Origin of the sequence: Acinetobacter sp. TY1, from assembly GCF_048551395.1 — a bacterium.
Lineage (GTDB): Bacteria > Pseudomonadota > Gammaproteobacteria > Pseudomonadales > Moraxellaceae > Acinetobacter.
The window spans coordinates 1-57,671 of sequence record NZ_JBLYZK010000012.1; the positions used below are offsets into that span (position 1 = coordinate 1).

Genomic DNA, 57,671 nt, shown 5'->3' on the forward strand with positions numbered 1-57,671 from the left:
GCGGGATGGAGCAGTCTGGTAGCTCGTCGGGCTCATAACCCGAAGGTCGTTGGTTCAAATCCAGCTCCCGCTACCAAGTTTCTAAAAAGGCTCACATATAGGTGGGTCTTTTTGCACAGTGGACTACGGTTTTTCTGTGTAACACTAGGGGCGATTACGCCCTTTTTTATTGGCTATCGTGTAGTGTCGATATGAGCCGTATACGGCGTAAAGTTAAAGTGTCATGTTTCACTACTACTATAGTGTGTATGGATCAGGTTTCGGTTGTATAAATAACCGATAAAATCGCGCAAATTGACGAGAGTAAATGAAGCTATCAAATAAAACTCAAGCACTTCAGGACTTAATTGCACCTGCTGTGCAGGCTTGTAACGTAGATCTATGGGGTATTGAATTCAATCCTCAAGGTAAACGCTCCCTATTACGTATTTATATCGATAAAGATATTGATGAGAATGCAGCGCCAGTTTTAGATGAAAATGGTGAACTTGTGCAGGGTCGTGGTATTGGCGTACAGGATTGTGTACGTGTGACTCAACAAGTCGGTGCAATGATGGATGTACACGATCCAATTTCGGGTGAGTATGCGCTTGAAGTGTCCTCTCCTGGTTGGGATCGTCCGTTTTTTGAACTTAAACAAATGCAGGCGTATATTGGACAGCAGGTTGCTTTGCGTCTAATTGCAGCGGTCGAAAACCGCCGTAAGTTTCAAGCAAAATTGATTTCTGTTGATCTTGAGAATGAATACATTCAAGTTGAAGTTGAAAATCAACAAGTGCTTGAAATTGATAGCGGTAATATTGATAAAGCGAATTTGATCTATCAGGATTAAACCAGATTTATTTAAATTTAACGAATAAGAATTTAAAAAGTAGGTGACTTATGGGTCGTGAAATTCTTACCGTTGCAGAGACGGTCAGTAATGAAAAAGGTGTCAGCCGCGAAGCGATTTTTGAAGCGCTTGAGCAGGCACTTGTCGCTGCAACTCGAAAAAAATATTATGACGGCACGCATGCTGAAGAAGCACAATTGCGTGTAGAAATTGATCGCAAAACAGGTGATTACAGAACGTTCCGTCAATGGACAGTCGTTGCTGATGAAGATCATGAAATGCCTGCATGTCAAGATGCCATTTCTGATATGAATCCTGAACAATGGTCAGTTGGTGATGTACGTGAACTAGAAGTACCATCAATTGAGTTTGGTCGTATTGCAGCGCAGATTGCGAAACAAGTGATTGTGCAAAAAATCCGTGAAGCTGAACGTGCTTTAATTGCAGATGCTTACGAAGAAAAAGTTGGTGAGTTAATTTACGGTGAAGTGAAGAAGCAAACCAAAGATGGTTTTATTATTGATCTTGGTGAAAATGCTGAAGCATATTTATCTCGTGAAGATATGATTCCAAAAGAAATGCTTCGTCCAAAACAGCGTATTACAGCAATCCTTTATAATGTAAATCGTGAAGGTCGTGGCGCACAATTGTTGTTGTCTCGTGCTAAACCTGAAATGCTAATTGCATTGATGAAGAAAGAAATTCCAGAAATTTCTGAAGAAATCATTGAAATTAAAGGTGCGGCTCGTCAACCGGGTGTTCGTGCAAAAATTGCTGTGAAGACGAATGACCATCGTATTGATCCAGTCGGTGCGTGTATTGGTATGCGTGGAACGCGTATTCAAGCGGTTCAGTCTGAATTAAACGGTGAACGTATTGATGTTGTAGTTTGGTCTGATGATCCTGCACAGTACATTGCAAGTGCTTTAGAGCCTGCAGATGTGTCGGGTATTGTACTTGACGAAGAAGAACATACAGCGGATATTATTTTTGCAACGAGTGATCAACTTGCACGTGCAATTGGTTCACAAGGTCAAAATGTTCGCCTTGCATCTGAATTGACAGGCTTTAAGCTTAATATGATGCTTGAAGATGAATATCGTGCACGTCAGCAAAATGAGGCACAGCAATATCTTGACATGTTCGTATCTCGTTTAGATATCGAAGAAGATCTTGCAATGGCTTTAGTGGAAATGGGTTTCACTTCTTTAGAAGAGATTGCTTATGTTCCAGCTGAAACATTCGATGAAATTGAACTTGATGCAGAGCTTGTAGAATTATTACAAAGCCGTGCAAAAGAAATTGCTTTGGCGGATGCACTTCAACAGCAAGAAAATATTCAAGAACCGAGCTCAGAACTTCTAGCGATGGAAGGGATTACTTCTGAGATTGCTTATGCATTAGCCGCTCGTGGCGTAATCACTGTTGATGATCTTGCCGACCAAGCAACTGACGATATTTCTGATATCGAAGGTCTTAGTCAAGAAACAGCAGGTCAATTGATTATGAAAGCACGTGAATCATGGTTTAACTAGGAGGTCATACATGACGGATAAGTCAATTCAAGAGTTAGCAGTCAGTGTAGGTCTTCCGGTTGAAAAACTGCTTGATCAGGTTCGCGACGCAGGTCTTCCGCAAAAGAAAGCAGAAGATAAAATTACCACTGAACAGCAAGAAGCATTGGTCAGCCATTTGAAGAAGATTCATGGGCAGGATAATGTAAATGCAGGAAAAATCACGTTGAAACGTACAACTACGAGTACCGCTAAAGTTGCGAGTACTTCAGGTAAAGCCAAAACGATTAATGTTGAAATCCGTAAAAAACATACGTTTACTAAGCCTGATCCTGAACAAATTAAAGCTGAAGCTTTAGCGAAAGCGCAAGCAGAGCCAGCTGTAGAAGCGAAAACTCAAGCTGCTCCAGTGCAGAAAGAAGCTGAAAAAGCTGGAAATTCTGCAAAGGCAAGCCTTGAAAAAATGCGTGCTGCTGCAAAACAGCAAACGGCTGCAAAAGAAACACCTAAAGCAGCAGTTGTTGTAAAGCGTAAATCAAACAACAAACCAATTACTAAAGCGACTGTAAAAGCGATTGAAACGCCTGAACAGAAACGTGCACGTGATGCTGAAGCGGCAAAATTAAAAGCAACTGAAGAAGCAGCACGTAAAAAATCGGCTGAAGAAGCGCAACAGCGTACTCTTGAACAAATGCGTCAAATGGCGACGAAATATTCGTCTGAAGATGCAACTGCAACTATTCGTGTAGTTGATGATTCTCCGTTGGCTGCTGGTCTTGTAGGTCAAGCATACGAAGATTCATTTGCGAAAGAAGATCGTGATATTAAACGCGGTGCGAATACACCAACTGCACGTGCGCCTAAAAAAGGTGGACGTCGTGGTCAAGAAGAGCAAAGCTTTAGCAAGCAACCTAAACGTGGCTTGAAAACAAGTTCTTCAAATAAACATGGTTTTGAAAAACCTGTTAAGAAACAAGTTTACGATGTTGAAATCGGTGAAACGATTGTTGTTGCTGATTTAGCTGCGAAAATGGCGATCAAAGTTCGTGAAGTTATTAAGTCACTTATGAAAATGGGTGAGCTTGTTACTCAGAATCAAGCGATTGATCAAGAAATTGCAGCGCTGATCGTTGAAGAAATGGGTCATAACCCAGTTCTTGTTTCTGATACGCAAGCTGAAGATAACTTGATGGAAGCTGCTGAAGAAGCGCGTGGTGTACAATCTACACGTGCGCCAGTTGTTACGATTATGGGTCACGTTGACCATGGTAAAACATCGCTTCTTGACCGTATTCGTCGTGCGAAAGTTGCACAAGGCGAAGCGGGTGGTATTACACAGCATATTGGTGCATATCACGTTACTACGGACAAAGGTATTATCACTTTCCTAGATACTCCAGGACATGCTGCATTTACTGCAATGCGTTCACGTGGTGCGAAAGCGACTGATATTGTGGTTCTTGTTGTTGCTGCTGATGATGGTGTTATGCCACAAACTGCGGAAGCAATTGACCATGCACGTGCTGCGGGTACGCCAATCATTGTTGCAATCAACAAGATGGATAAAGAATCTGCTGACCCAGATCGCGTATTGAACGAATTGACAACTAAGCAAATCGTACCTGAACAATGGGGTGGTGATGTTCCTGTTGCAATGGTTTCAGCGCATTCGGGTCAAGGTATCGATGAACTTCTAGACCTTATCTCAATTCAAGCTGAATTGTTAGAATTGAAAGCGTCTGAAGAAGGTGCTGCACAAGGTGTTGTTATTGAAGCACGTATTGATAATAGCCGTGGTGCTGTAACGTCAATTCTTGTTCAAAACGGTACATTGAAAGTAGGTGATCTCGTTCTTGCGGGTGCATCTTACGGTCGTGTTCGTGCAATGACAGATGAAAATGGTAAGCGTATTCAATCTGCAGGTCCTTCGATTCCAGTAGAAATCTTAGGTCTTCCAGAAGCGCCTATGGCGGGTGATGAAGTTCTTGTTGTAAGTGATGAGAAAAAAGCACGTGAAGTTGCTGATGCGCGTATGGCACGTGAACGTGAACAACGTCTTGAACGTCAGTCTGCAATGCGTCTTGAAAATATCATGTCATCAATGGGCAAGAAAAATGTTCCTTATGTCAATGTTGTGCTTAAAACTGATGTACGTGGTACTTTGGAAGCGCTTACAGTTGCATTGAATGGTTTGTCTACAGATGAAGTTCGAGTACGTGTGATTGGTTCAGGCGTTGGTGCAATCACTGAGTCTGATGTAACACTTGCTGAATCTTCTGAAGCTGTATTGCTTGGCTTTAATGTTCGTGCAGATAATACTGCGCGTCAAAAAGCTGATGCTGATGGTATTGATATTCGTTATTATTCAATTATTTATCAATTGATTGATGACGTGAAAGCAGCAATGAGCGGTAAGCTTGAACCAGAACATCGTGAAACAATTCTTGGCGTGGCGCAAGTACGTGAAGTATTCCATTCAAGTAAATTTGGTGCAGCAGCAGGCTGTATGGTTCTTGAAGGTGTATTGCATCGTAACAAACCGATTCGCGTATTACGTGATGACGTGGTTGTGTTCCAAGGTGAGCTTGAATCTCTTCGTCGTTATAAAGAAGTGGTTGAAGAAGTTCGTGCAGGCATGGAATGTGGTCTTGCAGTTAAAGGTTATAAAGACATTAAACCACTCGATAAGATCGAAGTGTATGATGTTAAATTGGTTAAACGGAGTCTTTAATGGCGGGTAGTCAACGTCTCAAGCGCATGGCGGATACAGTACAACGTGAGTTGTCTGAGCTCATCCGTCAAGAGCTAAAAGATCCACGCTTAGGTGGTCTTGTAACCATCTCTGCAGTGAAAGTCAGCCCAGACTTAGGTTATGCCGAAGTTTATGTGACCGTAATGGGTCGTGAACTTGGTGATGAACAAAGTGAAGCTGCAAACAAGGAAACACTTGAGGTTTTAAATAAAGCATCAGGTTTCCTGCGTCATGAATTAAGTCGTAATATTAAGACTCGTATAACACCACGTTTGCGATTCCATTACGACAAAACCAATGCATATGGTAACTATATGTTTGGTTTGATTGCTGAAGCAGTGAAGGACTTACCTCCTACTGATGAAGCAAAAAAAGAAGATGAATAAGTTGTATTATGCTTAATAGAAAAGCCACCTTTGGGTGGCTTTTTTGTTTTTTGGGTAATGATATTCTGAGTGTTATGAGGTAGAAATCTTGCTGAAGATAAGCGTAATCTATGGATCAAAAGGAGTTTTTGTCATTAAAGAAAAGATACAATATTTCTCAAAAAACTGTTTAAAATGATTTTATATCAACAAATACAAATAAATAACTGAGGTTTATATAATGAATGCTATAAAAAAAGGTCTTCTTGCACTGACGCTTACAAGTACATTGGTATTTTCAGGTTGTGGTTATAATACTTTACAAGCCAAAGATGAATCAGTGAATGCGGCATGGTCTGAAGTTCAAAACCAATATCAACGTCGTGCCGATCTTGTGCCGAATCTAGTGAATGTTGTAAAGGGTTACGCAACACATGAAGAAAAGGTGCTTACAGAAGTGACTGAAGCACGTGCCAATGTTGCAGGCTTAAAGGTTGATAAAGAAGTTCTAGAAAATCCTGAATTATTTAAAAAGTACCAAGAAGCACAGGCGCAAATGACGAGTGCATTGTCACGGTTACTTGCAGTGACTGAAAATTATCCAGATTTAAAAGCCAATGAACAATTCCGTGATTTACAAGTTCAGCTTGAAGGTACAGAAAACCGAATTAGTACAGCACGGACACGCTATGTTGAAACTGTACAAGATTACAATACTTATGTACGTCAATTCCCGCAGGCAATGACCGCAAAAGTGATTGGAATGAAAACCAAAGAAAACTTCAGTGCCGATAGCACAGCGCAAAAAGCGCCAACAGTGAGCTTTAACTAAGTACTCAATAGTTGAGCTTGAGAGGGTGTATGTCTGATCTGAAAAATGAAATGATCAATAGAAAATCCATGAATATGATATTTTTCATCTTCATAAGTTTTTTGTTTTCTATTTTTATCTCAATTGCACATGCGGAAGTTGCAACAGCAACAGATCAAACAACGGCTGAAGATGCTGTGGTTCTAGGTAAGGTTCTACCGAATCATAACTTACCTATTCCCAATGTAACAGGGCAAAGTCAGCCGACAGCCACAGTAAATACGACTGTACCTGCACAAGAAACAACGCAAACCCAGACATTACCTCAAGTTGCCAATGATATGGCTGCGGGAGAAAATTTTCGACAATTACCTACACTAAATGCTCCAATCATTGATCAGGCAAATATTTTATCTGCGAGTGAAAAACAGCAACTCGAAAATCAAATCCGAAAGATTTATAACCAAGGTAAGGCGCAAATTGGCATTATTATTGTGTCAACGACAGGGCAAGAAAGTATTTTTGATTTTGCGATGCGTGTGGCAGAGCAGTGGAAGCTCGGTTCAGCTAAACAAGATAATGGTTTGCTTATAGCCGTTGCCGTGAATGATCGGCGTATCCACATAGCTACAGGTTATGGGCTTGAAGGAGTATTGCCCGATATTGTTGCCAGTCGAATTATTCGTAATCAAATTACACCTCCATTTAAAAATGGACAATATGGGCAAGGTTTAATTTTAGGCGTAAATGAAATTGAAAATATTTTAAATATGGATCCTGAAACGGCACAAAAAGCTGCCGATGAATTAAAAGAGCGTCAGGCTCAAGCTGTTCATGAACAAGAAGCCAAAGATAAAGCATTAACGAGTGCATTGGTCATTTTGGTGATTGGTGTGTTGGCATCTTCATTTTTAGGTAATCGTTTAAGTGCGGCTGTTGCAGGAGTAACAGGTACGGCAGCAGGTTTGATTTATGGCGCAGGGATCGTCACTAGTTTGATGATGGGTTTTGGTATTTTCTTTTTAATTTTAACCTCAATCGCACAACTTATTTTCCAAATGTTCTTATCAGGTGGTGGTCGAGGAGGGCGTGGTGGTGGCTTTGGTGGCGGAGGAGGTTATAGTGGTGGTGGTGGAGGTTTTGGTGGAGGAGGTGCTTCAGGCTCATGGTAACTAAAACAGATACAACAGAACTTGTTACTGAACCGAATTTACAACAACGTACAGTACCGAGCTTTAAGCGATGGTTGAAACACTTTGTGTATATGCCTGCATCAAAACGCTACTTTAGCAAAGTGGATCAAACTGCGATTGCAGAAGCAGTAAAACAGGCTGAAATGGGTCATGTTGGTGAAATTCAGGTGGTCATAGAAGGGCATATTCCTGCATCATCGGCTTACTATCAAAATACTCGATTGCGGGCACAACAACTCTTTGCTGAAATTGGTGTATGGGATACTGAATATAACAGTGGTGTGTTGTTATATTTAAACTTGTGTGAACAACAGGTTGAAATAGTGATTGACCGTGGGATTCACCAAGCGACAGAAGCGCAAGTTTGGCAAATAATTTGTGATGCGATAACGCTCAAACTAAAAGAAAAGCACTATAGAAAAGCTGTTATTGATGGCGTTTCTGAAATTGGGCAAGTGTTGAATCAATTTTATGATCAGCAGATGAGTGAAAATGAGAACGAGTTAACGGATAGTCCAATTATGTTGAATTAAATCTAATTATTACTGACCAAAAATGTCACTTTTTTACACAAAACTACGAAAGTACACAATTCAGAAAAAAAACCTTGAAAAGCTTAGCTAAAAAACTAGAATAAGGATTGTGTTAAAGGTTGATATGTTTTTACTCTAATATGTTGGCTTTAAAAGAAAATTGCTGAAAAGCGATAAAAATTTATAATTTGGAGAATGTTATGAAATCAGTTCAAAAGGGTTTCACCCTTATCGAGTTAATGATCGTTGTTGCGATTATCGGTATTCTTGCTGCAATTGCGATTCCACAGTACCAAAACTATATTGCCAAGTCACAAGTTAGCCGTGCAATGGCTGAAGCAGGTGCAATTAAAACTGCAGTTGAATCATGCTTAAATGATGGAAATACAGCTATTAATGCTTGTAATTTAGGTGCTACAACATCTAATATTTTAACTTTAACTGTTGCTGGTGCAGCTCCTGTTACAACAGCTGGTGCTAATCTAGGTGCAAATGCTGCAGTTTTAACTGAAACGACACCAATTGTAGCTACTTTTGCTGATAAAGCAGCTGCTACATTAAAGGTAACCCCATCTACTTTAACTTGGGTACGTGATGCTACGGGTTCTTGGCGTTGTCATACAACTGCTGAAGCAAAATATCGTCCATCAGGTTGTTCAGCTTCTTCTTAATTTTACAGTTATTATATAAAAAACACCTCTGTTGAGGTGTTTTTTATTGTTGATTATTTATGCTATATTTATTACTTGCTTTACCTGGTCTAATACTTGTGATTTATACACAGGATACAACGACTTTTTTATTGAGCTTATATATTCTTGTATATTTATACGCATTATTAAAAACTACTAAATATAATTTTGTTTTATTGCCATTTCTACTTATTGTTCCATTAAATTTGTATTATATTTTTTTATTTAAATCTGTATTAAGTGAGCAAATTTTAAGTATTGTTTTAGAAACAAATGTGCAGGAAGGATGGCATTTTATTGGGGCTAGAATATATTTATATATTAGTATATTTTTTTTATGGGTAATTTTTTGTTTATACTTTTGTTATAAAAATTTTAAACAACCGAAAGTTTGGCAACATCGTAGTCGTTATTGGATTTTGGCTGTGGGATTTATTCATTTTTCATTTATGTTTTTTTTACAACAACAAATCAGTCAGCAAATTGATCAAGCAACTGAAGCTCAAGAAAATTTTTTAGTTAGAGAAAAAAATGGATTTTTACAAGATCTTAAACAAACCTATCCCTTAGGTTTAATTATTTCAATATATGATTTATGGATTGAGCAACAAAAAATTCAGCAAGCATTTCAACACAATCAAAAATTCAAATTTAATGCACAACAAATAAAAAATCCAACACAAAAAGAGGTATATATTTTAGTTATTGGTGAAACGAGTCGTCGTTCAAATTGGCAATTGAATGGGTATGTACGAGGTACTAATCCACAATTAAGCCAACAAAGACATTTGGTCAATTTTCCAAATTTTTTGGCAATTTCTACAGAAACAAGAACTTCTATACCTGTCATGTTAACGCGTAAGCCTGCGCAACAAGTTTATCAATTTAATTTTAATGAAAAATCTATTCTGTCCGCTTTTAAAGAAGCGGGCTTTAAAACATATTGGTTGTCGATGCAACAGCAATTTGGAGCTTTTGATACCAGTACTTCTGTGTATGCCAAAGAAGCTGAATATATGCAGTTTCTCAATCATACAGATTATAAAAATTCTGGTGGATTAGATACGGTGTTACTACCAGAACTTACACGTATTATTCAAAATGATGAAAATAAGCAATTTATTGTATTGCATACCTTAGGCAGTCATTATAATTATGCACATCGTTATTCAAAAGAATTTAATCATTTTAGACCTTCTTTAACCGATATTTCAGGTTATAGCTTACAGGATATAAAATATAAACAAGAATTATTAAATAGTTATGATAATAGTATATTGTTTACAGATCAGATGTTAAATGGTGTGATTGAAGCCCTAAAAAAGCAAAATATTGTGGCATTTATGTTATATAGTTCGGATCACGGTGAAGATTTATTTGATCAAAATTGTGAACAAAGTGGTCATGGTTTAAGAACAGTAAATAATTTAGAAATATCTGGTTTTGCTTGGTATTCGGATAAATATGCACAAATTAATCCTAAAAAAATAGCCCAATTGCATCACAATGCATCGAATCGACTGAATCAAAAAATTATTTTTCCAACTTTGTTGGATGCAGCAGATATCTATCTTCCAAAAGATCCATTAGATAAAAGTATGCTCAAAAAATTGGATGTTTATCCACGGTTCGTATTGGGTGGAATAAATTATGATACAGCACTAAAGGAAGGGAAATGTCAAGAAATTCGTTAAAAAATATGTTAGCCAACTTGGTTGCATTATTTTTTATTTCAGGTTTTAGTGCGCTGATTTACCAAGTGTCTTGGCAACGTTTATTGTTTACAGGTTTTGGCGTTGATTTAACTTCTATTACTGTCATTATTTCAATATTTATGTTGGGACTAGGAATCGGTGCATTTTTTGGTGGACGGATTGCAGATCGTTTTCCCAAAAAAATTATACTATTATTTTGTTGTATTGAGTTATTGATTGGTATATTTGGTTTTATGAGTTATTCGGCCATACATTGGTTACAAGAAATCATGATTCATAGCTCAATGTTCATCATGATTTTTGGGGTGTTTTTATTATTGCTTATTCCAACATTTTTAATGGGCAGTACGTTACCTTTGTTGACAGCATTTTTTAATCATCATATTAGTAATATTGGTGAGTCTATTGGTCAACTTTATTTTTATAATACGTTAGGTGCGGCTATGGGCGCATTATCAACTGGTTTTATACTGTTTAATTTTTTAACCCTTTCTCAAACATTAATGTTGGCAGCTAGTTTCAATATTTTAATTTCACTCAGTATTTTTATACTCTATGGTAGAAAATAAAATGAATAGAAATACAATGATTTATGCTGTTTCATTTTTTAGTGGTTTTTTGAGTCTGGCACAAGAAATTATATGGATGCGTCTTATTTCTTTTGTTGGCATGTCTGTACCACAAACATTTTCTTATACTTTGGCATTATTTTTGATAGGAATTGCATCTGGTGCTCATATTGGGAAAAAAATATGTCAAAAAAATAAGAATATTAAAATTGATTTCTTAGGTCAAATATTTATATTTGCAGCAATAGTTGATTTGCTTTTATTGGGTGGGATTTATTTATTTTCTCAATTTTTAGATTTATCTATTTTAATTTTAGGTATTTGTGTTTTTTGCTGTGCTGTGGTTCGGGGGATTGTATTTCCTGTGGTACATCATGTCGGAACACATGCAGTGAAAACTGGAGCACAAATTTCTAATGTTTATTTTTGCAATGTATTTGGAAGTGCTTTAGCCCCATTATTGATTAGTTTTATTGCACTTAGTTTTTTAAATAGTCAACAAACTTATTTATTGGTTTGTTTAATCACTTGTAGTATAGGTATTATCTGCATTAACTTACGCAAATATCAATATTTAGCAACAGTATTATTAGGATTTATAATTTTTCTGATGTTTCAACCAGAGCGAATTTTTCATGAACTTTCTAAAAATAGTTATTTGCCTAATTTATACCCAAGTGAGATTTTAGAAAATAAGCATGGAATTATTCAAATTTATGATGATCAAATCGTGTTTGGTGCCAATGTTTATGATGGAAAATTTAATACCAATATTTTTCATAATACCAATGGTATTGATCGAGCATATTTATTAACCGCCTTACAACCGAAAGCCGAGCACATTTTAGTGATTGGTTTGAGTACAGGATCTTGGGCAAAGGTCTTAAGTTATTTACCACATGCTAAAAAAATAACCATTATTGAAATCAATCCTGCATATATTAGTATGATTAAAAAGAACCCGACGGTACAAGATTTACTAAAAGATGACAGAGTTGAAATTATTGTTGATGATGGTCGTAAATGGTTGAAAAAATCTGAGCAAAAAAATTTTGATATTATTTTAATCAATACTACATGGCATTGGCGGGCTTATGGATCATCATTATTGAGTCAGGATTTTTTAAAAATCATTAAAAATAAATTAGATGATAACGGAGTATTTTTATACAATACGACACAATCTATAGACGCTTATGAAACGGCAAATAGTATTTTTCCAGAGGTTTATAAATATAAATTTATGGTTTTGGCTTTATTTAAACCATTAGATTTTAAGGAAAGTAAAATATCTAAAAACTTATGTCAATTAAAAAACCATGTAAATAAGCAAATGGTTTTTAAGAATAATTTGGAATGTGATGCGGCTGCAAAAATTATAATACAGCAAGATTTGGTTAACTATAATCAATTAGATTTATCTAAAGTTACAACTAGAAAGCCCGAAATTATTACTGATAATAATATGATTGTTGAGTATAAATATGGGAAAGGATTATGATAGAAAAATATTATAATTAGTTATTAATTAGGTTTGTAGGTAGAAACATTAGAGCTCTAAATGAAATTAATTTTTTTATTTATAGATAAAAGATAAATTGCACTTATTGCATTGATTATTCTAAGTCTTGTATTTGTTGTTTTATATCTTATTTAATGCTAACTGCTATATTGTCAAATATAAATTTTGAGCTATAAATAAGAAACTAAAATTTTTCGCTTGTGAAAATGGAGCATTTTCAATAATTTTTTGAAATGCTAGAATAATCGAGTGATATCCCATATTTTTTAATTTGAATTGAGCTAGCTGTCCTGTTTGTTATTTAAGTAGTATCTAATCATCCTATGTGGTACAAGCAATAATAAAAGTCAGACATATTTTTGATTTATATGCACTTTTTTTGTAGTGTTTCATGACTTTTTCATGTAGGTCTTAGAGTGATTTTTTTGGTATATGATAGCATTCCAGGGTTTTATCTAGTGTATCTTAAATAGCTTGCTATAAGGATTCGCAAAAAGTACAAGTAATTTTACAGCAAAATCAAATTGCTACAGCGTGAAAGATTGTAAGAGTAACAGGATTTGATTGTATTATTTTGTGAACTTAAATATTGGTAAATTTTTAAAAGTTATAAATTTAAGACTTCGGAAGAATGAGAATGGTAAGTCTTATTAAAATTTAAAAGCCTTTGTAAAGTAAGATTAAATGACAATTAATAGCACTATTTAACGTTTTTTGTGATGGGTATTGTTTTATATTCTTTTATAGTCCAATTTGTATATGATTATTCCAATAAGGGACTTTTATAAAAATTGGAAATTATTATGAGGCAAAACTTGGGCTTTACGCTGATTGAGTTAATGATCGTTGTTGCAATTATTGGTGTTATTAGTGCTATAGCAATTCCTATTTATCAAAATTATATTGCTAAATCTCAGATTATATCGGCAGTTTCCGAATTAAATGGTGCTCGTTCTCAATACGAATTAATAGTAAATGATGGTTCTGCTTCAAATACATCTGATTTTACAGTGGCGAATATGTTTTTCTCCACTTCGTCAAATTTTTGTAATTATGCTGTTAAGGCTCCAGTAGCAGGTATAGCTAATCCTGCACTTGAATGTAAGTTAAAAAATGTTTTTACAAGTATTGTTGGGGAGTCTATATATTTAAATAGAGATAAAAATGGTACATGGTCTTGTAGCACGACAGCAGGTATTGATCAAAAATATAAGCCTGTTTATTGCATATAAAGATTGATTTCTTGTTTTAATAATCTAAGTCTCTTAAAAACTGCATGTATAATACTCGCAGTTTTTTTATTCCGCATCCCCAATGAAAGCCTACTTCTATACGCTCTCGGTTGCCCTGTTTGTTACAGCCTGCTTATTGCCGTTTCATAAAACCCCTTGGACAACATTTGGTAGTGAAATGCTGACTTTTTTGTCGGCTTTTACACTAGTTTTAGCAACGTTTTACAAAGAAAAATTTAGTATTGCAAAACCACAATGGTTGCTTGCACTATTTTTAACGATACCAACAATACAACTACTCACAGGGCAGATTCTATATTTTAGTAATGCACTACTTTGTACTGCATATATCTTATTTTTCTGGGTCATGATCGTGACTGGCTATAACCTTGCACCGCAGCAAGGACGAGTCAAAGTTTTTAAACTTTTTAGTAGTGTGGTTATCATCATTGGGTTGCTTTCATGTGTAATTGCAATTTTACAGTGGTTACAACTGAATACAGCATTTTATCCGTATATGAATATCTTAAAGGGTAATCGTCCATACGCTAATTTTGCCCAACCGAATAATCTAGCAACATTTTTAACCATAGGATTGTTTGGAGTATTGTATTTTTATGAAAAACGCATTGCTCCAAGTCTTGTACTTGTCCCAATGGCTTTGATTTTTATCTTAACGATTGCACTAACTCAGTCTAGAACAGCTTGGGTGGTATGCTTATTTACACTTGGTTATTTAGCGATTAAACAATTTGGGCAGGCAAAGCGATTTGGATTTCTTAAATTGCTTACTTGGGTTGGTCTTTTCATCGGAATTATTTTTGTTTTACCATCATTAAATCAATTGATTGAAAGTATTTCACCTGCTCAGGTGACTGAAACAGTGTCTGTTGTAGAGAGAGCATCTTCTGGTTATTTACGTTTAGATATGTGGAATCAGGCTTTAGTTGCGATTACACAGCATCCTTGGGTGGGCTATGGTTGGAATCAGACAGGAATGGCGCAAATTGCAGCATTCGATTTGTATCCATCCCATGAGTGGTATAAGAGCGCACATAACATTGTTTTAGATTTACTCATTTGGAATGGTATTCCATTGGGTGGTCTAATCTTACTGTATTTTACAGGATGGTTATATTGGCTGAATAAGGGCGTGCGTGATATTGAGTCAATTGTTGCAACGCTTATGGTCTGCGCTATTCTTATTCATGCAATGTTGGAATACCCAATTCACTATGCTTATTTTTTACTGCCTATGGGATTTTTACTCGGTTTTATCCAATCACAATATAAAGATTTACCTGAATTTAATTTAAAGCCTGCCATTGTGTATGGATTTACAATTCTGAGTTTGGTTGTCTGTGCAATGGTTTATCGTGATTATGGCTTGTATAAACAGCAAAGTGTTTTGGTCAATAAAAAGCAACCTTTGACTGTGGAACAGCAACAGGTTCTTGATCAAAAGCTTTGGGTGTTGACGCAGTTTAATGATCGTATTTGGTGGATTGGTTTAAATTCTGCAACGAAATTAAGTGAGTCTGAACTAGAGCATATCCGTTTAATGGTTGCGAACTTAGCTTCTCGTTATGATATTGAAAAATATGCTCAAGTCTTAGCGTATAACGGTAAAGTCAAAGAGGCTCAACATCAATTGTGGATTCTCAAAACGTTGCATGGGCTTGATAAAAAGTATGAAGATTTACTGCCAAGCTCGACTGTGAAATAAGTTATTGTACGCCTTGATATAAAAAATCCCCAATTTTTTGGGGATTTTTTATATTTGGCAATCGAAAATTACATTTGGCTTTGAATGTAATTTTCAATGCTAACTGACTCAATCAGATCAAGCTGAGTGGTGAGCCAATCCCAATATTCTTCTTCTTTCTCTAGAATTTCCTGAATCAAATCACGCGTAACGTAATCTAAACTTTTTTCAGCTAAATCAACAGTAATTTTGAGGGCTTCAATATTTTCTTTAACTTTACGTATATCGCAGGTAAGTACTTCGGCAGTATGTTGCCCAATATATAATTTACCCAAATGCTGTAAATTTGGTAATCCTTCAAGAAATAAAATACGCTCAATAATTTTATCTGCATGTTTCATTTGACGAATTGATTCTTTATATTCAGCAGAACCCAATTGCTCAATACCCCAATCATTAAACATACGTGAATGTAAAAAATATTGGTTAATGGCTGTGAGGTGATGATAAAGCACTTGATTGAGTTGTTGAATGACATCGCGATTGCCTTTCATGGTCAAAGCTCCTTTCGAATTATATTGAGCCTTAAAAATTAAGGCGGATCTTGAGCTTATATTAGCGTGCTTTGCATAGGCTTAGAAGTGATTTATAGAACGGCAAATGAAAATCGCAATCAAACGCATAAAAGACTGTAATCAATTAAAATAGAAAGTGTGTGTTCAGATAAAAATAACCCGCTCTGAGTCGGAGCGGGGGAGGAAGATGATCCGTGGATCATAGAAAACTTAAATTATTATTGGTTATAGTTAAAATTTATTCATTAGGCTGCAATTGATATGCGCCCAGCAATTTCAGCTAACTCTTCATTGATAATACTTTTTGCTTCGGGTGCGCAACGACCACAACATGTGCCAAGATCAAGCAAGTCGCGAATTTCACGATAGCTTTCAGCGCCATTTGCAACGGCATCTTTAATATCTTGATCTGTAATGCCACGACACAAACAAACGTACATGAGAATGAACCACAGTATTAAATGCGATAATAGATATTATTGATAATTATTATCGTTTGTCAATGAAATTCATTTAGATATATGTAAATATTAATTGAGTTTTTAGATAAAAAAATACCACCTGATTGGTGGTATTTTTTTATTCAGTATAATCAATAATTTATTTTTTGATCAGTTTTGTATTATTGATTGATGATCACAATACCATCCATTTCAACCAATGCATTCTTTGGTAGGCTTGCAACACCTAATGCTGCACGTGCAGGATAAGGTTGAGCAAAATATTCGCCCATAATTTGGTTGACCAATTGGAAATTCGATAAGTCGGTTAAAAAAATGTTGAGCTTTGCAATATCTGCTAGCGAGCCACCCGCAGCTTCACAAACTGCTTTTAAGTTATCAAAAACACGACGGATTTGTGCTTCAATGCCTTCAACCAATTCCATGCTGTATGGATCTAAACCAATTTGACCTGAAAGATACAGTGTATTGTCGACTAAAATGGCTTGGGAGTAGGTACCAATTGCTGCGGGTGCATTTTCTGTATGGATCACTTGGCGGGACATTGACTTCTCCTTAGTTTCAACTCAATCCATCATAAGCGATGGATTGTATTCATGAAAGCATCAATTGTTTAAAATGATGGAACCATGGGTCAGACTGCTTTGGAAATCTCAGGTAGCGATACAGGCATAGCTAAGCGTGATATGCGTGGGAAACCAAATTGCATGCGTAACTCACGAATAATTTGTGCGATCTGACGGCGATTGTTTACGACAATGTCGACATAGGTTTTATTTTCATGCGTGCGAACAGATTCAACCCCAGTTTTAGATTTTCTACATAAATAGATCAATTCTGAAATTTGTTCATCATTGAGCACCATTTCAATGCTTAAATAAGCAGTGAAGTTGACGTCTTCATCTTCTGCTGTCCATTGAAGTGGCATGATATTTTCAGGATGTAGATGCTGTTCATGTAATAAATTATGACAACGTGCACGGTGCACGATGAGTCCACGACGTGATAAATGCCCTTGGATTGGGTCACCCTGCACAGGGTTACAACAGTGGGCATATTTAACATCTACGCCCTCAGTACCCTGAATTAAACGATTTGAGTGTACTTGTCCATCATTTTGCGTTTGAACAAATAAATGATTTGCGACCAATTGAGGTAATAAATCACCAACAGCGATTTGCTCAAATAAAGTATCTTTATTTGGGATATGACGCCATTCGAGTAAATCTGCCCAATCTTCATCGGATAAGTCTTTAATTGAGCGATTAAAGAGTTTTAGAGCACGATTTAAGGCTTGTTGTCCAACGAGGCGTTGTTCATCAATATCTTGTTCACGCAAAATATTTTGAATAGAGCGACGGGCTTTTTGAGTATTGACGAAACTCAGCCAATCAGGATTAGGCGTTGCAAGTACATCGGTAATGACCTCGATGACTTGACCACTTTGTAAGGGCGTTGAAAGTGGTTTAAGTTCACCATTAATTTTTGCACCAACGGCATGATTACCTAAAAATAAACTCGCAGAATAGGCAAAGTCGACTGCTGTTGCACCTTGTGGTAATTCGTGGAGTTGCCCGTGCGGTGTGTAGACCCAAATTTTTTCTTGATGTAAGTAATCAAGTAAATCGCTAAATGTCGTTTTAGCACATTCTCCACCAACCAATAGGTTGAGATTTTTCATTGATGCTTGAATAGCTGAGCGACAAGCTTGAGGTGCATTTTCACCAAGTACAACACCAAAACGAGCAGCTTTACGCATGAGTTCAGTTTGTATCGTTAGCGATAATGTGGTTTTTTCACCTTTTAGCCGTAATATCAGTGATTGATTACCACCAGGAAGTGGACGTCGGATATGATCTTGATAGCTAATGATTTGGAAATTTTCACGTAGAGCTTCAACTAAGCGATCACAATCTGCGATGCTCTGTAAAATGATTTCAAAAGCATGACTATGGGTAAGTTCTTGTAAATCAATTTCATTTTTTACAAAATGACGTAAAAGCTCGATATTATTATTTTTCTTTTTAATACGACCTTGTAGATTGTAAACATTGAGTAGGTCAGCTAATTTTTGCTCCCAAACCGTTTGGTATTGACAACGCTCAGGTTTAGTTTTGAGTAAATTTTCTTGGACATTGTTATACATGTCGAGGTCAAGATTTTGATAACACAGATGTTCAAGGTTATCAGCCATCTCATTCATACCAACAAGACGTGCCATGGGTACAAAGATATCAAAGGTTTCTTGTGCAATACGTGCACGCTTATCTGGGCGTAATGCACCAAGCGTAGTCATATTATGATAGCGATCTGCAAGTTTAATAATAATGACACGTGGATCTTGTAATGTAGCTTGCAGAATTTTTCGGAAACTTGCCGCTTTGTTATATTCTTTATCGCTTGAATGGCTAAGTTTAGTCACACCATCAACCAGTTCAGCAACTGTACGTCCAAATTTATTGGCAATATCATCCTTACTGAAATCAGTGTCTTCAATCACGTCATGTAGTAGAGCAGCCATGAGTGTTTCGGCATCCATACGCATATGAGCAAGGATGCAGCTGACTGCAATTGGATGCAGAATGTAAGGTTCACCACTTTTACGGGTAATACCGTCGTGTGCTAGATCGGCATAATCACAGGCCAAAAGAACTCGCTCGATTTCGCTTGGTTGAAGATAAGCGTCGATAATTATATTGAGCTGTTGTTTGGCTTGGCTGACCTGTGGGCCTGGCATAAAACACCTATTAAAAATCTAAAAACTGACAACATTTTTTCAATCTAACAATGAAAACGATCTTGGCGTACTTGTCAATTTTTTAAAAGAGGGAAACATTATTTTTTTTAACAAATATTTGTTAATTTGTCTAATGATTCACAATATTTTTTTAAATAAAAAAGCCTGGTTAGAAAACCAGGCTTTTAAGACCGTTTACTCTTATTGGAAAGAGAAACCATCTAAATTCAAACTGCTTGCAGAAAGTGCCATATCAAGACTAGACGTTTGATAATCCTGCTCACGTTGTTTTAGGATATCTTTGTTGACATGACCAACTGCAATTTCACGTAAAGCTACAACAGTAGGTTTATCATTATCCCATTCAACAGTAGGTTCAATGCCTTGACGTGCCAATTGACGCGCGCGTTTGCTTGCCACAAGTACAAGCTCAAAGCGGTTGTCTACATGGTCTAAACAATCTTCAACAGTTACGCGTGCCATAGGGATTCTCGTTATGGGTAAATTTTAAATAGACTGCTCAGTATAAAATGCTTTCACTATAGACTCAAGGTTTTCTATGATTGATACTCTTTTTGATATATCAATCTATTGAATCTATAGGAAAAATAAATTATTTCTGTTCAAGTAACTAAAATCTTTAAATCACATCAAAATTATTTACTTTGTGGCGTAATTAACTTTTCAATTAAGGCTTGATGACGAGCACTTTGTTGACTGAGTTTTAAGCGATTAGCATTAATGACTGATTCAAGATCATGTAATGCTTTATTAAAGTCATCATTGATGATGATGTAATCAAAATTGACATATTGCTGCATATCTTCAACAGCACAGCTCAAACGGTGCTCAATGACTTCAACAGTGTCTGTACCACGGTTTGACAAGCGTTGACGTAAATCAAATTGTGTTGGCGGTAAAATGAAAATCTGTTTAGATTCAGGAAAAAGTTTACGAACTTGCTGTGCGCCTTGCCAGTCAATTTCAAGTAGAACATCATGACCCTTTGTCAACTGTTCACGAACAGTTGCTTGTGCGGTACCATAATAGTTACCAAATACTTCTGCATATTCGATAAAACCACCTTGACCCACTTGATCTAAGAAATTTTCTTTTGAAGTAAAATGGTAATGAACACCGTCCAGTTCGCCAGGTCGTTGACCACGGGTCGTATGAGAAACAGAAACGTGTAAATTACTGACACGCTCAAGCAACGCTTTCACGAGAGATGTTTTGCCTGTTCCCGATGCCGCAGAAACGACAAACAATAGACCCGACATGATATTTTTCCTGATATGATAAAATATCTTCTCTATTTTAGAGTAGACGAACATCAAACAAAACAGTTTTTGTAAATTGTTTACATATAATTGATCAAGTTTTTCCAAAAAATGTTATGAACGCTGAGGACACTATGGAAATTGTATTGGCTAATCCACGAGGCTTCTGCGCAGGTGTAGACCGTGCAATTGCCATCGTCAATCGAGCTTTGGAGTGTTTTAATCCACCGATTTATGTTCGCCACGAGGTAGTACATAATAAGTTTGTGGTGGATGACTTACGTCAGCGTGGGGCAATTTTTGTCGAAGAACTTGATGAAGTACCTGATGATAATATTGTTATTTTTAGCGCACATGGTGTATCAAAAGCAGTACAGCAAGAGGCTGATCGCCGAGGCTTAAAGGTATTTGATGCGACCTGCCCATTGGTCACAAAAGTGCATATTGAAGTCACCAAATATGCTCGTGAAGGTACTGAAGCCATTCTTATTGGTCATGAAGGACATCCTGAAGTTGAAGGTACAATGGGGCAATATGATAAGAAAAAAGGCGGTGAAATTTATTTGGTTGAAGATGAGGATGATGTCGCTGCTTTAGCTGTTAAACATCCTGAAAAAGTTGCTTTTGTTACGCAAACGACATTGTCGATTGATGATACAGCTAAAGTAATTGATGCTTTGCGCCAAAAATTCCCATTGATTCAAGGGCCTCGTAAAGATGATATTTGCTATGCCACGCAGAATCGTCAAGATGCGGTACGTGATTTAGCAACTCAGTGTGATGTGGTACTTGTTGTTGGTTCACCAAACTCATCAAACTCAAATCGTCTACGGGAACTTGCCGAGCGTATGGGAAAACAGGCCCATCTTGTAGATAATGCCGATGAGTTGAAGCAAGAATGGTTTAACGAGACAAGTAAAATTGGGGTGACTGCTGGTGCATCTGCACCTGAGATTTTAATTAAGCAAGTCATTCAGCGTTTGCAAGATTGGGGAGCGACTTCACCACTAGAATTGAATGGTCGTGAAGAAAATATTACTTTTAGCTTGCCGAAAGAATTACGTATTCATGTGACGCAAGCTTAAATTTTTACTCTAAATTTTAAGCGGATAATTGTGATTATGCAGTTATCCGCTTTTTTATACCCTTTGTCATACATGTATTGGTTTTGTAAAAAAATAAGCTATGATTTGTAATAGGATAAAGTTTTGTTGTGGGGGCAAAATGAAAAAAAATAATGGGTTCACGCTGATTGAAATGATGGTCACGATTGCAATTTTTGCAATTATCGCTGCTATGGCTGCACCAGCATTTGGCAAAATGGTTACTCGTCAAAAATTAAATAGTAATACTCGGGCATTTGTCAGTGCTTTTAATTTAGCAAAGTCTCAAGCCGCGACTTTAAAAGAATCTGTAGCTGTTTGCCCAGATAAAACCCCCGCAGGTTTAGACTATACCCGTAAGAAATGTGCGGAAGATGCAATTCCAAATTATGCAAGTTTAACGGCGATTAATAAGATCAATGCTCAGGAAAATCGTGTGATTTTAGTTGCAGTTGATAAAAATGTGGAATTGAAGTCCGGCAGCACAACAAAAGTTGTTTTTAATGAAGTTGGTTCTAGCGGTTCTGAGCAGACAATGAGTCTGTGTGCAGGAAAAGAATTGCGAACATTAACGATTTTGGCATTAGGTAATGTCACACAGACAACAGGAACCTGTTAAATGATAATAATAAAACATCAAAAAGGTGTAGGCCTTATGGAAGTATTAGTAGCATTACTTTTACTTGCTATCGGTGTATTGGGTTATACGGTTTTACAACTAAGGGCTGTAGACGCATCTTCTGAAGCTTTATCTCGCTCTCAGGGAATGCTTATTTTAAGAGGTCTGGCTGAAAATATTCGTGCTAATCCAGCAGGGCAGGCAAGCTATCCAGCTACAGTGCGTAATTATACAACAAGCACAGTTGCCCCAACTGTTCCATCTGTAAATTGTTTTAATCCTACAACTGCTTGTACACCAGCAGAGATGGCAAATTATGATGCCTATAATGTTGCAAAGTCAGCATTTGATATAGGTATGACTGTAACTATGGCAGATTGTCCAGGTGTTTCGGTTGCACCAATTAAGCGCCAATGTTTATTTATTGGATGGGATGATACTACTTTTACAGCAACAGCTACGACTGCGGATGTGACGAGTTGTATGTCTAGTGCGGGTATTTATACACCATCTTCTAGATGCCTCATGATGGAGGTATATTAATGAATATTAATAATATGAAAAAAAATACTCAAAATGGTTTTACATTGCTTGAGTTAATGGTTGCACTCGCTTTAGGTTTAATTATTTCTGCTGCTGCAATTCAGTTGTTTATTGGCGGTTTTTTAACATCTAGGATGCAGGAGGCAAATGCTGAGTTGCAAAATAGTGGTGTTTTTGGCTTGGATTATATTGCTCGAGATATTCGACTTGCAAATTACGGTGTTACTCGTCCTGATTTAAATGATCAAACACCATGGGGTGGTATTGTTTTAACAGCAATTAATGCGACAGATACTTCAACAAACATTCCTTATCCAGCAGGAGCGCCATTTGTTTCGGTTGGTTTGTTAAGCCATAGTCTAGGAAGTGGTGAAGCCGTTAGCAATGTAAAAAATGAATGGCAAGGTTTGTCAAATGTAAATCTACCAAGTGACCAACTTACGATTCAATTTGTTGCACCAAATGCTATGGTAAATTGTGAGGGTTTGGATGTACAAGAGGGAGATTATGTTGTTCAGCGTTATTTTTTGCGCCGTGATCCTGCTGACGCGACAACAGGTACAAATTATGCTTTAGCATGTGATGCAAATACACCAACACCAATTGGAACAGCGGCTGTTGCTCAACCGACATCAATTACGGGTTTTGGTGGTGCAGGTCAAATTATTATGCCTCGAGTAGATCACTTCACGGTTCAATTAGGTGCTCGAAGTGCAAATAATAATTTAGGTTATTATACAATTAATGAGTATCGTAAAGTAGCAAAAGCAGCCCGTGCGAAAGCACCTGCAGAAGCAGCACCGAGAATAGTTTCTATAAAAATGGCAGTCTTGGTGAGATCGCTGGATGATACTAAAAATAAAAATATAGATTTAACAAAGCCTGTTTCGATGTTGAATCAAAATGTCACATTAACTGATGATAAAACTCAATATGCAAGAAGGGTGTATACAACATCTATTGCGATTCGTAATGGTATGGGGGTGCCTAGATGAATATAAACTCTAGATTAATGAGGCACTCTCAACGGGGTGCAACCATGATTGTCGTTTTGATTATGCTGGTATTGCTGACACTTGTTGGGATTATGGGCATACGAACAGCAATGACTTCTTTAAGTATCGCAACGAATAGTCAGGTAAGTCAGCTCGTTGCTCAAAGTAGTGATACGCCTAGTAATTATTTTTTAAATGGTTCTGATTATCAAAATCTAACAACTTTAACGACAGTTGTTGGGCAAGCAATTGCTTTACATAAAGACAGACCTGGGCGTGAAGTAGTTTTCTGTTATAGACCGACAGGAAAAGAAAGAATTGATAGTGCATTTGATACGACAGTTCTAATACCACCTGATAAAAGTGCGGATCCAGACACAAAAGCAACGATTGATTCGGTTTATACAGACAGGGCAGGTTTTTGTGATTTAACTAAAGATTTTGGTAGCTCACGTGAAGCTGTGGTGACACAAGTCTCGGTAAAAGTTGTTTCCGAACCAGGTGCTGTTATTGGGGCTGCTTTGGAGAGGGGATCTAATCAAGCTGTTGGAGCTACAGAAACTAAAGATAAAGTTGAGGCTACTGTTCGTGTTACTTCCACTGCAATTATGCCAAGTTTTGCGAGAGAAAGTATTTCAGATATTCAGCAAAAATGCATAGGTAATGGCAGTAATGTAGGATACATCAATGACAATCTTGGGGCAGATTTGACAGGTAAGATGACTGTAGCAGGTTGTCTATCTAGTTATGGAATTCCATTAAGTACACAGGTTCAGGAATTTGAACTTAGAACTCGTGATATTCAAACTGAAGCACCGATTTAAATTGGGAGAATGACAATGAAAAATCAAAAAAATAGGTTCATTCCTGAAATGAAGCACACACAATTGAGTCGGGGAATAACATTTGCTTCAGCTTTTATGGGGACAATGTTAATAACCTCTTCTGTTGTACAGGCAAGTGATTTACAGATCTATGCGAACCCAACAGCAGGTAAAAAAACAATTGTGATGATGTTGGATACATCAGGTTCAATGAGTCCTTCTCAGAATAACTATCGTGAAGATCGGATTCAAACTTTAAAAAATGGGATGAATACTTTTCTAAATAGTACGAACCCTATTTTAAATGATGTTCGAGTAGGTCTTGGACATTATTCGGTTGGTGGGAATGGTAAGTCAAGTCGAATATTGGTGGCTGCTGAACCACTCGGAGTGGCTGGTTCAGCACAACGTATTGCATTAAAAAATGCTATTGCAAGTTTATCAGCCTCTGGTGGTACACCAACAGCACATGCATATGCAGAAGCAGCAGCATATCTGATGGGGACAACAACTACAGGTACTGGAGAAATTGCCAAATATATTTATCGACAACAAGATCAAACAACGAATTATTATTCTTGTCCTACAGGTTATCCTAATTTTAACTCTAGTGATATTCGATGTTATGTATCGAAAAGCGGAAATTATTATTACGGAAATAATAAAAAAGCTACTTTAACGAAAACAGAAACTGTTACTAATTATTATTCATGCAGTAGTTATAATAATACTGATGTAAATAATGGAATTCAAAGTTGTGCAACTTGGGTAAAACTTACAAATAATCCTTCAGCAGATGAATTGGCTAAGTATGAAGTATTAGAAACATCTGAAGGTATTATCTACACTCAAGGTGAGATCCAAGTTACAGGAAATAATGCTGATAGTGGATTTAATAACTCTATAAGTGCTGTTAAAAATGGTGGGAATTATATCTCTCCATTACCAGCACAAGCAGATAGAGTAAGTTGTGATGGTCAGGGTGTATATGTTTTATCCGATGGTGCTGCGAATAACAGTACCACTGCTCGTTCTACAACTATTATGCGAACAGCTTTGGCTGATAAGGGTTCAGGCTTTAGTTGTACAGGAGGGCTTTCAGGTGGTGGAACAGGAAGTTCATGGGATTGTATGGGAGAATTCGCAAAAAAACTTTTTGATGCAAATAAAAATCCAACAGGAGTTTCTATCCAGACTGCATTTGTTGGGTTTGGTAGCGATATGAATAGTCTCACCCAGTCGTATGTGCAAAATGCATGTAGACTGAGTTCTAGAACGCAAGCAGATCGAAGTGGTGATGATGCTTGTTCACCAGGTAAGGGAGCTTATGCTGTTAATTCGCCTGGTTATGGTAATGGTGGTTTTTTTACAACTCAATCGGCATCGGGTGTTACGGATAGTGTAATTGCATTTATTAACAACTTAGGTAAAGCTCCTTTAGAACCATTAACTACAGGGGCAATTTCTGTTCCAGTAGATAATCTAAACCCTTCAGGGCTTCAGCCTTATGGTTATTTGCGTGGTTTAGAGCCTAATCCTCAAAGTAGTGAAGTTGTTTGGGCTGGAAATCTTAAAAAATATCAAGTTGTGCAAACTGGAAATAATGCGGGTGCATTTGCTGCTGCGGGAGGGTCTTTGGTTTATAACTCTCAAGGTGGATTTAATAGTGGCACCAAAGACTTGTGGAACAGCAACAGCGTATATAGTGGAAAAAGTTATAATGACGGCGGTATTGTTCGGTTAGGTGGTGCATATTCAAAAGTTCCAATGCCAATACTAGGGCAAGCTGAAAATTTAGCATTAGTACCTCCGCAATATGCTTATACTGCTAATGCAAATGCAGTCCGTAATTTGTTTACAGATGTAAAAGTGGATGGAGGCAGTACATTAACATCCGCGACGAATGGTTCTTCATTACTGCAAGTTCCTGGAGGGACTGTACCTGAAAGTAGTACTGCTAATTATGTATTATCACAGTTTAAAACTCAGACAACATTAAAAGATTTTCCTATTGCTACAAAGATCAAGCTACTCAACTATCTTGGTTATAGTGTTCCATATGATGAAACTGATGAAGATTTGGTTTTACCTACTACATTAGAAGTGCCTAATTCTCCACACCTTTCTATGGGGGGGAGTATTCATTCATTACCTGTACAATTAACTTATTCAGGAACATTAGATCAGGCAGGCAATTTAACAACAACACGTAGTCAATCTGTACTTTACGGTACAATGGATGGTGGTTTACATATTGCAGATAGTGCGACAGGTAAGGAGCAAATGGTCTTTGTACCATCTGAACTTTTACGTAATAGTGTAGCTTCAAAAGGCTTAGTTAGAGGGCAAACAGATACTAACTCTCCAGTGTCTGGTACAGATGGAATGTGGATCTCTGATTCAACGTATAAAACACAACGGGCTTCCTCTACAGGTGAAACAAGTACTGTTAAAGCGTTGAAAATGAATATTTATGGCGGTATGCGTATGGGAGGGGAGAGTTATTACGCACTGAATGTTCTAACGCCATCGAGCCCTAAATTACTATTTAGACTTGGAAAAGATGTTACCGGTTTTAATCGTATGGGCCAGTCTTGGTCTAAGCCAGTACTCGCAAATGTTCGTATTAAGGGTGAAAATAAGAGGGTAATGATTGTTGGTGGTGGTTATGATCAATGTTATGAAAACCCAAATTTTGCATTAAGTTCAGCAGTGTCTAATACGGATTACCCAGATACGGCATGTAATAATAAAGCTCAGGCGCAAGGTAACGCTGTATATATGGTTGATGCAGAAAAAGGTGATTTACTTTGGTCTGCGACATTTAGTAGCGCTACTGCAGACGGTGACAAACAATATTTGAAACATAGTATTGTGAGTCGTGTCAGTGCGATTGATCGCGATGCTGATGGTTTAATTGATAATATTTATTTTGGTGATTTGGGTGGGCAAGTATTCCGTGCTGATTTCGATAATAACCAAACGAAAACAGGGTCTACCTATAGTGCATTTGGGGTACGTGTAAAGCGTATAGCAAATCTTGCAAGCAATGATACAACGAATAACAGTGGGTGGGATTATACAGGAAGTAAAGCACCTCGTTTTTATGAGGCACCGACATTAACTATTCATGATGAGGGGGCTAATACTTTCCTTGTGGTTGGTGTGGCCTCTGGAAATAGAAGTACACCTTTGGATGTTGTACCAACAGTTGGACGAGAGAAACTTTTACCATCGACAGCTTTAAGTGGCAGACCTGTAAATAATGTCTATGGTTTAATTGACCGAGATTTTGTAAATATAAATTTAATGAAATCGAATGTGACTTTACTTACGAGTAGTCTAACCTTAGATAGCTTGCAGAAAAATCCTCAGAAGTTAACAGGGAAAATTGGAGATTATTTCTTTAAGGCAACAGGTGCTAAAAATGGTTGGTATAGATCATTATCTAGTATGAGTGATGGAACTGAGCGTGGTGGAACAGCATTTCGAGTTGCTGGCGGTATGAAAGCTTATGAAGAACCCTTTGCAATTACTGGAAATTTAATAGTACCTGTATATGACCCTCAAGGTACAGGTGTGGCAGGTCAAGACCCTTGTAAGCCTCGGGTTGTAGGTGAGACAGATCGTCAATTATTCTGCTTACCATATGGAGCATGTCTGAAAACTGATGGCACAGTAGATGGTGGTGCTAGTGGAATGGAAAGTAAAACGGGTTTTCAAACTAAAAAGACAGATTGCCCTGATGGTGCTGCGGAATGTAATGCCAATGTAATAGGGACGGGTATTCGTGGGTTAGCTATGGCACCGATTACCAGTACAACTGGAGCGGCCTGCCCAGATAAAACATTAGCAGGAAATGAAAAAGGCACTGGAAAATGGACGTGCCAGCAAATTATCAACCCGACGAAATGGTATGATAAATGGATAAAATAATTTATAAATTGAGTCCATTGCTGAATTTGTCTTTGGTTGCTAGCAGAAATGCTAGTAACCAAGAGGCAAAGCAATCAGGCTTCACACTTATTGAGTTAATGGTTGTTATTGTGATTATTACGATTTTTGCAGTAATTGCCATACCATCGTATCAACAATATGCTCGTAAGGCTGATGCTTCGGCAGCTGAACAAGAAATTCAGAAAGTTGCTGAACAGCTTGAACGTTTCAAATCTAAAAACTTTACATATCGCTGTTTTGATCCAAAGTATATTTATGGTCAGATTGTAGATACCTCTGGCAGTAATAAATGTAAAAATAATGATCCCTTAACTGAAATTACTTTACCAACGGGTGCAACAGGTACAAATATTAAATATGTTATTACGATTATGGATCTGCAAGATACGAGTAAGAAATTAACAGATGATGGTGCTGTTGGGCGTAACTATGCAATTAAAGCATTATCAAAAGAAGCAAATAATAAAAACTATACTTATTTATTAACGAGTTCAGGCTTACGTTGTAAAAATAAAACATCAGCAAATGTTTCTTATACAGATTGTGGCTCTGCAACAAATGGAATGGAGGGGTGGTAATGCACCAAAAAGGCTTTACATTTGTTGAAGTGATGATTGTGGTGGCAATTATTGGCATCCTCGCAGCAATTGCTTATCCATCTTATTTACAGTATGTAAAAAAGACAAAACGAGTTGATATGCAGACGGCTATGTTACAAATTTCTCGTAATTTAGCCAATTATAAAATGGCAAATAATAATTTTGCAGGATTAACCTTAGCTAATACAAAGGTATTTGGTGGGAATGTTTTTCCTACAACAGGTACAGTATTGTATGATTTAAAACTAACAGATATAGATGGAATTAATGCACTGAGTGCTACAGGGGCAAAAGTAAATACTTGGTTATTGGTCGCAACACCAAGAACAGCCGCTCAACAGTTTGAAGATGGGCATATTGTTATCAACTTTCGAGGAGAGCGTTGTTGGACTAAAGGGTCTGACAAAAATGCTGGTGTAGCTTGTGTACCTTCAGCATCGACAAACTGGGACGGACGCTAAACTTAAATTCAAAAATGTGGATAAACAAAAATTGATCTTTCCTTCGTGTGCAAGATGACGTAAAATATTGCCCTCTATGAAAGGGGTTTGAGCTGTGCCGATGGTCGGTACAAGGATAATCCGTAAAAACTATAAGGTTCTATCATGGTTGTTATTCGTCTTGCACGCGGTGGTGCTAAAAAACGTCCTTTCTATCAAATCATTGTGACTGATAGCCGCAATGCACGTGATGGTCGTTTCATCGAACGTATTGGTTTCTTCAACCCAACAGCACAAGGTAAAGCAGAAAAACTTCGTTTAGATGCTGATCGTCTTGCTCATTGGGTTGCTCAAGGTGCTCAACCGTCTGAACGTGTTGCTTCTTTAGCTGCTCAAGCTAAGAAAGCTGCAGCTGCTGCATAATTTTTGAAAATTAGGTAGTAGATTGCCCATGACACCAACACAGAATGTTCCCGAAGATCGTATTCAGATTGGACAGCTACGTTCAGCATATGGATTAAATGGGTGGCTCTGGGTCTATTCCAATACAGAACCTATGAGCAATATATTTGACTATCTGCCTTGGTACATTGAAACCAAAGCAGGTTGGCAAATTGTAGATGTAAAACGCTGGAAACCACATGGTAAAGGCTTAGTTGTTTCGCTTAAAGATGTGAGTGATCGCACTTCAGCAGACAATTTAGTTGGCGCAAATGTATGGATTTCAAAATCGCAACTGCCTCAAGCAGGCGTGGATGAGTATTATTGGACAGCATTGAAAGGCTTAATTGTATTAGGTTTAGATGACGCTGAACAAGAAGTTAATCTCGGTAAAATCCATGAAATGTTTGAAACAGGAGCCAATGACGTGATGGTGGTACACGCAACACCTGAAAGTGTCGATGGCGAAGAGCGAATGATTCCATGGCATAAAGATGTGGTACAGCGCGTTGATTTGGAAGCTGGTCGTATCTACGTAAATTGGGGCGTAGATTATTAATCCTCACAAGGGTTAACACAGCAGGAAAAGAGAGGAGTCTGCGATGTTTTTTGCAGTTATTACGCTTTTTCCTGAAATGTTTGAAGCGATTACAGCGTACGGTATTAGCGGGCGTGCAGCAAAAAATGAATTGATCCAAGTCCATTGTATCAATCCTCGTGAATTTGCTGAGGGCAACTACAAAAGAGTGGATGAACGTCCATTTGGTGGTGGTCCTGGTATGGTCATGATGGCAGAGCCTTTGGCGAAAGCGATCAAGCATGCCAAAATTCTTGCGCAGCAAGCGGGTGCGGTTCATGTTCCTGTGGTGTATATGTCACCGCAAGGGAAAACCTTACGTGAGTCAGCGGTACAACAGTTTGTTGAATATGATGGATTGATAGTACTGTGTGGGCGTTATGAAGGGGTCGATGAGCGTTTGATCCAAACTTATATTGATCAGGAATGGTCAATTGGAGATTATGTTTTATCTGGCGGTGAACTTCCTGCGATGGTTCTTTTAGATAGCGTTATTCGGAGACTTCCAGGTGCAATGTCTGATGAGCAATCACATGTGCAAGACTCATTTGTAGATGGTCTTTTAGATTGTCCACAATATACTAAGCCAGACCATTTTGAAGGTTTGGATGTGCCTGAGGTGTTAAAATCTGGGCATCATGCCAATATTGAAAAATGGCGGTTTTTGCAGCGTTATCAACGTACACTTGAACGTCGACCTGAACTGGTTGAACAAGTTGAGTTGACGAAGCAGCAAAAAAAATGGCTACAAAGCGAGAAGAAACAATAGTTTTTTCAAGCAAGTACTTAAACTTATTTAAGTACTCTTTAAATAGGCTCTCTATGCATTGAAGTGGTCAAGCATAAAGAGAAAGATAATCGGGTCTATGCGCTTTAGCCTCTATACCCCGTGGAGATCAGACCTCTTCTGACCCACACATTGGAGATACCCCATGAGCGGTAAGCATCCTTTAGTTCAAATTATTGAAAATGCACAATTAAAAACTGATATCCCTGCGTTTGCACCAGGTGATACAGTAATTGTTTCTGTTAAAGTTAAAGAGGGCGATCGTGAGCGTCTTCAGGCTTTCGAAGGCGTTGTAATCGCTAAGAAAAACCGTGGCTTAAACTCTGCATTTACAGTACGTAAAATTTCTAGCGGTGTTGGTGTTGAACGTGTTTTCCAAACACATTCTCCAATCGTTGCTAAAATCGAAGTGAAACGTCGTGGTGACGTTCGTCGTGCTAAGCTTTATTACCTACGCGAATTGTCTGGTAAAGCTGCACGTATTCGTGAAAAATTACCAGCTCGTAAAGTTAAATCTTAATTTTAAGTTTTGTACGAGTGAAAAAAATGCGCCTTTAGGCGCATTTTTTATGGCTTATTCTGAGTTGCCAATTATAAGTCTTGTATTTTTAAGCCGTTTGCATGTTGACAATAAACTTGAACTAGGTCAGCAGAGAATAAACCAAGAATTCCAAGTAGTTGATTAAATTTGTTTAAGTGATTCCATTGTGTGTATCACGAATCACTTTATCAAATCGAGAAGAGCAACGACTAGCTACACCATCACCAGCAATAAGAGATGAAGCGATCATTCCATAATCTGTAGGGCTCTAGCATTGTATTAAATGAAGAATTGCCCATAAATGATTAATAATAAGTTCCATTTACTTGGGTTGTGCCTTCACTACAGCTCGTTGCAGTGACTCCATTTAGAACTTTTTGATTAAATTAAAGTGATTTAGTCGTACCTAAGGCTTGTAATGTTGCCTTTGCATCGTATGGGGAAATTTGTGGATCAAGATCCGAAGCAAAAGTAATAGCAGGTGCGACTAAGTTATCAAAAATTGCACGAGCAGGTGCTTTTAAAATTCCACCAATCAGTACACCTTTGAGTATATCTGCGAGTTTTACACCTTTATAAATAGAACCGATTGTTGTGACAGGTAGAACTTTGTCGGAAATTATTCTAGAAAATAACGAATGGATTGCCCGCCATGGCTATATGGCTATGACTAATTAAGTTGACTTTTGCTTTATCAATAATGGCTAAAATTTATTCAACTTGTTACAGTGTTTGTTCTCCACGAATTTCACTAGAGTCCATGGTTGAAACACGAGTTACCCAAGTATCAGCACCATTATGTGCTAGATCAGATAAAATAGCGTAAAAATAGTCGATACCAACTGCATTACCGAAACCGATTAATCCATGGGCAAAAATAATAAGGTCTTGCATCTTTGAATAAGTGTTAAAAGTTGAGGTCGATGCTTTTACATTTGCAGTTAAATCTTTAATATCTGTTTTAATGAGTTTTTTTTGAAATAATAGATAAAATGGATGCATAGAGTGATTTATTTTACTTATATTTTATGGTAACTGTGTCATATTGAATTAATGATTCTATTTATAATATTTAAACTTATTGTTTAGTTATATTTGGATGGTTTTGTTAATGATTTTACAATACTGCTTCTATGGCACAGAGCAGTATTGTAATAGTACTTGAAAAAAAATTATAAACCTTCAAGTTTTAAACGGTTGGCTTGTTGACGATATAAAGAGACAGGATCTTGTCCAAATAGTGCCTTTAGACCTAAAATTTGATTGACCTCATCTAAATGGGTTTGATTATAGTCGTCACGAATGACTTGTCCGAAATGTGTATTACAGCGGTTGACCAATCCATCGTTGTCTTTATTCTTATAAGATAAAGGTGCAAGGATGGAAATGGCATTGTCTACGACATCCAATAGATTGGTGGCTTGAGATGTGCCTGTCCATGAATAATGATAGATACCATTTGAAGTCACTTTTTGTCCATTTCCACAATCTTTAGGAATGGCTGCACTTGGATATTTTGCATTAAATTCGGTAGCGCCTTTTTCACTAATACTTTGTAGTGAATGCTCTAAGCTATTTGGTAAAGATGAATTACCTTCAAGTAGTGTGATGACAGGCGCAAGAATATATTGCCCCACAATAGTCATGGCACTATTGGCAAACTTATTGGCTAAAAGATCATCTGCAACTTTTGAGCCTTTGATCGTACCAGCAACAGAAGTCAATGATGCGACTTTTTCAGGCGCAACAATTTCAATATAACGGATGGTTGGTCCGCCGTGACTGTGTCCAATCAAATTCACTTTTGTTGAACCTGTCAGTGCTATGACTTCATCGACCTGCTGTAAAAGTTGCTCACCACGGAGCTCTGTGGTTTCGAGAGGCGATACTTGTGTAGCGAAAACATTTGCACCATTACGTGCAAGATCAGGTAAGACTTGGTAAAAATAATCTACGCCTAGAGAGGATGTTCCTAAGCGTGTAAAACCGAACATACCGTGGTTAAACACAATAGGGTATTTGGTTTTCGCATAATTGGAACTGACATAATTGGCAGTGACTTTTTGTAGTCCAGATGCAGATGCAGTCATGGTGCTTAGACCAAGGATTAGAGCAATACCGAGGGCATTCATTTTAAATTTCATTTCAATTACTCTTTTTATTTGCGTTTTAATTTTTGGGAAAAGTAACCTAACAGAATGTGTGTTTCTGTCAGGCGAAGTTAGGAATTAAAGCCCTTGTAATTTCAGGCGATTTGCATGTTGACGATACATATCAACAGGGTCAGGAGAGAGTAGTCCTCTTAATCCAAACATCATGTTGGCAAGATCCGTATGATTAAGCGCATAATTATCACGAATGACTTTACCAAAATGAGTGCTACAACGTGCAACCATGCCGTCATTGTCATTGTTACCGTATGCCAATGGACCAAGCTGCATCAAAATGGTGTCTATATCCAAGAGGTTAGTCGTTTGTTTTGTACCACCCCATGAGTAGTAATAAATACCTTTTTCACTCGTTGCACCGCTTTTATTACAGTCTGTAGCCAGTGCAGCTGTTGGGTATTTAAAATTAAATGCTGCTGAACCTGTTTCAGTCAGTGATTTCATTGACCCATCAAAATCAATTGGGGTGTCGGGATTAGCCTCTGCCCATGCGATTAGAGGACCAACAATATATTGCCCCAGAATATTCATAAAAGTTTTGAGACCAGAATTATTCTGAATGACATCGGCAACTTTTGAACCACGGAATGTTCCACCCACGCCTGTTGCTGATGCAACAAACTGTGGTTTAACCGTAGCGACATATTGTACAGTTGGACCACCATGGCTATGACCAATCAGGTTGACTTTATCTTTGCCCGTAAGAGCAATGACTTCTTCAACCTGAGCAATGAGTTGTTCACCACGAACAGCGGTTGTATTTGTTGGTGATAATTGTGCGGCAAATACAGTTGAGCCATTGCGAGCCATGTCGGGTAAAATTTGATACCAATAATCAATATTAAAGCTATCGTTCCCTATTCGTGACCAACCCAACCATCCGTGAACCATGACGATTGGATATTTGGTTTGTGCATAGTTAGATTTTGCAGTTTGTTTAATTTGCAAAAGCCCCTGTGACGCTTGAGTTTGGCTGCCAATTCCTAGGCATAATGCACTACATAAACTCAACGCTAAAATATTTTTTGTTTTACGTTTTTTCATAAGATTCCCTATTTGAAAAAATAAATTTAGATGCTAATTAGCAAATGGCAATTTTCCTCCTTGGTCATAGATAGTTTCAAAAGTTTGCAATCTGATTTGTTCTTGTTGATTCGAAAATTGTTGTAATTTTAATTGGTTAACAGCACTTTGTTTGGCTGAATCACTCATATTACTTTTCATGATGTTGTCACGTTCAGCTAAGTATTGTGTGACTTTGCCTTTCCAATCATTACGTTGCACATCTAATGTTTCAAGGCGTTGAGTAGCTTCGGGGCCGACTAAATTAGTGCGCATCTGGCGTAATTCATCTGCAGAACCACCACGTGCCTTAATCTCTGCAGTTAGCTTACGAAGATCTTCAAGTTGATTAAGCTGTTTTAAATTTTCTTTCCAATCTTCAGGTAATTTTTCAAATAATGCTTGAAGTTTATTGGTTTTTTCTATTGCCGATAATATTTTATCTTCAAGGATTTGCATACGATCAACTGTATATTGATCATAAGTATCTTGCGTACCAAATAATCCTTGAATTTCATAATCTGAAAAGAATTTTTTTCTTAAATTTTGGGTGTTATTCACAATCTGTTGATAATATTTTGCAGATTCTTTATCGGCAGTTGGTACTTGAAGATTACCCAATTGTTCGCGGTACTGCATATAGCGTGTCCACAAATCACTAAGTTGTGACATGACAGGATCTTTATAGCTTTCTTTGGTATAGGTGAGAAAATCTGCCTTAATCTGCTCAATGGTTTTTTCGCCGTATTGAGTAATGAAATACTCAAAACAGTCTTTAGTTTGTTCATTCACAATTAAACGATTAGATGCATCTGTACGAATTTGGCAATTGATTTGCGTGTCTTTCTGACTATTACTCACGAGTGAGTGTGCTGAATTGGCATCCATTGCTGATGTTGCTTCAGTGCTCGTGGCATTATCTTGTGTGGAGGTCGGTGTTGCTGTAGGTATATCCTGAGTTACATCGGGTCTAAGCCAAAAAAATAGACTTAAAGATAGAATACAAATAATAGCTGCAATAAGCCCTGTAATTTTTTTCTGATGTTGTTGCATAGTGTTTAAAATCCTATTTCAACTTTTTATTTTTAGTTGAAAAAGAATGGTCTATTCTTCAATTTTTGCAAAGTTGAAAATTGTAAAAATAGATCGAAGGAATTTGTTAGAATGCATAAACATTTTCCTTTTTGTTCAAAATATGTCAGCGAAATCTCAAAAAAATCATCGTCGCCATCTGAGTGGCGTTTTTTTATTAAATAAGCCATTGGGTGTGAGTTCTAATGCGGCATTGCAAAAGGTTCGCTGGCTATATAATGCGCAAAAAGCAGGACATACGGGTGCGCTTGATCCATTGGCATCGGGTTTATTGCCAATTTGCTTGGGTGAAGCAACCAAGTTTTCGCACTATTTACTCGACTCGAATAAGCGTTACTTGACCACGATACAACTTGGACATAGCACAACAACAGGTGATGTCGAAGGTGACGTGCTCCATGAACAGGCTGTGCCTGAGCTGACGCGAGAAAAAATCGAAGCAGTATTGGCACAATTCACAGGTGACATTTTACAGATTCCACCCATGTATTCGGCACTTAAAAAAGATGGTCGTCCATTGTATGAACTTGCACGTAAGGGCATTGAAATTGATCGTCCTGCACGTCCAATTCATATCCTAGCAATACAATTGATAGAGTTTACTCAAAATAGTATTACGCTTGATGTAACGTGTTCGAAAGGAACATACATCCGTGTTTTGGGTGAAGATATTGCGAAAGCATTAGGAACTCAAGGGCATTTGACCTATTTGCACCGTATTCAAACAGGTCATTTTGAGCTGATTCCAACATATACCATTGAATATTTAGAAAGTTTGACGCATGCGGAACGAGATGCCTTGTTACTTCAGCCTTACGCACCAGTCGATCATTTTCTAAAGATTCAAGCACCAGAAGGTCGTGCTGAATTTTTCAGTCGTGGTATGGAAAGCAATATTGATCATCCTGCAGAAGCTGAAGTCTTAGTCTTTGATGGTGAAAAATGTTTAGGATTAGCTGAAATTAGCGATAAAAAACGTCTAATACCAAAGCGAGTGCTTAATCTCTAAGAAAAAGTATTTGTTTTAATAACAATATTGTTATTATTTCTCACATTGTGAAAACCGAAGAGTAATTTGTATGGAATTTGATCTGATACTCAGTCTGATCTTTTTTGCCTTTTGTGCAGGTGCAATTGATGCGGCAGTTGGTGGTGGTGGACTGATTCAAATTCCTGCCTTAATGGGTGCTTTACCACATTATGCGACAGCGACTGTTTTTGGTACGAATAAACTGGCCTCTATTTGTGGGACAGCCTCTGCAGCATGGTCTTATCTGCGAAAAGTTAAACTACAATGGAAATTATTGGCTGTAATTGCTGTAACAGCATGTATTAGTTCCTTTGGAGGGGCAGCATGTGTGGCATTAATTCCACAGTCATTTTTAAGACCCTTTGTGTTATTTATGCTGATCGTGATTGCGATCTATACCTTTACTAAAAAGCAATTTGGTCAAGTACATATTCAGCAAGAAGTGACCAATAAAATTTTACTACTCGCAGGTCTAGGTGGTTTACTCATTGGTTTTTATGATGGAATATTTGGCCCAGGAACGGGTAGTTTCTTTATTTTCTATTTTATCCGCTATTTAAAAGTCGATTTTTTACATGCATCAGCATTGTCTAAAATTGGAAATTTTATGACTAACTTTGCAGCACTGAGTTTCTTTATCCCAACAGGGCATGTGTTATTTCAATTGGGGCTAATGATGGCTGTGGCGAATGTTGCAGGCTCATTGCTTGGCGTGAAAATGGCATTGAAATATGGTAGTGGTTTTATTCGTGTTCTATTTTTAATTTTAGTCAGTATTTTGATTTGTCGCTTGGGTTATCAAATGATAACGTAGTAGAGTATTGATTTTTTTAGACAGCACAGCATTTTAAATTAAAGCCGTTATTGAAAATGATCAATAACGGCTTTTTAGTGATTACTTAAAATAGCATTGTTTTTGTAGTCTTTAACTTGAAGTAGATGTTTCTATATTAGAAGAACGAGCTGCATTAAAAGTAACACCCACAGATGCTGTGGTAATGCAGACTAAGGCAATGATTTGCCAAAGATTTAAATGTTCATTTAATAAAACTAATCCTGCCAATGCACCCAAAGCAGGTGACAAACTTGACAGTGTTCCATAACTCAATTTACTTAAATGCTTGAGTGCCATCAGATCAAGTGCGTAGGGAATAGCTGTTGCCAATAACGCAATAGCTAGGGCTTGAGGCCAATATTGAAACTGAAAAAGGGCAGTTGGATTGTGAATGGCACTGATCGGTAACATAACCAATGCTGATAATACAATCGCAATACTGAGTGCATGCATACCAATATTTTGACGAACAACACGTTGTCCAAAATAAATATAACAAGCCCAGAAAAAACCAGCACTTATTGCAAAAGTAGCCCCTAACCATGAAAAATTTGGACTTTGGGTGTCTTGCCAAGGCACCATCAATGAAACACCAACAATCGCCAATGCAACCCAGAGATAATCGGATTTTTGTTTAATTGAAAGTAATGCAAGCGTTAAAGGTCCTAAGAACTCTAGACCCACGGCAATGCCTTGTGGCAACTTTCCAAGTGATGCGTAAAAGAGGGCATTCATTAGGCAGACTGAGCCACTATAAAATAGCAAATCTGACCATCTTAAATAGGGAAGGCGCTTAATGATTTTCCATGAACGGAACATTAAAATAACTAAAATAGAGGCAAAACATAGTCGCAAGGTCACAACGGTGAGTGGATCAAGTACTTCAAAAAGTTGCTTGGCAAATGATGCACTGATTTGGTACGCGACCATGGACAGCACCATGTAGATCACGGCTTTTAACTGTGTATTTTGCATATATGAATACTGAGAAAATGCTCAAGAAATTTTATCATTAATAGATCAATGTATAACTATTTTTTAAATATATGAATATTCATGTAATATTTTGGTAAAAAATTAAAACTCAGGTACTATGAGATTAACTGACAATTAAATTTACAAATTCAGGGCAAAATATGTCTGAAATAACACTATATACAATAAATTCTGGTAAAAAGCAGCCAACTTTAGCATGTTCAGAACATCTAATTGAATCCAATTATCTTCAGGCTATGGCATTACTGCAGCAACAAGAAAACGCTATTTCTGATGCTGAAAAGACCGTATTGGCATCGCAAGCAGCTGAATTATTATGCTTAGATGCTGAATCTGGTCATGCCAATGCACAATATGTGTATGCGCAGTTTTTGAGATATGGGACGGGTGTTGAAAAAAATTTAGAACAGAGTTTATTTTGGCTTAAGCATGCTGCAGATCAACAATATGAAGAAGCTCAGTTTGAATTGGCAATGTTACTACCTTTAGAAGATGAGCAACATTTAATATTACTGGATGCTGCAGCACAGCAGGGAAATGTTCAGGCTATGCTATGTATGGCGATACATGAACAGCGTCAGTCAAATATGCCGAAAGCATTATATTGGCTCAATTTGGCTAAAGATCAGCAGATTCCTCATGCATATTATTTGCTTGCACAGTTTTATCGTCATGGGCACGGTGTAGATCAATGTTCTGTGCAAACTGTAGGCTTTCTCACTCAAGCGGCTGATCTGGGTCATGTCGATGCTTATTTTGAATTATTTCAAGCATATAAGGACGGTAATGGGGTTAGAAAAGATAAACAAGTGGCATTGAAGTATTTACAGCTTGCTCGGGATCATCAGCATATTGAAGCAGCTTCAATTGAGTTTAAAATTTCCTGATTGAAATGGGTAAAATTTAAAATCCCGTTCTCATTGATGCGGGATTTTGTATATATTTAATTTATTTAAAGCCTTAGCTTGATTATCATAAAGAACGCATCTCATAGTTTTTTGATAAACATGAGAGCCTATTTATGTTTTCTTGCCAACTGTGTTGTATAAGTACAGCCAACTGAAGCGCTAATAATGGTTGCCAATGCTAACCACTGTGTCCACAGTAATTGCTCGCCTAAAAATATAAAACCAGATAAAGCGGCAATCGCAGGTTCAATACTCATGAGTGTACCAAAACTCAAAGCACTCAAATTACGTAAAGCAATCATTTCCAAAGAAAAGGGTAATGCGCTGGCTAAAATCGCTAAAGCAATGAAATAAATAAAATTAGAAGGCTCAAAAACGGCACTCGGCATTCCCATAAATAATGCAATTGGCATTAGACAGAGCATACCTACAAACATACCTAAACAGACAGTATGATTACCCGAAATGCCTGTAGGCTTTTGACCTGCAACAATATATAACGCCCAACATGCACCTGCACCTAATGCAAGGGCAATCCCAATCGGGTCTAAACTATGAGATTGTTCAAAAGGAAATAGCAGTGCTAATCCTAAAATGGCAAGTCCAACCCAAACAAAATCAAACTTTTGCCGTGCATGATAAAGTGCAACACTGAGTGGGCCAATAAATTCAAATGAAACAGCAATGCCTAAGGGTAAACGGTCAATAGATAAATAAAACAACGCATTCATACCAGCTAAAGCTAAGCCATAACTGATAATGGCTTTCCATTTCACTTGTTTAAAATTGAGTTGCCAGATTTTAAAAATCAATGCGAGGATGAGTGAGCCAAGCAGTAAGCGCATGGCTGAAACAGTTAGAATTGGGAATTGCTCAAACAGAACTTTGGCAAGTGAGCCACTGCTTTGCATACTGATCATGGCGATCAGTAACAAAAACAAGGCTTGAACATGAGGTGTATTTTTTAAATTTGGCATGCAGACAATATACTAAATTTGTTTCGATAAATCGAAGAGCGGAAGCTGCCAAAGTTAAGTTTTTTCAATAAAAAAACCACAGACCGAAGCCTGTGGTTTTTAAACAAAATTAAATTAGAACAATACACGTACGCGGATTGTACCTTCAACTTCGTGAAGTGTATCAAGCGCTTCTTGAGATGCAGTTGCATCTACATCCATCACAAGATAACCAACATCACCTTTAGTCATTAAAGACTGACCAGAAATATTAATACCGTGTTCTGCGAATAAGTTATTAATTTTAGACAATACGCCTGGTACGTTTTTATGAATATGAAGTAAACGATGTTTACCTTCAGTCAATGGCAACGCAATTTCTGGGAAGTTTACAGCAGATAAAGTCATGCCTTTGTCTGAGTAAGCAACAAATTTTTCAGCAACTTCAAGACCAATGTTCGCTTGCGCTTCCATAGTCGAACCACCAACGTGCGGTGTTAAAATCACGTTTGGAATATTACGAAGTGCAGAAACAAATTCTTCACCATTTGCTTTAGGCTCTTTCGGGAATACGTCAACCGCAGCACCTGCAATGTGACCCGATTTAAGCGCATCAGCAAGATCTTCAATCACAACACATGTACCACGTGCAGCATTGATGAAGATTGAACCAGGTTTCATTTGTGCAAACTGAGTTTTACCCATGAAGTTACGTGTAGACGGAACATCTGGAACATGAATAGATACAACATCAGCAGTTGCAAGCAATTCATTCATAGAGCCAACTTGACGTGCATTACCAAGTGGTAGTTTCGTCACAGCATCATAATAAATAACATGCATACCCAAACCTTCAGCTAAAACTGAAAGTTGAGAACCGATAGAACCGTAACCTACGATACCTAAAACTTTACCACGAGTTTCAAATGAACCCACTGCAGATTTGTTCCAACCGCCTGCATGTGTATCTGTAGATTTTTCAGGTACACGGCGAAGAAGAAGAATTGCTTCAGCAAGTACAAGTTCAGCTACTGAACGTGTATTTGAGTAAGGTGCGTTGAATACAGGAATACCACGTTCCATAGCTGCATTTAGATTGACTTGGTTCGTACCAATACAGAAGCAACCGACAGCAATCAATTTATTGGCTGCTTGGAAAACTTCTTCAGTCAATTGAGTACGTGAACGAATACCAATAAAGTGAGCATCTTTAACCGCTTCTTTCAACGCTTCACCTTCAAGCGCAGTTTTACGGGAATCGATGTTGGTATAACCAGCAGCATTTAGCGTGTCGATAGCATTCTGATGAACGCCCTCTAACAACAAGAAACGAATTTTATCTTTAGGTAGAGAAAGATGTTGGCTCATTACGGCTCCGCTACAAAGGCCAAATTTAGTGGCGATATAATAGCATAGGACATCACAGATAATCATTTTCTTTAATGATCTTGTTTTCATCATTTTTGTGAAAAATATGTCAAAACTTGTCGCGGAGGTTTTACCTAAATGCGTAATTTCAAAGGTGTCATTTAGAAAACATGATTTTCTGCGGGTTTTGTGAAAAATGGCTTATAATATTGTTCTGTGAATATTGGTGATAAATATATTGCCGATTAAAGCTTCACATGTTCTTGATGTGCTCTTGTATTTGATACAAGGCGTATACACCTGAAAATACTTGTTCTACTTCTTGCAAGGTCTGAAAACGATGAATGCTCCAGTCGCTTTAACCCCTGAGTTATTGACCCAATTGACAGAAATTGTCGGTGAAAGCCGTATTAAAACCGATGCGGATAGTCTACAAAACTGGGGGCGTGACCACACCAAGCACTTTGACCCAAATCCATCTGTTATCGTTTTCCCATCGAGCACTGAACAAGTGCAGTTGATTGTGAAACTAGCCAATCAATGGGGTGTTGCGATTACACCATCAGGTGGTCGTACTGGTTTATCGGCAGGTGCGGTTGCAGCTGATGGCGAGATCGTGATTAGCTTTGACAAGATGAACCAAATTTTAGAGTTCTATCCTGCAGATCGTATGGTTCGAGTACAAGCAGGTGTTGTGACTGAACAATTACAAAACTATGCCGAAGAAAAAGGCATGTATTATCCTGTAGATTTTGCATCTTCTGGTTCATCACAAATTGGCGGTAACATTGGTACCAATGCAGGCGGTATTAAAGTTATTAAGTACGGTATGACACGTAACTGGGTGTTGGGCTTGACTGTTGTAACAGGCAAAGGCGATGTACTACGTTTAAATAAAGGTATGATCAAGAATGCAACGGGTTATGCACTTCAACATTTATTTATTGGTGGTGAAGGTACTTTAGGTTTAGTGACTGAAGCTGAAATTAAACTTGAACGTGCACCACATGATTTACAAGTGATGGTACTAGGTGTACCTGATTTTGATGCGATCATGCCTGTACTTCATGCATTCCAAAATAAAATTGATTTAACTGCATTTGAGTTCTTTGGTGAATTGGCAATGCAGAAAGTTTTGGATAATGGTCATGTACAGCGTCCATTTGAAACAGCTTGTCCATTTTATGTATTGCTTGAATTTGAAGCGCCATTTGAACCGATTATGGATGCAGCAATGGAAATCTTCGAGCATTGTATGGAGCAAGGTTGGGTGCTTGATGGTGTGATGAGCCAAAGCCTCGATCAAGTGCACAGCTTATGGCGTTTACGTGAAGATATTTCAGAGTCAATTGCGCCATTTACACCCTATAAAAATGATATTTCAGTATTAATCACGCATGTTCCTGCGTTCATTAAAGAAATTGATGCAATTGTAGAATCAAACTATCCTGATTTTGAAATTTGTTGGTTCGGTCATATCGGTGACGGTAATTTACATTTAAATATTTTAAAACCTGCCGATTTGTCTAAAGATGAGTTCTTTGCAAAATGTCAGGTTGTGAATAAATATGTGTTTGAAACTGTGAAAAAATATGATGGTTCAATTTCTGCGGAACATGGCGTAGGGATGACGAAAAAACCATATTTGGACTACACACGTTCTGAAGAAGAAATTGGTTATATGAAAGCTTTGAAACAAGTTTTTGATCCAAATGGCATTATGAATCCAGGTAAACTTTTCGATCTTTAATGATTGAATAAATGGAATAAAACGCTCTTTTTAGAGCGTTTTTTATTGTCCCAAAAAAGCATTCTAAAGTTGAATAATCGTGATAGATCTATCGAGTTTTTTAGATAAATTGATTTTAGAAACATAGTTTCTACAGTATAAATTGCAAAGCTATTGCATCATAAGTAAAGCCTTTCTTTTTTAGGAAAAACAATAATGAACAAGTTAATTTGTCTTTCTCTGTTAAGTACTTTAGTTTTTACAGGTTGCGCGACAACGCAAAAATTGGTCAGTCAAGTGAGTGGAGGTAGTGATACACCTATCGCTCAAGTGCTAAATGAGCGTTCGGACTTACGTAAAAATTTGTCGACTGTAGAGTTGCGTCAATATTTTAATCAGGTGGAAAATCCGACAGCTGCCGAAGTTAAACTGACTGAAACAGGTTTAATGGATGATTCGATAAAGTCAATTCGTAGCATTTATCGCTTTAAGAATGTCGATGGTCAGTGGCAACGGATTGATAAGACACAAGAGTATCAATGCTTACGTGGTAAAAATACCAAGACTTTCCAAACAGCGAAATGTCCTTAATAAATATTTGATTTTTGGTTGAAATTTTAACCGTAGAGCCTCATAGAAAGCGTATCAGTTGATGCGCTTTTTTGTTTTGGGGAATAACAATAAATGAATATTTTAATTGTAGGCAATGGTTTTGATCTTTCACATTATTTGCCGACAAAGTATGATCATTTCATGGATGTGATGGGTGCTATAGAAAAGAAAAATACAGGTAGCAAAGTACATGATTTAACTATTCATTCAGTAAGGACGTGGATGGAAATGTTAGAAAATATGTCGGAGGAAAAAGATTTCCCTGATTACTCAATGAATTTCGATGAGCTTTATTCTAAAACAAGAGATCCAAAATTTATTAAAAAGACTAAAGGGTTCTATTTAACGGAACAAGTCAAACTATCAGCAAAAGAAGTGCTCAAATTACAGTATCGTTTGGAATTAAATTGTTGGTATCAATATTTTAGAAAACATGTCAATGATATAAAAACATGGATTGATTTTGAACAAAAAATTGAAAGTGCTCTAATTTTGGCTTTTAAATTTATTAAGAAAATTCATTTGAAATTTGAGAAATATGGAAAAATAGATAAAACAATTAGAAGCTTAACAAAAATAACTTCTGAGAAGGAAGATGAAAAGATTTATATTTCTGAATTAGATATTGATCTACTTATTAAGTTGGGATTATTTAAACTAAACATAGATTATGGAAAAGTTACAAATTCTGATTTTGGGGAAATTGCTGATAGTAGGAAAGGCTTTATAAACGATAATTGGTTTCATGTTAAAGAAAAAATAGAGTATGGCTTTTGTACTGAAAAATATATGTCATTTCTTAACAGCCAATTAGAAGATTTTATTGAAATATTTAATTTATATCTTGAACTAGTCATTAGTCAATTAACTCCTGTAGATAAATTTTCTATAGAGAATGCAGATTGGATTTATCCTGATAAAATATTTTCTTTTAATTATACAAATACTTATGAAAGAATTTGTGATTCTGTAGAAGTTGAATATTTACATGGACGTCATGGCGTAGAACAAAATATCGTTTTAGGGGTTTCTGACTTAGAAGATGACTCTTTAAAAAAAATTAAGGCTTATGGTTTTACCAAGTATCATCAAAAACTTTTTAAAGATACAGATTATTTGTTTTTGGATGAATATAAAAAAAAGGTAAAATCTCATAAACTTAGAGTAGAATATTTTGAAAAAGACTTTGGTGATGGGGATCCTATAGCAAAAAAACATGGAAGAATGGAATTAATGGAAGACAAAAGCAAACTTAATTTAAATGTAAGTATATGGGGGCATTCATTAGATATTTCAGATCAAGACTATATTAAAGATTTATTTTCGTTAAATGATGATATGGATCGAAATGTACGAGTAATGGTTTATTATTTTGATAAAAATGCAAAATTTTCTTTGCTGAATAATCTGCTCGCAATTTTAGGTAAAGATAAAGTGGAACATTGGATGAAAAACAAATGGCTTCAATTTAAAGAAAATCCAAAAATTGTCTTAGAAAATGCTATAAATTCAGAAGATTGATTAAAAGTATAAATATTATGAACATTCAGCAAAAAATCCAAAATTTGTTCCAAAATAGAGACGAACATCCATTGTTTTATATCGAAAGTGGTAGTCGTTTATGGGGGATGGCAAGCCCAGACAGTGATTATGATGTACGAGGTTTTCATTTACCGTCAAAAGCACAGTATTACGACTATCGCCAGCATCGTGATTTGATCGAAATCATGGATGGTGATTTTGATTTTGTATCTTTTGATTTGAATAAAATGTTTGGGCTTTTAGCGAAAAGTAACCCAACTGTTTTGGAGTGGGTACGAGCGCATATTATCTACTTCAATCAATTTCCTGAATGGGATAAATTTAAAGATAGATTACTTGAGGAAGTAGATTATAAGGCTTTGTATTATCATTATTTATCTCTAGCAAAGGGTGGAATGATAGCGGACAATTTCACTTATAAGAAAGTATTTTATTCCATTCGTGGTTTGATGTCAGCAGAGTTGGCTACACAGCAGATTATGCCTGAGTTATCGATTACTGAACTATTTGAGCAGATCGATGCCAATGATCCATTACGTCATTGGGCAGAAGACTATTTAGAAATTAAAAAACAGCAAAAAGAAAAAGCTCAACTACCTGAAGCTGAACAGATTCAAATCTTAAAACTTTTGAATGCTAAAATTGAAATATTGAGCTCACGTAAAATAGAGCAAACCAATGATATTGAAAAGTTAAAGAACTATTTGACAGAGTATAGCTTTAATTTAAAGCAACATTTTTATGGTTAATCATGTTGGGATATTTGGATAATGTAATATAAAAAACATGTCCAAAATATGTTCTTTGAACAATGCAATGCAACTAGCATTTGCATCGGGCTATAGTGAATAAAAAATGATTTGATTAATCTACGTATAGATCTTAAATGATGTGTAAAAAATGAAAACACTCGCATTCATCCATTCCAATGATTCACGAACCGCAGTCGGTGATTTTTCCCCTGTTGTTTCCGTTTTTTCCCATTACGAATTGGGAAATACCATTTCGCCATTTCTACTCCTTGACCATTTAGGGCCAGGCGTACTACAACCTACACGGTTACGCAAAGGTGTGAGTGAACATCCACACCGAGGCTTTGAAACAGTGACTATTGTTTTTAAAGGAGAAATTGAACATAGAGACTCATCGGGTGGAGGTGGTCTTATTGGTGCGGGCGATGTGCAATGGATGACGGCTGCATCAGGCGTATTGCACGAAGAAGTGTTTAGTCCCGAATTTTCTAAAACAGGAGGAACATTTGAAATGCTCCAATTGTGGGTGAATTTGCCAGCGAAAGATAAATTGAACCCTGCGCGTTACCAAAGCCTACGTGAAAATCAGATTCCGAAAATAACATTGAATCAGGGTGCAGGTTATATTCGTGTGATTGCTGGTGAATATTTGCAACATCAAGGACCTGCGGAAACACACACTCCGATGCATGTTTTTGACATCTTCGTTCCTGCGGGAAAAACACTGACTTTGCCTGCACAAGAGGGGAGTACGACATTATTCTATATGCGTTCAGGGCGAGTACACATATTAGATGCTGATGAGCACCTTGAAGCGCAAGACATGGCTGTTATGTCCAATAAAGGCAGCGATGTTGAATTCACAACAATACAAGACAGCCATTTTCTTTATTTATCGGGACAATCTTTAAATGAACCCATTTATGGTAAAGGCTATTTTGTGATGAATAATTATTCTGAAATTTTACAAGCCTATGAAGACTTAAAAAATGGTCAATTTTTGAATCCACAAAGCAGTGAATAAACCAATTATTCTAAGTTTTTGATCATGCACTATTTTCTACATACTCGTCAGCATGCAGAAAATTTGCTAAACTATGCGGAGTGACATTGGTATCGTAATGATGGATGTTTACTATTTTTTATACGATATTTAGATTATTCATAGTCTAAAATTTAAATATTTATTGTTCTTTTCAATAGCATCTTGTGAACACGATGCATCAATTGCGTATCCAGCGCATATCCATATTATTTAAAAACAAGCTGATCTTTTGTTCCTTAATCTCCTGATGGAACGATACAGATTTCTCTTAAAATTTCCTGTATTTCTCAAGTAGATAAAAGATTAGATATTATAAAATTCGTGTCAGTTGATTGATTTGTCTACTGACAAAATGCTTAGAAGTTTGAAACTGTATGCAAAATCAAAATTTATCCGAGCAGAGCCATCAAACTGTACCGTTAAGTCGTGCCACCTTTATGTTTCCCTTAGCATTGGTATTGTTTGAATTTTCTGTTTATATCGGGAATGATCTCGTACAGCCTGCCATGCTTGCCATTACCAAGGATTTTGGCGTGAGCAGTGCTTGGGCACCTTCATCCATGTCATTTTATTTGTTGGGTGGAGCATGTGTCGCTTGGTTACTCGGCCCATTGTCAGACCGACTTGGGCGGAAAAAAGTGTTATTGGCAGGGGTCGCATTCTTTGTGATTACCTGTTTATTAATTTTAATGACACACAATATTGAAAGTTTTCTTACCTTACGTTTTCTACAAGGTTTTGGTTTATCTGTGATTGCTGCGGTGGGCTATGCTGCCATTCAAGAAAGTTTTGAAGAACGAGATGCCATTAAAGTCATGGCACTCATGGCGAATATTTCTCTACTCGCACCTTTATTAGGTCCTGTGGTCGGTGCATTTTTAATTGATCATGTGTCCTGGCATTGGGGCTTTATTGGCATTGCGATTTTAGCATTTCTCAGTTGGTTTGGCTTAAAAGCAAAAATGCCTGAAGTGAAAGTAAGTATTCCAAAAGAGCCATTGGCTTATATTTGGGATGATTATAAGAAAGTATTTAAGAATAAAAACTTTCTAGCACTTACTTTAGGTCTGCCGATGGTAGCCATGCCACTCATGCTTTGGATTGCGCTATCTCCTGTCATGTTGGTTGAAGAACTTGGTCTGAGTAGTATGCAATATGGATTGGCACAATTTCCTGTTTTAGGTGGGCTGATTTTGGGCAATATTGTCCTGATCAAAATGATTGATCGTTTGAGATTAGGTCAAACTGTATTGATCGGTTTACCCCTAATGTTATGTGGAACATTGATTGTCGGATTGGGCTTAATATGGCAAGAGTACTTTTTATATAGTGTTGTTTTGGGCATGACTTTGGTTAGTTTTGGTGAGGGAATTAGCTTTTCAGTTTTGTATCGTTTTGCCCTGATGTCATCTAATGTATCTAAAGGAACCGTTGCTGCTGCTGTTTCAGTGCTGATGATGTTTAGCTTTTTTATTGTGATTGAGTTGGTACGTATCGCTTATGTACATTTTCACCTGTGGGCTTATGCATTATCTTGTATCACACTGATTTTAATTTGGTTTAGTTTTCCACGACAAACTTTGAATAAGATTATGCAAGAAAGAAAAGCAAGAGGTGAGTTTTAATCTTATTATGATTAAGTAGAGTAATAAAGAGGGAAATAGCTTCCCTCTTTATTCAAAATATCAGGAAAATACTGTGAAATATGAACTTAATTCTGTTCTGATTTTTTCAATTTATGATCAAAAACAAAAGGGCCAAAGGGTAAAATAGAGGCAATTAATCCAAGTAAAAACATTTTAAGTGACCATTTTTGCTTTTCACATACAACAAAAAGAACAACTAAAAATGCAATAAATAATACGCCGTGCCCCATACCGACATATTTAACCAAAATAGGATTGTCCCAAATATACTTTAAGGGCATTGCAATAAAAATAAGCAGTAAGAAGGAAATCCCTTCAAGAAAACCAACAACACGTAAACTTTTGATATTCATGGTCACTTAATCAAATGAGAATGAATATCGAGTGTAGCTTAAATGGATGAAAAGTTGAACAAAATTTAAAAATATCATTCCGTTATTTTCTACTTCAATATTTTACAAATGTCATTTTGAAAGTGAAAATATTGTAATTTATTTAATTTCCAACTTAAGCAATGCTGTTTTAAGCCTGACTAATTCAGGTAAAGTTTCAAGCAACAAACTAATTTGTTTGAGGGCAAGTTGCAGATTATCAGATAGATTATCTTGCTCACTGAGTTGATGAATGTCATTCAATTTTTGTGTAATCAGCGTTTGATCTAAAGGGGTTTGATTGAGTAAGACTTCATTCAATGTTTCTTTACACCACAACATTAAATCTAAAATTTGAGCATCTTGTACCTGTGTACGATGGCTGCCTAAAGCTGACACATAACTGAGTTGGCTGTGGCTATAGACTAAATAACGAAATGCATTGTGAATTAAATCTTGGTTTGGATGAGGTTCGGTACTTAAACTCGAAATCATATTGGATAGCTCAATGTGAGCATTATGAGCTAAGCGGCGTGATTGACGGTACTTTATACTATTGGTTTTACCATGTTGGTATTGTTCAACTACAGCATCAAAGTACCCCAAAGTAGCTTGGCTACTTTTACGGATGTTGTTGGAAATATTGCGAAAATTCCAATCGGGCCAAATAAAACTCACAGCAAACCATGCGATGGCACAGCCTAAAAGAGTGTCCATAATTCTTGGTAAAATAATTGAGAAACCCGCACCTTTTAGATTGAAAATAAGCAAAACCATAAGTGTTGCCATGAGTGTCGCCATGGCATATTTTTTGGAACGTAAATAAAAAAAGTACACGCCAAAAATAATGGTGAGCACTAATTGTCCTTCAATACTTGGCACAAAATATAGAACGGGAATACCTAAAATAACACCCAAAAGTGTGCCTAAAGTTCGCATTTTAAGACGGCTTTTAGTGGCAAAGTAACTGATCTGACAGACGAATAAACTCGTGAGTAAAATCCAATAGCCATTTTTGGCAAAGGGTAAAAGTGAAATGGCATAACCAATAGCAAAGACAAAGGCAATGCGGATGGAATGACGAAATAATGCTGAATTTGGGGTCAAATTTTGTTTAAGTTTGAGCCATAAATCATCTACACCGTGAATATCATCATCGAGTAGATTCAGATTGTCTTGATGGCGTGTATAACTTTGTTGATAGCTTTCTTGCTCAATGCTGAGATTTTTAAATTGCGCTTGGACATTACGTAAATTATTGAACACTAAAAGTAAGTTCTTTACTTCTAAGTTTTGTGGATTTTGCTCTATCCATTCTTGAAGTGAATTTTCTAAATTATTTAAAATCATTTCATGATCGGGATGAATCTGAAAACTTTGTCTTTGAATAATGCACTGCGCAAGTTGTTCGCAATGGCGCGCTTGTAGGCGAATGTTTTTTTGAATGCGGTAGATTAGATCAGTACGACTAAAATTTTGATGAATATTTTCGTAGTGCAAATAATTTGAAGTCGCTTGTTCATGAATATCTTGGGCTAAAAAATACAAATTTAGCCAATAAATCGTGTTTCTATTTGCACGAGAGGCTTTGAGCCGAGTGAGTAGAGAGGCTTTCGTGGTATTTAAATGTTGCACCACAAGGCTATTTTCTAAAGATAAATTATAAAGGAGCTGTTCGACATTGTGGGTATTGTCTGGATCAAAGAGCTTGGCTTTTTTTTCAAGGACTTGAGCAAGGGCTTGGAAACTTTGCGCTAAATTGTCTTGTACTGCTTGGGTCGATTTAAGCAAATAAAATAGAATAGATGTCGTGCCGTACCACAATGCACCTAATACAAAATAGATCGATTGTTGATACCAATGTTCATATTCACCCAATCCAAACATGGTATAAATTGATAATAAAATTGTTCCGAATGAAATGGTTGCATAACGTTGACCAAATGCCCCCATAAGCATGAGCATGCCACTAGAGAGTGATAGGTATAAAATAAAGATGAATTTATAAGGATGCAGTAAATATAAAATACTGCTGACTGCAAAAAATAAGATGCAAACATAGATTAAATTACGCAGGCGAATACTAAGACGATCATCGAAATCGGTCAATGCTGTCGCAATTGCACCTAAAGTAATTGGAACAATAAGTTCGGTATAACCTGAAAAATATAAACCTAGTGTTGTTCCGCTCAGTACAATAAAAATTTGCAAGCAATAGATCAGAATTGAACTCGAGTGGATGTTTCGGAAATATGCATGCAAAGAATTCACGGAAATATAAGCCTGAGTGGAATTTTTCTATTTTAATCTTTAGCAATAAACTGTGCTATGTGTAATCACTAATCGAAACAAAGTGGATATTTGAGAAAGGGAAATAGAATGTATCCACATTTTTTTTAAATTGTGGATAAAGCTTACTTTATCCACAAATATTTCCGCAAATAGATTATTGGATTACACCACAAGCAATACGATCACCGCCACCACCTAATGGTTTTGGATAGTCTGAGAAATTATCCCCACCAGCATGGATCATAATCGCAAGCCCTTTCACATCTTTTAAACTTAAACGAGGCGCCAAAACGGTCGTATTGGCATTACCACTTGAGTCAACATTGAGTACAGGTAGGTCGCCCATATGACCATCATTTGGTGTGCCATGACCTGATTGATGTGGATTAAAGTGTCCACCTGCTGCAAGTGCAGCGACACTCTTGCCTTCTTTTTCAGCAGGAGCACATGAGCCTTTTTCATGGATATGAAAACCATGAAAACCAGAAGGGAGATTAGAGAGCTTAGACTGGATACTTAAACCACGAGCAGTATCTTGCAATGTGATTGTCCCTAGTTTTGCACCAATACCTTCTGAACTTACAGCATTGACAAGAACCACAACTTTTTCAGTGCTATTTTTTTCTTTCGATGGTGTCGTGCTACAGCCTACGAGAGAAAAACCAAGTAAGGTCGATGCAGCGAGTATTTGAAAATATGAGTAAACCTGAGGCATGAAAAAGTATTCCAATTTTGTTTGTTATTCTATTTATTCAAACAAAAGTGTGCTTGTCATACTAGGAGCTTTTAACAGTTTGATTGTATAGATTTATTAACGGACGATTGCGTGGTTGGTGTGTAATAAGTATTGAATGATTTTAATATTTTAGAACAATCATCGTTGAAGCGTGAAGAAATTGCAAAAAATAAAGTGATGCTATAGAAAATGGCATCGCGTTATTATCAAATAAAAATAAAATCAATTATTTAAAATCAGGATCATCATCAAGATCATAAGCAAGTGTACTGTCTGGCATTGGCTCAGGTGCCGTAGTTTCGTGTAACCATTCACGCCAAATTGCCAGTAAAATAGCTAGAATTACAGGACCAATAAACAGTCCGACTAAGCCAAAACTTGCCAATCCACCTAAAACACCAAACATAATCAGTAAGAATGGAATTTTAGTTGCACCTGAAATCACCAATGGGCGAATAACGTTGTCGGCAGTACTGACGACACACACGCCCCAAGCCATGACACCAATTGCCTCCATTGTTTGCCCTTGTGAAAATAACCACAATGACACTGCACCATAAGCTAATGGTGGACCAAAGGGAATGAGAGCGAAAAGAAATGTCACAATGGTCAATACCATTGGGTTAGGTACACCTGCGACAAAATAACTGATACCCGCAAGAATGGATTGTGCTATCGCAGTCAGTCCAACCCCATAGACAACTGCCCGAGTTGTTTCTGAAATAGTATCCATATAGTGGTGCACACGAGGACCAATAATTTTGTGTAATGCTTTACTGACTTGTTCCACAATAGTTTGACCATCGCGGTAAAAAAAGAATAACGACATCACGGCAAAACCAAGTTTCACTAAATTTCGGGTAATTTCATTGAGTACAAATTTACCGTAATTCATGTGACCTTGAATCCAAACACCAATGGTTTGTGAAAAGCTATTTGGATCAGTATTAATTTCACGGACAGTACGACTAATTTCTTTACCAATGATTGGTAGTTCACGAATAAAGTCGGGAACGCTTAAATGACCTGAAGAAAACTGACGTTGTAAATCAAAATAGAGATTTCGACCTTCATGTTGCAAAATAAAAACTGCAAATGTGAGTGGAAGCCCAATGACTAAAACAATGATCGTAATCATTATTGAGGCACTGAGTGTAGAACGTTGTGTACCACAAAATCGTTGAATCCGCTTATACAAGGGCCATGTCATATAGGCAATAATACATGCCCATAGCACAGGCACGATAAAGTACTTGAGTATGTCAAATCCAAGAAAAATCAGGATAAAAAGCAGCCCAAATAGCAATGCACGCTGTAAAGTCGGATTAAATTCTTGCACAAATTACTCGGATGAATAGGAGATTATTATTTCGATTCATAACATAAAAACAAGTTATAGAATCCTCGCTTTCTGTTTCCATCATATATGAAAATTCAAAAATGTGCTGTTTTCTGAGTGTCGACTAGATCAGCTTAGTGATTCAGCATTGAATAATAAAGTTTTAAAACCAACTTGATGAGTCTTCAATTAGCGCATTGAGTAGAGGTTGCCATTGTTCCTGAATTTGTAAAAAGTTTTTTTGATTTTTATCAAAAATGCTTAAACCTTGCATAGCAAGTTGACCATAGGCACTACGTTCAGCAATCCATGCGACAGGCTGATGCTCAATTTTTTCAAAAAATTGTTGAATTTCTTTTGAGCTGGCACTGTTGGCTTTTATACGATTGGCAAGTAAATGCACAGCAACTTTACCTTTGCGAATACGTTTAATCTCTTGAGTATGTTTTAAAAAGCGTTTGGTACTGTCTATGTCAAAGAAAGAGGGTTGAAGTGGCGTAACAATGGCATGACATTCACTAATGAGTTGTTCGGCATGTTCACCTGTCAGTGCTCCTGGTGCATCAATAATTAAATAATCTAAATTTTTGGGTGCATCGCCAATCGATTTTTCATGACGCCAATCTAAAATTTGAATAGGTGCTGCATGTACAGGACGTTGTTTTAACCATTGCAATGCAGATTTTTGCGTATCAGCATCGGCAAGAGCGACTTTATAGCCTTTTTGAGCGAGTGCTGAAGTGAGTGTAATCGCCGTCATTGTTTTGCCGCAACCACCTTTTAAATTTGCAATAAGTATAGTTTTCATGAGTCCTTCAATAATTGATTCAGCACAGCATTCTTTATCTTAGCTTAGCATTAATTTTGCACAGATAGGTTACATTGCATAAAAGTTATAAGTTTGTTTACATTGAGTAAAATGAGAAAGTTGTTTACATTGAGCGAAACTAAAGTACATAGGAATTGCGCATGTCCGTTGGGATGGCAATGTTGATCGGAGCGTGCATTGGCATCGTACTGACAACGCTTGTGTTGTCGGGAACACGAAATGGAAAAATTAAAGCCGAGTACGAGCAGTATATTACTGAGCTTGAAATGGAGCATCAACAGGCATTGGTACACGCGCAGAAACGTAGTGTAAATACGAGTCGTGCTGTACTTAAAGGAAAAATGGCAGAGCAAATGGCACCAATTATGCCTGAATTTCGGTATTTACCGAGTGATGCTAAATTTTTAGGTGACCCTATTGATTATATAGTGTTTGATGGCTATACCGATTTTCGTGATGGTGATGGACAAGCTGAAGATATTGAAGTGGTATTGATCGATATTAAAAGTGGTGGAGCACGTTTAACCAAAGGGCAACAAGCGATTGCACAAGCGATTAGAGAGGGACGAGTACGTTTTGAAACGATTCGTATTGATTTTGATGAGGTCTAAGTCAGCGCAAAGACCTCAGTCAATTTTTATACAATTAAAATATGAATTGAAAGTTAATCTACTGTATTAATGCTCCTGCGCTATTTTCTGTGCGCGAGCAAAAAACATGCGTCTGCCAATGCGTGGAATACCTTCAGCATCATAATAAGTTTTTTGTGTAAATTTAAAACCCGCATTGAGCATTAATAATTCAATATTGCGATTGAGATGACAGCCATCAGCAATAATTTTTTGTATCGGGGTCAATAAATTTTGCAATTTTTTCAATGTATCATTGTTATGATATTCAACATGCTCGACCAAATGTAGTGTACCTGTGGGTTTGAGCACACGGCGAATTTCAGCCAAAGCTTTATCTAAATTGGCAATACTACACATTGTCCACGTACTCACCACATGATCAACAGAGTTATCAGCAAAAGGTAATTTTTCAGCACTTGCTTGTAAATGCTGAACTAAAAATGGTGCCTTGAAAATACGCTCTCGAGCAAGTTGAAAGACATCCGCATTGGGTTCAAGCGCATAGAGTGTATCGACTGCTTGATAAAAGGGAATATTCAAACCTGTACCAAAACCAATTTCTAATACATCGCCTTGAATGCTTTTGAGTAATTCTGCTCGACTTTGCATGAGGCTTGGTACTTGCATCACTTGATTCAGAATATGCGGGAAAACATGCTGTTGGTAATACTTATAAATCATGGCTTTGGCTTCTTATTGTGAGCTGTGTTGTCGGATATTGATATAGCGTCTTTATTGTATAATTTTAGCCTGTCTATCCAAAATGTCACTGTGCAGAACTGACAAAAGCTTGACGAAAATTCTGCATATTGTTACCGAAAGCAAATATTTATTTCAGTTTTCAGGCTTATGATAAATATGAATAAAGTTTAAATGGGAAGCAAGGACAGATGAAACACAATGCTGAGTGCGTACAGTCAAAGATTTATAAGTCATCGGCAACAGGCTTAAAATATCTTTTGTGTATCGGGGCTTTGAGCTTATTTGCTTTACAGTCCTATGCTTTTCAATCGGTTAATGTTGCAGGACAGAATGCTAGACAAAACGCTGTCAGTGACTTGAAAGCGAATATTGCACATCCAAACAGTGCTATTGCGAAACAACAAGCACAGTCGCAATTTAGGTCATCATTAAAGTCACAGTCGGTAAATTTTAAAAAATTTAATCCTGAATATAATATTGCCAATGGTTTAGCCCCAACTGATGCGGATCAAAAAATCTCGGTACTTGAAGCCTTTCAAGGTGAGTTCCGTATTTTGGGTTCAAAAGAATATACTAATGATGAGCAAGCTAAGTTTTCACCCATCGATTACGCTGTGACACGAGGTGTTTTTACTCGACCAGATATTGCCCGTCAGATTTCGATTAATCAATATGACCGCTTCTTAAATTGGCAGATGGCACGTCCACCATTGCCTGCACAAATGGCAACGCAATTGGTAAGTAATATGCATATTATTCCTGCCAATCCACAAGTGGCTGAAGATATCAAAAAAGTGAAACGTGGTGATTTGGTGCATTTAACAGGTGATTTGGTACAAATTAACGATAAAGATTTGGTGTGGAAATCGGCACTCGATTGGAATGGCGTTGGTGATGGGGCATGTAAACTCATTCGAGTAGATTCAATTAAATGGATTGAAAAACAAAATATTTAAGATTTGATATCGTTAAAATTTATAAGAGAGTATGAGTGTTTAAAATTATGAAATTGTTCATGGGTATGGCATTTACTTGTCTGATGTTGGGATTAACAGCGTGTCAAAGTTCAGGATCAACAGTGGATGGTAAAACACATCAATATATCTTGAAGCAGA

55 protein-coding genes and 1 pseudogene (1 of these 56 running past the window's edge) are annotated in these 57,671 nt (G+C 37.0%); 37 read left to right on the top strand and 19 right to left on the bottom strand.

Features of this window, described 5'->3' with window-relative positions; genetic code table 11:
• Positions 1 to 307 precede the first annotated feature (307 nt).
• From rimP to ACK2M2_RS09100, 13 genes are all read left to right on the top strand, one after another.
• Positions 308 to 832, top strand: coding sequence for a ribosome maturation factor RimP (gene rimP, locus ACK2M2_RS09040; RefSeq protein ID WP_409511940.1), 525 nt, complete (start codon positions 308 to 310; stop codon positions 830 to 832).
• 50 nt (positions 833 to 882) lie between these two features.
• Entirely contained in the window at positions 883 to 2,367 is a 1,485-nt protein-coding gene (gene nusA, locus ACK2M2_RS09045) for a transcription termination factor NusA (protein ID WP_419347661.1), read from the top strand.
• Positions 2,368 to 2,377: 10 nt separating this feature from the next.
• Positions 2,378 to 5,077: a translation initiation factor IF-2 gene (infB, locus tag ACK2M2_RS09050; RefSeq protein WP_409511942.1), complete on the top strand. Its 2,700-nt coding sequence runs from the start codon at positions 2,378 to 2,380 to the stop codon at positions 5,075 to 5,077.
• Positions 5,077 to 5,484 (top strand): ribosome-binding factor A, encoded by a 408-nt coding sequence (locus ACK2M2_RS09055; RefSeq protein WP_419347664.1) that lies wholly within the window; start codon positions 5,077 to 5,079, stop codon positions 5,482 to 5,484. Before infB ends, ACK2M2_RS09055 begins: the two co-directional genes overlap by 1 nt.
• A gap of 220 nt (positions 5,485 to 5,704) precedes the next feature.
• On the top strand, positions 5,705 to 6,295 hold the full coding sequence (locus ACK2M2_RS09060; RefSeq protein WP_409511944.1) for a LemA family protein: 591 nt from the start codon (positions 5,705 to 5,707) through the stop codon (positions 6,293 to 6,295).
• 68 nt (positions 6,296 to 6,363) lie between these two features.
• Positions 6,364 to 7,446: a TPM domain-containing protein gene (locus tag ACK2M2_RS09065; RefSeq protein ID WP_419347668.1), complete on the top strand. Its 1,083-nt coding sequence runs from the start codon at positions 6,364 to 6,366 to the stop codon at positions 7,444 to 7,446.
• Entirely contained in the window at positions 7,440 to 8,000 is a 561-nt protein-coding gene (locus ACK2M2_RS09070; protein WP_419347670.1) for a TPM domain-containing protein, read from the top strand. The genes ACK2M2_RS09065 and ACK2M2_RS09070 overlap by 7 nt, the downstream gene beginning before the upstream one ends.
• A gap of 200 nt (positions 8,001 to 8,200) precedes the next feature.
• Positions 8,201 to 8,671, top strand: coding sequence for a pilin (locus ACK2M2_RS09075; protein WP_419347673.1), 471 nt, complete (start codon positions 8,201 to 8,203; stop codon positions 8,669 to 8,671).
• A 59-nt stretch (positions 8,672 to 8,730) separates the two neighbouring features.
• Positions 8,731 to 10,386 carry a phosphoethanolamine transferase gene (locus tag ACK2M2_RS09080; protein ID WP_419347675.1) on the top strand — a complete coding sequence of 552 codons (1,656 nt, stop codon included), beginning with the start codon at positions 8,731 to 8,733 and terminating at the stop codon, positions 10,384 to 10,386.
• On the top strand, positions 10,368 to 10,976 hold the full coding sequence (locus ACK2M2_RS09085) for a fused MFS/spermidine synthase (protein WP_419347678.1): 609 nt from the start codon (positions 10,368 to 10,370) through the stop codon (positions 10,974 to 10,976). The genes ACK2M2_RS09080 and ACK2M2_RS09085 overlap by 19 nt, the downstream gene beginning before the upstream one ends.
• Position 10,977: 1 nt before the next feature.
• The gene (locus tag ACK2M2_RS09090; RefSeq protein WP_419347680.1) at positions 10,978 to 12,477 is read left to right on the top strand and encodes a fused MFS/spermidine synthase; all 1,500 of its coding nucleotides are present in this window, start codon (positions 10,978 to 10,980) and stop codon (positions 12,475 to 12,477) included.
• Positions 12,478 to 13,301: 824 nt separating this feature from the next.
• Positions 13,302 to 13,730 (top strand): pilin, encoded by a 429-nt coding sequence (locus ACK2M2_RS09095; protein WP_419347682.1) that lies wholly within the window; start codon positions 13,302 to 13,304, stop codon positions 13,728 to 13,730.
• Positions 13,731 to 13,812: 82 nt separating this feature from the next.
• Entirely contained in the window at positions 13,813 to 15,456 is a 1,644-nt protein-coding gene (locus ACK2M2_RS09100; protein ID WP_419347684.1) for a Wzy polymerase domain-containing protein, read from the top strand.
• A 68-nt stretch (positions 15,457 to 15,524) separates the two neighbouring features.
• On the opposite strand, the gene bfr is transcribed toward ACK2M2_RS09100, so the two are convergent.
• From bfr to gmk, 6 genes are all read right to left on the bottom strand, one after another.
• Positions 15,525 to 15,989: a heteropolymeric bacterioferritin subunit Bfr gene (gene bfr, locus ACK2M2_RS09105; protein ID WP_419347687.1), complete on the bottom strand. Its 465-nt coding sequence runs from the start codon at positions 15,987 to 15,989 to the stop codon at positions 15,525 to 15,527.
• Positions 15,990 to 16,255: 266 nt separating this feature from the next.
• A complete protein-coding gene (locus ACK2M2_RS09110; protein ID WP_409511952.1) occupies positions 16,256 to 16,450 on the bottom strand; it encodes a bacterioferritin-associated ferredoxin in 195 nt (64 codons plus the stop codon).
• Positions 16,451 to 16,632: 182 nt separating this feature from the next.
• Positions 16,633 to 17,016, bottom strand: coding sequence for a RidA family protein (locus ACK2M2_RS09115; RefSeq protein WP_409511953.1), 384 nt, complete (start codon positions 17,014 to 17,016; stop codon positions 16,633 to 16,635).
• 89 nt (positions 17,017 to 17,105) lie between these two features.
• The gene (locus ACK2M2_RS09120) at positions 17,106 to 19,208 is read right to left on the bottom strand and encodes a RelA/SpoT family protein (RefSeq protein WP_409511954.1); all 2,103 of its coding nucleotides are present in this window, start codon (positions 19,206 to 19,208) and stop codon (positions 17,106 to 17,108) included.
• 201 nt (positions 19,209 to 19,409) lie between these two features.
• On the bottom strand, positions 19,410 to 19,691 hold the full coding sequence (rpoZ, locus tag ACK2M2_RS09125; RefSeq protein WP_409511955.1) for a DNA-directed RNA polymerase subunit omega: 282 nt from the start codon (positions 19,689 to 19,691) through the stop codon (positions 19,410 to 19,412).
• A gap of 173 nt (positions 19,692 to 19,864) precedes the next feature.
• The gene (gene gmk / locus ACK2M2_RS09130; protein ID WP_419347691.1) at positions 19,865 to 20,488 is read right to left on the bottom strand and encodes a guanylate kinase; all 624 of its coding nucleotides are present in this window, start codon (positions 20,486 to 20,488) and stop codon (positions 19,865 to 19,867) included.
• A gap of 134 nt (positions 20,489 to 20,622) precedes the next feature.
• Between gmk and ispH the strand changes: the two genes are divergently transcribed.
• From ispH to rplS, 12 genes are all read left to right on the top strand, one after another.
• The gene (ispH, locus tag ACK2M2_RS09135; protein ID WP_409511957.1) at positions 20,623 to 21,573 is read left to right on the top strand and encodes a 4-hydroxy-3-methylbut-2-enyl diphosphate reductase; all 951 of its coding nucleotides are present in this window, start codon (positions 20,623 to 20,625) and stop codon (positions 21,571 to 21,573) included.
• A gap of 139 nt (positions 21,574 to 21,712) precedes the next feature.
• Positions 21,713 to 22,210 (top strand): GspH/FimT family pseudopilin, encoded by a 498-nt coding sequence (locus tag ACK2M2_RS09140; RefSeq protein ID WP_419347694.1) that lies wholly within the window; start codon positions 21,713 to 21,715, stop codon positions 22,208 to 22,210.
• Positions 22,211 to 22,753 (top strand): type IV pilus modification protein PilV, encoded by a 543-nt coding sequence (gene pilV, locus ACK2M2_RS09145; RefSeq protein WP_419347697.1) that lies wholly within the window; start codon positions 22,211 to 22,213, stop codon positions 22,751 to 22,753.
• Positions 22,753 to 23,748, top strand: coding sequence for a PilW family protein (locus ACK2M2_RS09150; RefSeq protein ID WP_419347699.1), 996 nt, complete (start codon positions 22,753 to 22,755; stop codon positions 23,746 to 23,748). The genes pilV and ACK2M2_RS09150 overlap by 1 nt, the downstream gene beginning before the upstream one ends.
• 17 nt (positions 23,749 to 23,765) lie before the next feature.
• Entirely contained in the window at positions 23,766 to 24,572 is an 807-nt protein-coding gene (locus tag ACK2M2_RS09155) for a pilus assembly PilX family protein (RefSeq protein ID WP_419347702.1), read from the top strand.
• A 15-nt stretch (positions 24,573 to 24,587) separates the two neighbouring features.
• Positions 24,588 to 28,508, top strand: coding sequence for a pilus assembly protein PilY (locus tag ACK2M2_RS09160; RefSeq protein ID WP_419347705.1), 3,921 nt, complete (start codon positions 24,588 to 24,590; stop codon positions 28,506 to 28,508).
• Positions 28,496 to 29,107, top strand: a complete 612-nt coding sequence (locus tag ACK2M2_RS09165; RefSeq protein WP_419347708.1) for a type IV pilin protein — start codon at positions 28,496 to 28,498, stop codon at positions 29,105 to 29,107. Before ACK2M2_RS09160 ends, ACK2M2_RS09165 begins: the two co-directional genes overlap by 13 nt.
• Entirely contained in the window at positions 29,107 to 29,589 is a 483-nt protein-coding gene (locus ACK2M2_RS09170; protein ID WP_409511964.1) for a type IV pilin protein, read from the top strand. Before ACK2M2_RS09165 ends, ACK2M2_RS09170 begins: the two co-directional genes overlap by 1 nt.
• A 144-nt stretch (positions 29,590 to 29,733) precedes the next feature.
• Positions 29,734 to 29,991, top strand: coding sequence for a 30S ribosomal protein S16 (rpsP, locus tag ACK2M2_RS09175; RefSeq protein WP_409511965.1), 258 nt, complete (start codon positions 29,734 to 29,736; stop codon positions 29,989 to 29,991).
• Between the two features lie 28 nt (positions 29,992 to 30,019).
• Complete coding sequence (gene rimM / locus ACK2M2_RS09180; protein WP_409511966.1) at positions 30,020 to 30,568, top strand: ribosome maturation factor RimM; 549 nt, start codon at positions 30,020 to 30,022, stop codon at positions 30,566 to 30,568.
• Positions 30,569 to 30,611: 43 nt separating this feature from the next.
• The gene (gene trmD, locus ACK2M2_RS09185) at positions 30,612 to 31,355 is read left to right on the top strand and encodes a tRNA (guanosine(37)-N1)-methyltransferase TrmD (protein ID WP_409511967.1); all 744 of its coding nucleotides are present in this window, start codon (positions 30,612 to 30,614) and stop codon (positions 31,353 to 31,355) included.
• A gap of 163 nt (positions 31,356 to 31,518) precedes the next feature.
• Complete coding sequence (gene rplS, locus ACK2M2_RS09190) at positions 31,519 to 31,893, top strand: 50S ribosomal protein L19 (RefSeq protein WP_419347712.1); 375 nt, start codon at positions 31,519 to 31,521, stop codon at positions 31,891 to 31,893.
• A gap of 744 nt (positions 31,894 to 32,637) precedes the next feature.
• On the opposite strand, the gene ACK2M2_RS09195 is transcribed toward rplS, so the two are convergent.
• From ACK2M2_RS09195 to ACK2M2_RS09210, 4 genes are all read right to left on the bottom strand, one after another.
• On the bottom strand, positions 32,638 to 32,916 hold the full coding sequence (locus ACK2M2_RS09195) for a hypothetical protein (RefSeq protein WP_419347714.1): 279 nt from the start codon (positions 32,914 to 32,916) through the stop codon (positions 32,638 to 32,640).
• Positions 32,917 to 33,086: 170 nt separating this feature from the next.
• Positions 33,087 to 34,058: an esterase/lipase family protein gene (locus ACK2M2_RS09200; RefSeq protein ID WP_419347717.1), complete on the bottom strand. Its 972-nt coding sequence runs from the start codon at positions 34,056 to 34,058 to the stop codon at positions 33,087 to 33,089.
• A gap of 84 nt (positions 34,059 to 34,142) precedes the next feature.
• On the bottom strand, positions 34,143 to 35,126 hold the full coding sequence (locus ACK2M2_RS09205) for an esterase/lipase family protein (protein ID WP_419347719.1): 984 nt from the start codon (positions 35,124 to 35,126) through the stop codon (positions 34,143 to 34,145).
• A gap of 33 nt (positions 35,127 to 35,159) precedes the next feature.
• The gene (locus tag ACK2M2_RS09210; RefSeq protein WP_419347722.1) at positions 35,160 to 36,197 is read right to left on the bottom strand and encodes a lipase secretion chaperone; all 1,038 of its coding nucleotides are present in this window, start codon (positions 36,195 to 36,197) and stop codon (positions 35,160 to 35,162) included.
• 142 nt (positions 36,198 to 36,339) lie between these two features.
• Here ACK2M2_RS09210 and truB point away from each other — a divergent pair, with 142 nt between their 5' ends.
• Entirely contained in the window at positions 36,340 to 37,245 is a 906-nt protein-coding gene (gene truB, locus ACK2M2_RS09215) for a tRNA pseudouridine(55) synthase TruB (protein ID WP_419347723.1), read from the top strand.
• 64 nt (positions 37,246 to 37,309) lie between these two features.
• The gene (locus ACK2M2_RS09220) at positions 37,310 to 38,080 is read left to right on the top strand and encodes a sulfite exporter TauE/SafE family protein (RefSeq protein WP_419347807.1); all 771 of its coding nucleotides are present in this window, start codon (positions 37,310 to 37,312) and stop codon (positions 38,078 to 38,080) included.
• A gap of 111 nt (positions 38,081 to 38,191) precedes the next feature.
• Here the strand turns inward: ACK2M2_RS09220 and ACK2M2_RS09225 are convergent, their stop codons facing one another.
• Positions 38,192 to 39,076: an EamA family transporter gene (locus ACK2M2_RS09225; protein WP_419347725.1), complete on the bottom strand. Its 885-nt coding sequence runs from the start codon at positions 39,074 to 39,076 to the stop codon at positions 38,192 to 38,194.
• A gap of 161 nt (positions 39,077 to 39,237) precedes the next feature.
• Between ACK2M2_RS09225 and ACK2M2_RS09230 the strand changes: the two genes are divergently transcribed.
• A complete protein-coding gene (locus tag ACK2M2_RS09230) occupies positions 39,238 to 39,984 on the top strand; it encodes a tetratricopeptide repeat protein (protein ID WP_419347727.1) in 747 nt (248 codons plus the stop codon).
• Between the two features lie 128 nt (positions 39,985 to 40,112).
• Here ACK2M2_RS09230 and ACK2M2_RS09235 read toward each other — a convergent pair whose 3' ends face one another.
• On the bottom strand, positions 40,113 to 40,982 hold the full coding sequence (locus ACK2M2_RS09235) for an EamA family transporter (RefSeq protein ID WP_419347730.1): 870 nt from the start codon (positions 40,980 to 40,982) through the stop codon (positions 40,113 to 40,115).
• A 114-nt stretch (positions 40,983 to 41,096) separates the two neighbouring features.
• Positions 41,097 to 42,329, bottom strand: a complete 1,233-nt coding sequence (gene serA, locus ACK2M2_RS09240; RefSeq protein WP_409511977.1) for a phosphoglycerate dehydrogenase — start codon at positions 42,327 to 42,329, stop codon at positions 41,097 to 41,099.
• 340 nt (positions 42,330 to 42,669) lie between these two features.
• On the opposite strand from serA, the gene ACK2M2_RS09245 reads away from it, so the two are divergent.
• From ACK2M2_RS09245 to ACK2M2_RS09270, 6 genes are all read left to right on the top strand, one after another.
• Positions 42,670 to 44,079: an FAD-binding oxidoreductase gene (locus ACK2M2_RS09245; protein ID WP_419347732.1), complete on the top strand. Its 1,410-nt coding sequence runs from the start codon at positions 42,670 to 42,672 to the stop codon at positions 44,077 to 44,079.
• Between the two features lie 195 nt (positions 44,080 to 44,274).
• On the top strand, positions 44,275 to 44,649 hold the full coding sequence (locus ACK2M2_RS09250; RefSeq protein WP_419347734.1) for a hypothetical protein: 375 nt from the start codon (positions 44,275 to 44,277) through the stop codon (positions 44,647 to 44,649).
• Positions 44,650 to 44,742: 93 nt separating this feature from the next.
• Positions 44,743 to 46,191, top strand: coding sequence for an AbiH family protein (locus ACK2M2_RS09255; protein ID WP_419347737.1), 1,449 nt, complete (start codon positions 44,743 to 44,745; stop codon positions 46,189 to 46,191).
• A 17-nt stretch (positions 46,192 to 46,208) separates the two neighbouring features.
• The gene (locus ACK2M2_RS09260; protein ID WP_419347740.1) at positions 46,209 to 46,961 is read left to right on the top strand and encodes a DNA polymerase beta superfamily protein; all 753 of its coding nucleotides are present in this window, start codon (positions 46,209 to 46,211) and stop codon (positions 46,959 to 46,961) included.
• 151 nt (positions 46,962 to 47,112) lie between these two features.
• Positions 47,113 to 47,988, top strand: a complete 876-nt coding sequence (locus tag ACK2M2_RS09265; protein WP_419347743.1) for a pirin family protein — start codon at positions 47,113 to 47,115, stop codon at positions 47,986 to 47,988.
• Between the two features lie 395 nt (positions 47,989 to 48,383).
• Positions 48,384 to 49,634, top strand: coding sequence for an MFS transporter (locus tag ACK2M2_RS09270; RefSeq protein ID WP_419347746.1), 1,251 nt, complete (start codon positions 48,384 to 48,386; stop codon positions 49,632 to 49,634).
• A gap of 86 nt (positions 49,635 to 49,720) precedes the next feature.
• Here ACK2M2_RS09270 and ACK2M2_RS09275 read toward each other — a convergent pair whose 3' ends face one another.
• The 5 genes from ACK2M2_RS09275 to ACK2M2_RS09295 form a co-directional block, all read right to left on the bottom strand.
• Entirely contained in the window at positions 49,721 to 50,008 is a 288-nt protein-coding gene (locus tag ACK2M2_RS09275; protein ID WP_409511984.1) for a DUF3817 domain-containing protein, read from the bottom strand.
• Between the two features lie 138 nt (positions 50,009 to 50,146).
• Positions 50,147 to 52,297, bottom strand: a complete 2,151-nt coding sequence (yccS, locus tag ACK2M2_RS09280) for a YccS family putative transporter (RefSeq protein WP_419347749.1) — start codon at positions 52,295 to 52,297, stop codon at positions 50,147 to 50,149.
• Positions 52,298 to 52,472: 175 nt separating this feature from the next.
• Positions 52,473 to 53,033 (bottom strand): superoxide dismutase [Cu-Zn] SodC, encoded by a 561-nt coding sequence (gene sodC / locus ACK2M2_RS09285; RefSeq protein WP_419347752.1) that lies wholly within the window; start codon positions 53,031 to 53,033, stop codon positions 52,473 to 52,475.
• A 247-nt stretch (positions 53,034 to 53,280) separates the two neighbouring features.
• Complete coding sequence (locus ACK2M2_RS09290) at positions 53,281 to 54,393, bottom strand: AI-2E family transporter (protein WP_419347755.1); 1,113 nt, start codon at positions 54,391 to 54,393, stop codon at positions 53,281 to 53,283.
• A gap of 163 nt (positions 54,394 to 54,556) precedes the next feature.
• Positions 54,557 to 55,201, bottom strand: coding sequence for a ParA family protein (locus ACK2M2_RS09295; RefSeq protein WP_419347758.1), 645 nt, complete (start codon positions 55,199 to 55,201; stop codon positions 54,557 to 54,559).
• Between the two features lie 161 nt (positions 55,202 to 55,362).
• On the opposite strand from ACK2M2_RS09295, the gene ACK2M2_RS09300 reads away from it, so the two are divergent.
• Positions 55,363 to 55,833 (top strand): Holliday junction resolvase-like protein, encoded by a 471-nt coding sequence (locus ACK2M2_RS09300; protein ID WP_409511989.1) that lies wholly within the window; start codon positions 55,363 to 55,365, stop codon positions 55,831 to 55,833.
• A 66-nt stretch (positions 55,834 to 55,899) separates the two neighbouring features.
• Here ACK2M2_RS09300 and ACK2M2_RS09305 read toward each other — a convergent pair whose 3' ends face one another.
• Positions 55,900 to 56,535 carry a class I SAM-dependent methyltransferase gene (locus ACK2M2_RS09305; protein WP_419347761.1) on the bottom strand — a complete coding sequence of 212 codons (636 nt, stop codon included), beginning with the start codon at positions 56,533 to 56,535 and terminating at the stop codon, positions 55,900 to 55,902.
• A 485-nt stretch (positions 56,536 to 57,020) separates the two neighbouring features.
• Between ACK2M2_RS09305 and ACK2M2_RS09310 the strand changes: the two are divergent.
• Both ACK2M2_RS09310 and ACK2M2_RS09315 read left to right on the top strand, forming a co-directional pair.
• Positions 57,021 to 57,512, top strand: a pseudogene (locus tag ACK2M2_RS09310) (hypothetical protein); the annotation flags it as partial.
• A 47-nt stretch (positions 57,513 to 57,559) separates the two neighbouring features.
• Positions 57,560 to 57,671: the start of a protease inhibitor I42 family protein gene (locus tag ACK2M2_RS09315; protein WP_419347764.1), read on the top strand. 305 nt of this gene lie beyond the right edge of the window; only the first 112 of its 417 coding nucleotides appear in the window; its start codon is at positions 57,560 to 57,562; its stop codon lies beyond the right edge, outside the window.

Excerpts from the sequence above, each read along its gene's own strand:
- infB (WP_409511942.1), top strand. The coding sequence starts at position 2,378 with ATGACGGATAAGTCAATTCAAGAGTTAGCAGTCAGTGTAGGTCTTCCG.
- ACK2M2_RS09265 (WP_419347743.1), top strand. The coding sequence starts at position 47,113 with ATGAAAACACTCGCATTCATCCATTCCAATGATTCACGAACCGCAGTC.
- ACK2M2_RS09060 (WP_409511944.1), top strand. The coding sequence starts at position 5,705 with ATGAATGCTATAAAAAAAGGTCTTCTTGCACTGACGCTTACAAGTACA.
- ACK2M2_RS09150 (WP_419347699.1), top strand. The coding sequence starts at position 22,753 with ATGAATATTAATAATATGAAAAAAAATACTCAAAATGGTTTTACATTG.
- ACK2M2_RS09250 (WP_419347734.1), top strand. The coding sequence starts at position 44,275 with ATGAACAAGTTAATTTGTCTTTCTCTGTTAAGTACTTTAGTTTTTACA.
- ACK2M2_RS09155 (WP_419347702.1), top strand. The coding sequence starts at position 23,766 with ATGAGGCACTCTCAACGGGGTGCAACCATGATTGTCGTTTTGATTATG.
- ACK2M2_RS09170 (WP_409511964.1), top strand. The coding sequence starts at position 29,107 with ATGCACCAAAAAGGCTTTACATTTGTTGAAGTGATGATTGTGGTGGCA.
- sodC (WP_419347752.1), bottom strand. The coding sequence starts at position 53,033 with ATGCCTCAGGTTTACTCATATTTTCAAATACTCGCTGCATCGACCTTA.
- ACK2M2_RS09205 (WP_419347719.1), bottom strand. The coding sequence starts at position 35,126 with ATGAAAAAACGTAAAACAAAAAATATTTTAGCGTTGAGTTTATGTAGT.
- ACK2M2_RS09295 (WP_419347758.1), bottom strand. The coding sequence starts at position 55,201 with ATGAAAACTATACTTATTGCAAATTTAAAAGGTGGTTGCGGCAAAACA.
- trmD (WP_409511967.1), top strand. The coding sequence starts at position 30,612 with ATGTTTTTTGCAGTTATTACGCTTTTTCCTGAAATGTTTGAAGCGATT.
- ACK2M2_RS09195 (WP_419347714.1), bottom strand. The coding sequence starts at position 32,916 with ATGCATCCATTTTATCTATTATTTCAAAAAAAACTCATTAAAACAGAT.
- ACK2M2_RS09090 (WP_419347680.1), top strand. The coding sequence starts at position 10,978 with ATGAATAGAAATACAATGATTTATGCTGTTTCATTTTTTAGTGGTTTT.
- ACK2M2_RS09270 (WP_419347746.1), top strand. The coding sequence starts at position 48,384 with ATGCAAAATCAAAATTTATCCGAGCAGAGCCATCAAACTGTACCGTTA.
- ACK2M2_RS09255 (WP_419347737.1), top strand. The coding sequence starts at position 44,743 with ATGAATATTTTAATTGTAGGCAATGGTTTTGATCTTTCACATTATTTG.
- ACK2M2_RS09260 (WP_419347740.1), top strand. The coding sequence starts at position 46,209 with ATGAACATTCAGCAAAAAATCCAAAATTTGTTCCAAAATAGAGACGAA.
- rpsP (WP_409511965.1), top strand. The coding sequence starts at position 29,734 with ATGGTTGTTATTCGTCTTGCACGCGGTGGTGCTAAAAAACGTCCTTTC.
- ispH (WP_409511957.1), top strand. The coding sequence starts at position 20,623 with ATGGAAATTGTATTGGCTAATCCACGAGGCTTCTGCGCAGGTGTAGAC.
- rimM (WP_409511966.1), top strand. The coding sequence starts at position 30,020 with ATGACACCAACACAGAATGTTCCCGAAGATCGTATTCAGATTGGACAG.
- ACK2M2_RS09085 (WP_419347678.1), top strand. The coding sequence starts at position 10,368 with ATGTCAAGAAATTCGTTAAAAAATATGTTAGCCAACTTGGTTGCATTA.
- nusA (WP_419347661.1), top strand. The coding sequence starts at position 883 with ATGGGTCGTGAAATTCTTACCGTTGCAGAGACGGTCAGTAATGAAAAA.
- ACK2M2_RS09140 (WP_419347694.1), top strand. The coding sequence starts at position 21,713 with ATGAAAAAAAATAATGGGTTCACGCTGATTGAAATGATGGTCACGATT.
- rplS (WP_419347712.1), top strand. The coding sequence starts at position 31,519 with ATGAGCGGTAAGCATCCTTTAGTTCAAATTATTGAAAATGCACAATTA.
- ACK2M2_RS09165 (WP_419347708.1), top strand. The coding sequence starts at position 28,496 with ATGGATAAAATAATTTATAAATTGAGTCCATTGCTGAATTTGTCTTTG.
- ACK2M2_RS09300 (WP_409511989.1), top strand. The coding sequence starts at position 55,363 with ATGTCCGTTGGGATGGCAATGTTGATCGGAGCGTGCATTGGCATCGTA.
- ACK2M2_RS09080 (WP_419347675.1), top strand. The coding sequence starts at position 8,731 with ATGCTATATTTATTACTTGCTTTACCTGGTCTAATACTTGTGATTTAT.
- ACK2M2_RS09095 (WP_419347682.1), top strand. The coding sequence starts at position 13,302 with ATGAGGCAAAACTTGGGCTTTACGCTGATTGAGTTAATGATCGTTGTT.
- ACK2M2_RS09055 (WP_419347664.1), top strand. The coding sequence starts at position 5,077 with ATGGCGGGTAGTCAACGTCTCAAGCGCATGGCGGATACAGTACAACGT.
- ACK2M2_RS09225 (WP_419347725.1), bottom strand. The coding sequence starts at position 39,076 with ATGCAAAATACACAGTTAAAAGCCGTGATCTACATGGTGCTGTCCATG.
- pilV (WP_419347697.1), top strand. The coding sequence starts at position 22,211 with ATGATAATAATAAAACATCAAAAAGGTGTAGGCCTTATGGAAGTATTA.
- ACK2M2_RS09075 (WP_419347673.1), top strand. The coding sequence starts at position 8,201 with ATGAAATCAGTTCAAAAGGGTTTCACCCTTATCGAGTTAATGATCGTT.
- ACK2M2_RS09275 (WP_409511984.1), bottom strand. The coding sequence starts at position 50,008 with ATGAATATCAAAAGTTTACGTGTTGTTGGTTTTCTTGAAGGGATTTCC.
- ACK2M2_RS09305 (WP_419347761.1), bottom strand. The coding sequence starts at position 56,535 with ATGATTTATAAGTATTACCAACAGCATGTTTTCCCGCATATTCTGAAT.
- ACK2M2_RS09200 (WP_419347717.1), bottom strand. The coding sequence starts at position 34,058 with ATGAAATTTAAAATGAATGCCCTCGGTATTGCTCTAATCCTTGGTCTA.
- ACK2M2_RS09115 (WP_409511953.1), bottom strand. The coding sequence starts at position 17,016 with ATGTCCCGCCAAGTGATCCATACAGAAAATGCACCCGCAGCAATTGGT.
- ACK2M2_RS09235 (WP_419347730.1), bottom strand. The coding sequence starts at position 40,982 with ATGCCAAATTTAAAAAATACACCTCATGTTCAAGCCTTGTTTTTGTTA.
- ACK2M2_RS09230 (WP_419347727.1), top strand. The coding sequence starts at position 39,238 with ATGTCTGAAATAACACTATATACAATAAATTCTGGTAAAAAGCAGCCA.
- ACK2M2_RS09210 (WP_419347722.1), bottom strand. The coding sequence starts at position 36,197 with ATGCAACAACATCAGAAAAAAATTACAGGGCTTATTGCAGCTATTATT.
- truB (WP_419347723.1), top strand. The coding sequence starts at position 36,340 with ATGTCAGCGAAATCTCAAAAAAATCATCGTCGCCATCTGAGTGGCGTT.
- ACK2M2_RS09070 (WP_419347670.1), top strand. The coding sequence starts at position 7,440 with ATGGTAACTAAAACAGATACAACAGAACTTGTTACTGAACCGAATTTA.
- rimP (WP_409511940.1), top strand. The coding sequence starts at position 308 with ATGAAGCTATCAAATAAAACTCAAGCACTTCAGGACTTAATTGCACCT.
- ACK2M2_RS09065 (WP_419347668.1), top strand. The coding sequence starts at position 6,364 with ATGAATATGATATTTTTCATCTTCATAAGTTTTTTGTTTTCTATTTTT.
- ACK2M2_RS09120 (WP_409511954.1), bottom strand. The coding sequence starts at position 19,208 with ATGCCAGGCCCACAGGTCAGCCAAGCCAAACAACAGCTCAATATAATT.
- serA (WP_409511977.1), bottom strand. The coding sequence starts at position 42,329 with ATGAGCCAACATCTTTCTCTACCTAAAGATAAAATTCGTTTCTTGTTG.
- rpoZ (WP_409511955.1), bottom strand. The coding sequence starts at position 19,691 with ATGGCACGCGTAACTGTTGAAGATTGTTTAGACCATGTAGACAACCGC.
- gmk (WP_419347691.1), bottom strand. The coding sequence starts at position 20,488 with ATGTCGGGTCTATTGTTTGTCGTTTCTGCGGCATCGGGAACAGGCAAA.
- ACK2M2_RS09100 (WP_419347684.1), top strand. The coding sequence starts at position 13,813 with ATGAAAGCCTACTTCTATACGCTCTCGGTTGCCCTGTTTGTTACAGCC.
- ACK2M2_RS09110 (WP_409511952.1), bottom strand. The coding sequence starts at position 16,450 with ATGTACGTTTGTTTGTGTCGTGGCATTACAGATCAAGATATTAAAGAT.
- bfr (WP_419347687.1), bottom strand. The coding sequence starts at position 15,989 with ATGAAAGGCAATCGCGATGTCATTCAACAACTCAATCAAGTGCTTTAT.
- ACK2M2_RS09245 (WP_419347732.1), top strand. The coding sequence starts at position 42,670 with ATGAATGCTCCAGTCGCTTTAACCCCTGAGTTATTGACCCAATTGACA.
- ACK2M2_RS09160 (WP_419347705.1), top strand. The coding sequence starts at position 24,588 with ATGAAAAATCAAAAAAATAGGTTCATTCCTGAAATGAAGCACACACAA.